This is a genomic window from Shewanella sp. 0m-8 (assembly GCF_052977265.1).
The window spans coordinates 115,344-162,043 of record NZ_JBRIMB010000003.1 but is presented as its reverse complement, the minus strand read 5'-3'; the positions used below and the strand labels follow the sequence as shown (position 1 = coordinate 162,043).

The following is a 46,700-nucleotide window of genomic DNA, read 5'->3' as shown; positions in this document are numbered from 1 at the left end:
TCATGATTATACGCCTATCCTTGACTCTTTTTAGAGTACAGTTTGATAAGCAGTTACACAAAGTTAGTTACAGTCTCAAATCAGCGGTTAAATCAGAAACTATATCTCAAAATAAAAGAGCGCGTTAAGCGCTCTTTTATTTGGTGTTACATCAGGAGGGTGTCTAGCTCGCCACTGAAATTATTATCCATTTCTTGAAGTTCTTTAAGTAAACGGTGCTTTTCCTTTAGAGCTTCAATTTCACGCCACTTCCGCTTTTTATTGGAGCTTCTTGAGCGACTTGGCTTTTCAACTACACTATCCAGTTCTAGCGCACTACCATAATCGAGTCGATTCATGGCAACCTCCTGTTGTTTATTTTGTCTTCAAATTAATAGCATGATTTTTGTTCATGTTGCAACTTAAATGTTTCAAAAATGTTAAATCAGGATGAACTTTTAATGTTTTAGTATTCGTTGAGAGAAGATTAATATGGGCTTATCTGTAACCAATATGGAATGCTCAGCTGGAAAAAACAAAAAAGCCAGTCGAAACTGGCTTTTTTAATGCGCGTATGACTCTAGATATTTCCTTGCCTAAACAAGTTAATTAAGCCATTACTCGACGTATCGAGTTCATCGGCATCTTTATTTGCGCAGAGGCGTTCGAGAACATCATTTCCTAGCTGCTTACCAAGCTCTACGCCCCACTGATCAAATGAGTTAATTTGCCAAATAGCACCTTGAACAAATGTTCTGTGCTCATATAGCGCAATTAACGCACCTAAAGTTGCAGGAGTAAGCTTATCCATTAAGATGGTATTGCTTGGCTTATTGCCTGGCATCACCTTATGTTTAGCGATAAGTTGCTTTTGCTCATCACTAAGGCCGCTAGTGTTTAACTCTGTCAATGCTTCTTCATATGTTCGACCTTGCATCAATGCCTGGGTTTGACCAAAGCAATTTGAAGCAAGTTGTACATGATGTTCACCCACAGGGTTATGGCTGTTGAGTGGCATAATGAAGTCGGCAGGAATTAGCGCGGTTCCTTGATGTAATAGCTGGTGGTATGCGTGCTGACCATTTGTCCCTTCGCCGCCCCAAATTACAGGTCCAGTGCTGTAATCAACATCGGTACCATTTAGGGTGACGGACTTACCATTACTTTCCATATCTAGCTGCTGGAAGTAGGCTGGCAGGCCTCGTAGGTAATGATCATACGTTAACACTACATGAGACTGAGCATTGAAAAAGTTACCGTACCATAGCGAGAACAAGCCCATAATGACGGGCATGTTATTTTCTAATGGCGTGTTGGCAAAATGTTCATCCATCTCGTGAGCACCGGCTAATAACTCGCGAAAGTTGTCTATGCCGATGAGGAGTGCGATAGGTAATCCAATTGCAGACCAAAGTGAATAACGGCCTCCAACCCAGTCCCACATAGGGAAGATATTATTGACATCGATGCCAAACTCGGTTGCTTTAGCGACATTTGAGCTAACAGCGACAAAGTGCTTAGCGACATCAGATTGTGATGCTCCTTGCTCTAAAAACCACGCTTTGGCTGTAAGTGTATTGGTTAATGTTTCCTGGGTACCAAAAGACTTTGAAGACATCACAAACAATGTGGTTTGCGGATTTAAGCCTTTTAGCTTTTCGGTGATAGACGTGCCATCAACGTTTGCAACAAAGTGGCAATTGAGCTTATTCGTCCAGTAAGGACGTAGTGCTTGGGACACGATTTTAGGCCCCAAGAAAGAACCGCCAATACCGATACTGACAACGTCAGTAATCGTTTTTCCAGTGTAACCTTTCCAATTCCCCGACGTTACAGAGTCAACGAACTCACCCATTTTTGCCAATGTTTGCTGTACTTCGGCGACAATATTACAGCCATCGACATTAATGACTTTGTCAGCAGGAGCGCGTAGAGCGGTATGAAGCACTGCTCTTTGCTCTGTATTGTTGATGATTTCGCCTGCAAACATCGCCTTAATTTTTGATTCAAGCTGCGTGTCTTTGGCCAGCTTAAACAAAAGAGACATCGTCTCTTTTGAGGCGCGGTTCTTAGAGTAATCTAGAAACAATCCACAGGCCTGAGTCGACATGTCATTAAAACGCTGAGGTTCAGTGCTAAATAGCTCGCGCATATGGGAAAGCGTTTTACTGTGCTTTTCTAACGCTTGCCATGCGGCTTGTTGAGTGAGTTCAGTCATCTTTTGGTCCTATAGGGTTAAGACGAAAGTTTATCTTTAAGCATGACTTCAAGTTTACCTTGGTCGATAGCGAAGTTGCGAATACCTTCAGCAAGTTTTTCAACTGCCATTGCATCTTCGTTAAATTCCCAACGGAACTGTGCTTCAGTCATTTCAGCTTCTGGTGCAACAACGTCAGTCGCAGGAAGTAACTTTTGTACAATTGGTGTCGTACTGTTTTGTAATTCTTCCAGTAGTGCAGGACCAATGGTTAATCTGTCACAACCTGCGAGTTCAATGATTTCCCCCGTGTTTCTGAAGCTTGCGCCCATCACGACGGTGTTAAAACCATGACGCTTATAGTAGTTATAAATACTTGTAACTGACACTACACCAGGATCGTCAGTTGCGCTGTATTCAAGACCTGTGTCTTTTTTATACCAATCTAGAATACGGCCTACGAACGGAGAAATCAGGTAAGCACCAGCTTCTGCACATGCACGTGCTTGAGCAAAGCTAAACAGCAGCGTTAGGTTACAGTTAATGCCTTCTTGCTCAAGTTGTTTCGCGGCGCAAATACCTTCCCATGTTGATGCCAACTTAATAAGGATACGAGACTTGTCGATACCGGCAGCTTGGTAAAGGTTAATAAGCTTATGTGCTTTAGTGATTGATGCTTCTTTATCAAATGATAGGCGGGCATCAACTTCAGTAGAAATACGACCTGGAACAATTTTTAAGATCTCAAGACCGATATTAACCGCAAGCTTATCTCCAGCATCTTCAATCTGCTGCGCTAAATCGTCACTTTGGCTTTTTGCCCATTCGATAGCGTTTTCGATTAATGCACTGTACTCAGGGATTTCAGATGCTTTTAAAATAAGAGAGGGGTTGGTCGTTGCATCTTCTGGCTGGTAGCGTTTTATGGCTTCAATATCGCCAGTATCGGCAACAATGGTAGTGAAAGGTTTAAGTTGTTCTAATGTGTTGGCCATGTGTATCACATCCTTACTCTAGGAACTGCATCGATTGGACAATTAATTTAGCAGCTATTAAAAGCCATTTTAATGAACATTCCAACTATATATGAAAAAAAATTACACAAAAGTTGCAAAAAATCATTTGAAGCGTGTTTTTTGGTAATCTAAGTACAAAATTCTGCTAAAAATTGTTGTTGGGTAAAAGTTTAATCAAGAAGTATAGCGTTTTTATGAAGGCATAAAATTAAAAAGGCTCACGGTTGTGATAACCGTGAGCCTTTACTATCGAGTGTTGACTTTATTTAAGCACTGGAGTGACAGCTATATCTGTAACATGTGCTTCGATACGACGGTTTGCAGCGTTAGCTTCTGCAGAATTGCCTTCCATTAACGGCCTTGTTATACCGTAACCTTTAGTTGAAACTCTGCCCGGTTCAATACCGTATTCGTTAATAAGAACCTCTGCAACCCCGATTGCACGGCGTTCAGAAAGATCCATATTGTAGTCCGCTTTACCAGTATTAGAGGCGTAACCTGAAATCGTCACCGTAGAGTTAGGGTGCTGTTTCATATACGTAGCTAACTCAGTCATAGCACCATATGAAGACTTCTCTACTTTATCGGAGTTATTCGCAAACTTAGCTCCAATATCAAGCTGCGTCTCTACTTCTAGATAGATAGGACAACCGTTCTCATCAACCTTATAGTCAAATGGCGTATTTGGACACTGATCCATATCGTCGTTGACACCATCATTGTCTGAGTCTAGTACTGGAACAACAGGCTTAGCTTTACTACCAAAGCGATAGCTTAGCTCAAGACCCCAGTAGTTGCTTTCCATCTCTAGGGTTTTCCATTTATCTTCGTCTAGATTTTCATAACGACGATACTTAGCTTGGACCTTAAGGTTGTCTGTAATGTTATAACCAATACCTGCGCCAACGTATGGAGCAACACCGCTGTCACTGTAGTATTCACTACCGTAGTTTTTGTTGTTTGAAATAAGGTAGTTGAAAGCACCTGCTTCAGCAGATAAGCTCCAATCACCCGCAAATGGCCAAAATGCCACTAGGCCAAGGTTCATACCTTTAGCGCCAACGTCATTGAGTTTATTTGAGTAGTCGACCCATTCAGCACGGCCTAAGTCACGATAACCAAGCTCTGCACCGAAGTAGTCGTTAAATAGGTAACCTGCGAATACGTCCCATGCATAGGGGTCATCTTTACCACAAGACTTCATGGTTTTTTGATCGCAATTAGGTTCGTAATTGTTGATGCCGACACCGCCACCTACGTACCAGGGGCTCATGCCGTCAGCTGCGCTAGCAGCAAAAGGTAACATCGAAGTAAGCAGAACTGCTTTTAGTGTATTGTTCATCATTCAAAATCCTTATGTTTTATTTATAAAACTCCTCCGTCTGCTTAAAATCATTGTAAGCAGCGCTAGCGCTTATCACGGAGTTCCTTTATGTTTTAGCTAGCTGACACTATTATCTGTTGCAAATGTAATATTTTCCACTTTAATTGTGAAAAATAATAGTTAACTAAGGTTAAAAAAAGGGCGCCTTCATAAAAGACGCCCTTTAATTTGGGTCTATTTAGTGTTTGAAACTAAATTGATTAACGTGTCCAAACCCAGTTTTCAATGCTCTCAGGGTCAACACCGTTGGCCTTGATGTAATTTCTATGGTCGACTAGGCGCTGCAGCATGTCAGTCGTAATCGCAACATGTTGTGTCTCATCTATAACGCTTTGTTGGAATAGCTTGTAAGCCATATCAATAACCAAATGGTAACGAGAGGTACCGTTACGAACACCCATATCAAATGGAGTGGTTGTTGAACCTTCTTCCTCGTAACCTTTGATTCTAAAGCGAGCGCTACCTTTATAGTCAAATACAAGTTTCTTAATCGTGTTTGGATAACCGTGGTAGTTGAACACAACGCCTTTGTCAGCGGTAAATACTTCATCCATCAACCAAGGCTTGCCTTGGAACTCTAAACTTCCTAGGCCACTGCTTGTTAGCTCTGTCACACTTACAAAGCGGATACGAACTCTTGGGAGAAGCTCACGAATAAGCACAAGTGCTGCCATGGCTTCTTGAGTCACGTAGTCACCACAGCCAACAAGAACAACATCTGGATTTTCATCCGATGCAAAATCCCAAACCATTACGCCATCTTTGGCTTGTTGACGAGCTTCATCAAGTGTTAGCCATTGTGGTAGATCTTTCTTGCCCGCCACTAAGATGTTGAGCTTGTCACGATCGGCATAAGCACGTTCTGTATAAACTAAGGTGCTGTTACCATCAGCGGGTAGATATGCTGAAATGATCTTCGGATGTTTTTCAAGCATCGCACCTAAGAAAGAGGGGTTTTGATGTGAGTAACCGTTGTGATCTTGGCGTTCAAGTAACGAAGACAGTACTACGTTACAAGCTGGAACGGGCTTACGGAAATGTACGCCTTGGCTTGCGTAAACATATTTACAGTATTGGTCGGCCATTGAAGAGACAACTTGTGAGAATGCCTCATAAGTTGGGAACATGGCATGACGGCCTGTAACCGTGTAGCCGTGTAGCATACCGAATAATAGATTTTCTGAAAGCAGCTCGATGACTCGACCATCACGAGACATATCTTCATCCCAGCTTTCAATTGGCCACTGCCATGCACGGCTAGTTTCTTCAAATACTGCTTGTAACTGATTTGAATAGGTTTCATCTGGGCAGAAAATACGTAAGTTACGCTGATCGCGGTTAAGCTTAAATGCATCACGCATCCACTCACCCATTTTATACATAGATAAGCCACGATGTCCTCGAGGTGTTTCAGGGCCATAGGCAAGCTTGTTAAGATCGGGTTTTGCGAGTGCCCGAACCACTTCGCCACCATAACTTAAATGTTGGCGACCACAAGTCAGTTCTTTAGGTGGTAGAAGGGACTGAATATCTGCGTCGAAGATCAGCTCACCTTTGTCATTAATGCTATAAAGCTCATCAAATTTGTAGCTTGCAAGCCAAGTATTGAGTGCATCTAGCTGACCTTTGTCGCTAGCACACTTGTTGACGATAACTTGGTGTGACTCGCAGTTACCTTCTAGTTTCTTACCATTATACTCTGCAGTTCCCGTCCAACCCTTGGCTGTACGCATTAAGATCACTGGCCAGCGTGGCTTAACGATATCTTCACCTGCGCGTGCGCGGGTTTGGATGTCGTTAATCATTTCGTATGACTTATCCATGGCGGCAGTCATCTGCAGGTAAACGTCTTCTTCTAATTGGTCATCAACAATAATTGGATGGTAGCCTAGACCTCTAAATTCAAGGTCAAGTTCTTCATGGCTCATACGGCCCATACGAGTTGGACCTGAAATCTTATAACCGTTGATATGAACAATCGGCAGTACCGCACCGTTATTTTTTGGAGAAACTAAGCGGTTCGCATACCAAGAGGCTGCTAGTGGACCCGTTTCAGACTCGCCGTCACCGATAAGGCAGGCTGCAATCAGGTCTGGATTATCTAAAACGGCGCCCCAGGCAACTGAAAGTGAATAACCTAATTCACCACCTTCAAGAATTTGACCAGGCGCTTCTGGGTTTGCATGGGAAGGGTAACCATAAGCAGCAGAGAATTTCTGACAAATATCGGTGATCCCGTCTTCATTATATGGAATGGTATCGGGGTAGAAGTGGCTTAATGAGCCTTCCATAAATAAGTTTGCTTGAACAGCAGGAAAACCGTGGCCAGGACCTACTAAGTAAACGAATGAGCGATTGTGCTTGGTGATAAGTCTGTTAACGTTAGCGTAGACAAAATTGATACCAGGGCATGTTCCCCAGTGACCAAGTAGCCTTGGCTTGATATCCGTGTGTTCAAGTGCGCGTTTATGCAGCACGTTTTTCTTTAAGTAAATTTGTGATGTCGCTAAAAAGTTAGTTGCTCTAACAAATTTCTTAAGTGCGACAATTTCTTGCTGATGTGCCATAAATAACCCCATTTACGTAATCATAAAGTTAAACAAATTTCATATAACTCACTATATTTGTAATTTTATTACAAAAACGTGTGCTATCTCTGATTTATTGAAAGAATTTTGTACAATTAAATGTAGCTAACTTGCGTGTAACTGTTGTGTTAATTTGGTTAAGTTTGGTGGGGGTGTTTTGGGGTGGGTGTGATGTAGATGTCGGCTAAATGAGAAACTGTGATCTATATCGCTCGGGGTTGAAGCAATGCTATGCTATTTTGCTGCGCGGAATACAGCAGGCGTGATGTAATTTTTTCACGTTTAAGACAATTTTAAAATAAAATCTGCTGTTATTTAAATACTTTAAGAAGGATAAACACAGGACAAACCTAATCTAGTGTTCGACTCGCTAGATTATGCTTGTCATGGGGATTGAATTATATGATAGAAACAACGATTAATTTTCTCAATGCGCTGCTTTGGGGAAAGTTATTAGTATACGGTCTGGTTGGCGCCGGACTGTATTTTACGATTCGACTGACATTTATTCAGATCACTCACTTTAAGCATTCTGGTGAAATTATGCTTAAGAGTCGACAGGGTGAGAGTAAAGGTGGCCTTTCATCTTTTCAGGTATTTTGTACTAGCATGGCGGCTCGCGTTGGCGCGGGTAACATGGCGGGAGTTGCAGTCGCCATCGGTGCGGCGGGCCCGGGTGCCGTTTTCTGGATGTGGCTTATCGCTGTCTTAGGCATGGCTACGGCAATGGTCGAATCGACCTTGGCACAGGTTTACAAGGTACGCGACGAAGATGGTCAGTATCGTGGCGGGCCTGCTTATTACATGGAAAAGGGCCTTGGTCAGCGTTGGATGGGGATCTTATTCTCTATCTTCCTAATTATCGCATTTGGCCTAGTATTTAACGCTGTTCAAGCCAATACGATTACTGGTGCGATGACACAGGTCTTCGGCCTAGATCCTACTTATGTCGGTATCGGCATTGTGATTGTTAGCGCGTTCGTCATTATGGGCGGTTTACGTAAAGTCGCTAAAGTGTCGGAGATCATCGTTCCGGTGATGGCGGTTGCGTATATATTGATCGCTTTTGTCGTTGTAGCAATGAACATCGAAAAACTACCTGACGTATTCATGTTGGTGATCAAGAGTGCATTTGGTTTGCAAGAAGTGGTAGCTGGTGGTGTGGCATACACCATAGCGCAAGCGATGCAAGCGGGTATTGCGCGTGGCCTGTTTTCTAACGAAGCGGGTATGGGTAGTGCTGCAAACGTTGCGGCAAGTGCTTCACCTAATCCAAACCATCCAGCATCACAGGGCTTTGTGCAGATGATGGGCGTGTTTGTTGATACGATTGTTATCTGTACTGCGACGGCTGCGATTATTTTACTTGCGGGCGACGTTGGGGCAAATAGTGATGGCATCAAGCTTACAATCGATGCGCTTACAATGCATGTTGGCCCATGGGGCGGCGGATTTGTAGCATTAGCGATTTTGTTATTCTGTTTTACCTCTATTATTGCCAACTACTCTTACGCTGAAACCAACGTGATGTACTTATCGGGTAACAGCAAGAAGGCGTTACCGGTATTTAGAGTTTGTGTTTTAGGTATGGTGATGTTCGGTGCCGTAGCAAAAATTGGCCTAGTTTGGAACCTGGCCGATGTGTCTATGGGCTTAATGGCCACGGTTAACATCATTGCATTGTTGCTATTGTCTGGCGTGGCTATCCGCGTTATTAACGATTACCGCCAACAATTAAAGAGCGGCAAAACGCCAACATTTGATGCAAGCAAATTCCCTGAGTTATCTAACTTGGAAGGGGACATTTGGACCAGTAAAACGGTAGCTGAAGAGATTAAGTCACAAGAAGTTGCCGATGCAAATCGTGCTTAATCTATAAGCTTTATCAGCACAATCTAAAAAACCACGCCGTTAAAGCGTGGTTTTTTTGTTTTTGATCAGTATGATTGTGTCAGTTTAAGAATATCTCTTTATAGGAATTAGCGATGCTGATTTTAATTTCTCCTGCAAAAACGTTGGACTTTGACAATCCACCAGGCAGCGAAAGCTATTCAATGCCGACGTTACTCGATCAAAGTGAGCAGCTTATCGAGGTGTGCCGTACGCTTACTCCTACAGATATCGCGACTTTGATGAAGGTAAGCGATAAAATAGCTGGGTTAAACGTAGCAAGGTTCGACAGTTGGCAAAAAGATTTCACCCCGAACAATGCTAAGCAAGCCGTATTTGCTTTTCGTGGTGATGTGTATACCGGTCTTGATGCCGATACCCTGCCTGAGGCCAGCTTACAAAAAGCGCAAAAGCAGCTGAGGATCTTATCGGGCTTATATGGGTTGCTTAAGCCTTTAGATTTGATGCAAGCATACCGATTAGAGATGGGGACTCGACTTGCCAATGATAGAGGAGCCAATCTTTATCAGTTCTGGGGCGATATCATTACCGATGAAATCAACCAGACTACACGGGCACAAGGCGAAGAGTTTATTATTAACTTAGCGTCGAACGAGTATTTTAAAGCGGTTAAACCTAAGAAACTTACTGCGAACCTGATAACGCCTGTCTTTAAAGATTGCAAGAATGGCCAGTACAAGGTCATCAGTTTCTTTGCCAAAAAGGCCAGAGGCATGATGGTCCGATATATTCTGGATAATAATATCGACTCGTTAGAAGCACTCACTCAATTTGATACAGCGGGTTATTACTACAGTGAGAAAGACTCGAGCGTTAACGAGCCAGTATTTTTACGCGAAGAGCAATAACGAACCTGCTATTTGAAGCGTAATTTGCAAAAAAGCGGCCATCGGCTGCTTTTTTGTTTAGACGTCGATCTTGAAACTGAGAGTTCTATTATTTTGCCACTATCGGACGTAGCTCTATTGTCGACTGTGCCATTAAATAAGCAAACTGAGCATAAGCAGCCACATTTTGTTGCAGCGCCGCGGGATCAATTTTGTCTAACGTATCGTTAGGCGTGTGGTGATAATCGAAGTAGTCGCTACCATCCTGCCTAAGGGATGCTACAGGTACACCTTTAGATGGCAGCATAGATACATCTGGGCCACCTGAAGCGGTGTTACTGCCCATAACGACCCCATTAGCCGTCATTGGCTGACTTAGCTTAATAAGTTCTTCATATCCTTGCTCACTGGCTCTAAAGTCAATTTGATAGATACGACCCGCACCAAAGTCAGATTCCGCGGCAATATAATGCCTGTCAAGTTCAGCTTCATGGGCTTGAGCATAAGCTTTTCCACCGACAAGCCCTAGTTCTTCAGCGGCGTACAGTACAACCCGAATTGTGCGAGCGGGTTTTACGCTAAGGTCTTGGATCAGTTTTCCTGCAGCGGTTACAATTGCCACACCAGCGCCGTCATCGATAGCGCCAGTGCCTTCATCCCAAGAATCTAAATGCGCGCCAATGAGCACGATTTCATCAGGCTTGGTTGAACCCGTTACTTCTGCTATTACATTGTATGAAGTCGCAAAGCCGTGATTCTCAGAGGAAAGCTGCAGTTTCACACTGACCGTTTTATCTCGTTTTAGCATAGCGTTGATTAGATCAGCATCTGGGTTTGACATCGCTGCAGCAGGTATTTTATCCACCCCGTCTTTATAGCGCATCATGCCAGTATGAGCCATGCGGTCATGATCGGTGCCGATTGAGCGGATGATAATCGCGACGGCGCCTTTTTCAGCCGCAGCAACAGCTCCTCTTGAGCGTCCGCCAACACTTTTACCGTAACCCTTACCCGTTTTATGACGCTCTGTGACGTGATCAATAAAGACTATCTTGCCTTGTACATCGGCCATATTGGCTTGCTTTAGAGCATGTAAACTATCAAAGCGGATAATATTCGCTTCTATGCCAGCTTTAGGCGTTGCTATGCTGCCACCTAAGGCTGTTATGACTAGAGGTTGAGGAAATGGCGCTGTGATAGCAGCTTTTGCGCTGCCGCGAGACCATACAGGGACTTGCACCGCTTCTTTATATACATTGTCGAATCCGAGTGAGGCTAATTTTGTTTCGGCCCATTGCACTGCAATAAGATCTTGCTCACTACCTGCTAACCGAGGGCCGACTTCAACCGTTAAAGATTCAACCAGCTCGTAAGCAAGATTAGAGCTAAGCGCTTTTTGTTGTAACGCTGCTGTTACTGCATTGTCTTTATTGTCAGTTGTGGTGTGTTGACAGCCAATCAAGGCAAGAAAAACTAACCCAGAGAGTAAGTTGGTGTAGATGCTTTTCATAAGTTTCCTTTGTTTTTATTATGTATGTCCCATTTTTTAAAACAATCTAGCAAAAAGTGTGCTTTATGTCCCGACTATATCTGTAAGGCAACGCTATATTAGGGCGTCGGTTTGTTTTAGGAGAAATAGCTCGTAATGAATATAGAATTAATGCAGCAACGAGCAGACCATGCCGTTGTATTGTTGAAAGCATTGGCTAACGAACGTCGTCTGTTTATCTTGTGTTATCTTCTTAATGAAGGCGAGATGTGCGTTGGTGAAATGAACAAAAAGTTGGGATTAAGCCAATCGGCTTTGTCTCAACATTTAGCTTGGTTACGTAAAGATAATTTGGTTGAAACACGCAAAGAAGCTCAAACGGTTTATTATTCGTTAAAGAGTGAAGAAGTTGCAGAGATCATTAAATTACTGAATAACATCTATTGTGAAAGCTTAAAGACAGTTGCTTAGTCAAACTAAGACCAGTTGTTAGCAAAATTTGCTATGGCTGGTTTTATAGGCTTTGCAGAAGCGATGTAATGGATGACTGATAGAGAGGCTTGCCTCTCTATTTTTTTGCTTGAATTTTGATGATGCGAGTTGTGTACATAAATTACAGGCATAAAAAAACCGGCCGAGGCCGGTTTTTAATTTGCTTTAAAACTAAAAATTAAGCAGCAAGTGCTTTAATTTTAGCATTTAAGCGTGACTTATAACGAGCAGCCTTATTCTTGTGAATAAGACCTTTAGTCGCCATACGGTCAACAATTGGTTGTGCTTTAGCGAAAGCAGCAGTAGCTGTCGCGTGATCACCTGCATTGATTGCAGCAATTACTTTTTTAACGAAAGTACGTAACATTGAGCTACGGCTAGCGTTGTGTTGGCGACGCTTTTCAGACTGAAGCGCGCGCTTCTTTGCAGACTTGCTATTAGCCAAGGTGCAACTCCTAAAACTGGGTTTGGTATTTTTAAGGTCGAGGAATATGCCTTATTTTTGTCACTTTGTCAATGACAATGATTGAATCAATCTGATTAACTCAAAATAATCCAACCAGCTTGGCTATCTTCAACCTAACTCGTGTAATATGTGGCGCAATTCTAGCAGGTATTGCTATGAGACAATAGAGCTAATACTGATTTTTACGTGATATTAGCAAAAGTAATTTAGCTCTGTAGTAGGGGTGGGAGACGTTTTGAGCAAAAAGTTAGTAAAGTCAGGCCTGATTGTGAGTGCCATGACGTTGATTTCCCGTGTTTTAGGTTTAGTTCGAGACGTGGTTATCGCGAACCTCATGGGAGCGGGAAGTAGTGCGGATGTGTTTTTTTTCGCCAACAAGATCCCCAATTTTTTAAGACGCTTGTTTGCCGAAGGTGCTTTTGCGCAAGCATTTGTGCCTGTATTAACGGAGTATCAAGAAAAAAATAGCAGTGAAGAGGTTAAAGATCTCATTTCAAAGGTTGCCGGAACCTTAGGTGTACTTGTTAGCATTGTGACATTAGTCGGCGTGATTGCTTCACCTATCTTGGCGGCTCTATTTGGCGGCGGTTGGTTTTTAGCTTGGCTCAATGACGAACCTAATGGGGCAAAGTTTGAACTCGCTTCGTTAATGCTAAAGATTACTTTCCCTTATTTATGGTTTATCACCTTTACTGCGTTAGCTGGCTCGATATTAAATACTCGCGGCCGTTTTGCGGTGTCAGCGTTTACACCGGTATTTTTAAATATTGCCATTATCGCTGCGGCTATTTTCCTTGCACCAAATATGCAGCAGCCTGAAATTGGCTTGGCATGTGGTGTGTTTTTGGGTGGCTTAATCCAGTTCTTGTTTCAAATCCCTTTCCTGATGAAAGAGAAAGCGTTGGTGAAACCGAGCTGGGGGTGGAGTCACCCTGGCGTGACCAAAATACGCACTTTGATGATCCCGGCACTTTTTGGAGTCTCGGTGTCACAGATTAACTTATTGCTTGATACCTTTATTGCCAGCTTCTTGATGACTGGTTCGATTAGCTGGCTTTATTACTCCGATAGACTATTGGAGTTTCCTTTAGGATTATTTGGCATTGCGATCGCGACAGTTATTTTGCCTGCTTTATCTAAAAGACATGTTAATGCGGAAAGTGCTGAGTTTGCCAAAACCATGGATTGGGGAGTAAAAGCGATAATATTACTTGGGTTACCCGCAATGTGTGGTCTTATTTTGCTCGCCAAGCCAATGCTGATGGTGCTATTTATGCGCGGCGCATTTAGCTATGAAGATGTAGAAATGGCGTCATACAGTTTAATGGCATACGGTAGCGGCTTATTAAGCTTTATGTTGATAAAGATTCTTGCACCTGGTTATTACTCAAGACAAGATACCAAGACGCCTGTGCGTTATGGCATTATTGCTATGGTCAGTAACATGGTATTTAACCTGATTTTTGCGATTCCATTTGGTTATGTCGGTTTAGCTATCGCCACCTCTATGTCGGCGCTGCTTAATGCGGGGTTATTGTATCGTGGGCTACATAAGGCTAATGTTTACCGAGTGAATAAGGCGACGCTGGTCTTTTTAGCCAAGTCTGTGCTTGCGGCTGGGGTGATGTTGCTCGTGTTATTCCAATTCGATCCAACAACCGCTCAATGGCTTGATCTATCCTTTATAGAGCGCAGCTATACTTTGGTTAAGTTGATTGTATTTGCAGCAGTCGCTTACTTTATTTGCTTAGTTTGCCTCGGAATTCGCCCTTGGAAGATGAAAGCTGCTGTTTGAGTGCTGATTATAAAGCCTAGCTGGTATATAATCCGCCCATTTACTCTCATGTGTCGTGTAAGATAATGGAATTAATCCGCGGTATTCATAATATTTTGCCGAAACATCGAGGTTGCGTATTAAGCATAGGTAACTTCGATGGTGTTCACCGTGGTCATGCGGAAGTGATTAATCGGCTCGTCAAAAAAGCAGAGCAGTTAGGCCTGCCTGCTGCTGTAATGACATTTGAACCGCAGCCACGAGAGTTGTTTCAAGGCGAAAATGCGCCAGCTCGCTTAAGTTTGCTGCGAGATAAAATCGTTTTACTCGATGAGTTAAAGATTGATCGTCTGTTATGTGTCAACTTTAACAAAAAGTTTTCAAGCTATAGTGCCGAAGACTTTATCGAGCAACTGTTAGTTAAGGCCTTAGGCGTTAAGTACTTAGTTGTAGGCGACGACTTTTGTTTTGGTAAGCAGCGTAAAGGTAATTTTGAGATGCTGCGTAAGGCCGGAGAGAAGTTTGGTTTTGTGGTGGTGAGCACTCAGAGCTTTATTCTTGGCGACAAGCGTGTGAGTTCGACCGAAATAAGACAGCAGCTTGCAAAAGGTAACTTAGAGCAGGCTCGGCGTTTGTTGGGGCATCCTTTTACATTAAGCGGTAAGGTTGCTCACGGTGAAAAAATAGGGCGAACCATAGGTTTCCCTACCGCTAACATTGCCTTAAAACGTAAAGTGACGCCGGTAAGAGGCGTGTTTGCAGTAAAAGTCTATTGGGATAATAGCGATATATATGAAGGCGTAGCCAACGTTGGTTTTAGACCTACGGTAAATGGTCAAGTCTGTCAGTTAGAAGTCCATTTGTTTGATTTTGATGGTGACCTTTATGGTAAAGCCGTTGAAGTTGAATTAGTGGCAAAGATTAGAGACGAGCAGCCATTTGGATCGTTAGATGCGCTGAAAAAACAAATTAAAGATGATGCCAATAGAGCGAAAGCCCTACTTGGTAGCGATGCAGGCTGAACAGCTTAGCTAACAAAACGGTAAAGGATCAATGAGCGACTATAAATCTACTTTGAATTTGCCGGAAACAGAGTTTCCGATGCGTGGTAATTTGGCTAATCGTGAGCCAGAGATGTTGAAATCTTGGAACGAGAATGGACTGTACCAGCAGATCCGTGAAAGCCGTAAAGATGCTAAACCGTTTATTTTGCATGATGGTCCTCCATATGCGAACGGTGATATTCATATTGGTCACTCAGTAAACAAAATTCTTAAAGATATTATTATTAAGTCAAAGACCATGTCTGGTTTTGACGCGCCTTACGTTCCTGGGTGGGACTGTCATGGTCTACCTATTGAGCTTAAAGTTGAGCAAAAAGTAGGTAAGCCTGGCCACAAGGTCACAGCGGCTGAGTTTCGCCAAAAGTGCCGTGAATATGCTGCTAAGCAGGTTGACGGTCAGCGTGATGATTTTATTCGCTTAGGTGTATTTGCTGATTGGCAAAACCCATACCTAACAATGGATTTCAGCACTGAAGCTAATATCGTGCGCTCACTGTCTAAGGTGATCGATAACGGCCACCTGCATAAAGGCGTTAAGCCAGTACATTGGTGTACAGATTGTGGTTCTGCTTTAGCTGAAGCTGAAGTTGAATATGAAGACAAGATGTCTCCTGCGATCGATGTTGCTTTCATCGCTGTAGATAAGAGCGCTTTACTGGCTAAGTTTGGTTTGACTGATTACGCTCACGATATCTCAATGGTTATCTGGACGACGACGCCATGGACTCTGCCGGCTAACCGCGCGTTAGCAGTAGGCGCTAATGTTGAGTATACCTTAGTTGAGATGGTGAAAGATGGTCAGACTCAAGCATTAGTATTGGCGACTGATTTGTATGAATCATGTGTTGAGCGCTTTGGCGCACAATCACACTCTGTACTGGGTACTGTAGCCGGTAGTGATTTAGAGCTACTGCGTTTTAATCACCCATTCTATGATTTTGATGTGCCTGTTATTTTAGGTGATCACGTCACCGTTGATTCAGGTACCGGTATCGTTCATACCGCACCGGGTCATGGTCAAGACGACTTTGTTGTTGGTCAAAAGTACGGTCTAGAAGTGGCTAACCCTGTGGGTGATAACGGCGTTTATAAGCCAGATACTGAAATCTTCGCTGGTTTACATGTATTTAAGGCAAACAAGAACGTTGTTGAATTGCTAGAAGAGAAAGGCGCGCTGCTTAGTCATGTACAAATTAAGCATAGCTACCCGCATTGTTGGAGACATAAAACGCCAATTATCTTCCGCGCTACGCCGCAGTGGTTTATTTCTATGGATCAAAAGGGTCTGCGTACGCAGGCAATCAGTGAAATAGAGCAAACTAAATGGATCCCTGATTGGGGCCAGAGCCGTATCGAGAAGATGGTAGAGAACCGTCCGGACTGGTGTATTTCACGTCAACGTACATGGGGCGTACCAATTACCCTATTCGTACACCGTGAAACAGAAGAGTTACACCCAGATAGTGTGTCTTTGATGGAGCGCGTAGCTGCTCGTATCGAACAACAAGGCATTCAAGCTTGGTGGGATCTCGATGCATCAGAACTCTTAGGTGAAGAAGCAGACCAGTACCGCAAAGTGACTGACACATTAGACGTTTGGTATGATTCAGGTTCAACATTCTCGACTGTTGTTGCTGCACGTCCAGAGTTCCATGGCCATGATATTGACCTTTACCTAGAGGGTAGCGATCAACACCGTGGTTGGTTTATGTCATCACTCATGATCTCGACAGCGATGAATGGCAAAGCGCCGTACAAGCAAGTGCTTACTCACGGTTTCACCGTTGATGGTCAAGGCCGTAAGATGTCTAAGTCTGTTGGTAACGTGATTTCACCGCAGCATGTGACTAATAAGTTAGGCGCAGACATTCTACGTTTGTGGGTTGCAGCGACAGATTACAGTGGCGAAATGACGGTATCTGACCAGATCTTAAACCGTAGCGCTGATGCATACCGTCGTATCCGTAACACGGCTCGATTCCTACTGGCTAACATCAATGGCTTTAACCCAGCAACAGATATGGTTGCAGTTGAAGACATGGTTGCACTTGATCGCTGGGTTGTTCGCCGTGCAGCTGCACTGCAACAAGAGCTACTAGAAGCATACGAACAGTATAACTTCCACTTAGTAACGCAAAAACTAATGCAGTTCTGTTCAGTTGAGCTAGGTAGTTTCTACTTAGATATTATTAAAGACAGACAGTACACAGCAAAAGAAGATAGCAACGCGCGTCGTAGTTGTCAGTCTGCACTGTACCTTATCTCAGAAGCAATGGTGCGCTGGATGGCGCCAATCCTAAGCTTTACTGCTGATGAGATCTGGAAACTGCTGCCTGGTGAGCGCGGTGAATACGTATTTACTGAAACCTGGTATGAAGGCCTTAAGTCAGTGACACTTGAATCTGATTTGAGTGATGAGTACTGGGATCAGTTATTAGCCGTTCGCGCCGAAGTGAACAAGGTTATTGAAAATGCTCGTCGTGAGAAGCAGATCGGTGGTTCATTAGAAGCTGAAGTGACTTTATTTGCCGATGAAGCATTAGCAGCAATCCTTGAAAATCTTGGTGATGAGCTGCGCTTTGTGTTGCTAACGTCTAAGACTGAAGTCGTTGCATTAGCGGCAGCACCAGCTGATGCGATTGAAACAGAGCTTGCTTCACTTAAGCTGAGCTTGAAAAAGTCTGAAGCAGAAAAGTGTGAGCGCTGCTGGCACCATAGAGAAGATGTTGGTACCGTTGCTGAGCATCCAACACTATGTACTCGCTGCGTGACTAACATCGAAGGCGAAGGCGAAGTTCGCCAATTTGCATAAAGGAACTGTCATGCCCACTACATGGAAAGACAGTGGCCTGCGTTGGTATTGGATAGTTGTGTTGGTATTTGTTGCCGACCAACTATCTAAGCAATGGGTGTTGTCGAATTTTAATCTTGGTGAATCGATTCAGTTACTGCCGGTTTTTAACTTTACCTATGTGCGTAACTATGGTGCTGCATTTAACTTTTTAAGTGATGCAGGCGGTTGGCAGCGCTGGTTATTTACCTTTGTTGCAGTCGGCTTTAGCGTATTATTATCAGTTTGGCTGCGTCAGCAGCCAAGCAAGATGTGGCGCTTAAACCTTGCTTATACTTTAGTTATTGGTGGGGCGCTAGGTAATCTGATCGATCGTCTGCAGCATGGCTATGTAGTAGACTTTTTACATTTCTATTGGAATACCAGCCATTTTCCTGCATTTAATATCGCCGATTCGGCAATTTGTGTGGGCGCAGCACTTATCATTTTAGACTCATTTATTACGGGTAAAGATGATAAAAAAACTGATGGCGTAAAGGAGTAACTAAGTGTCTGAGATGCATTCAATTTTATGTCATATGAATATAGTGCTTGAAGATGGTTCAACCGCTGAAAGCACACGTTCAAGTGGCAAGCCTGCACGATTTAATGTCGGTGATGAAAGCTTAAGTCCGGCATTTGAAGCTGAGATTATCAACCTCAAAGAGGGAGATAAGCACAACTTTACATTGCAAGCCGCTGATACATTTGGCGAATCAAATCCAGATGCTGTACATCATATGGATAAAAGCCGTTTCCCTGCCGATATGAAGCTTGAGCCTGGTGTGATAGTGAGTTTTGCAGGCCCAGGTGGCAGTGAAATTCCTGGCATGGTAAGAGATGTGGTGGGCGACTCGGTAACAATCGATTTGAACCATCCATTGGCGGGACAAGTGCTCACCTTTGAACTAGAAGTGGTACAGGTACTGTAATTATGAATATTCTTCTGGCCAATCCCCGAGGATTCTGTGCTGGCGTAGATCGCGCGATTAGCATTGTAGAACGTGCGTTAGAGCTTTTCTCTCCGCCAATCTACGTACGCCACGAAGTGGTCCATAATCGCTATGTGGTGCAGAACTTAAAAGATCGCGGTGCAGTGTTTGTCGAAGAGTTAGACCAAGTGCCTGATGAAAGCATCGTGATCTTCAGTGCTCATGGTGTGTCTCAAGCGGTTCGCTCTGAAGCCAAGAAGCGTGGTCTTAAAGTATTTGATGCGACTTGTCCGCTGGTCACTAAAGTTCATCTTCAGGTTGCACGTGCCAGCCGCAAGGGCATTGAGTGTATCTTAATTGGCCATGCAGGCCATCCAGAAGTGGAAGGCACCATGGGGCAATACGATAACCCTGCAGGTGGTGTTCATTTGGTTGAGTCGCCTGAAGATGTCGCGCGGCTTGTGGTTAACGATCCAGAGAACTTATGTTTTGTCACGCAAACAACCTTATCAATGGATGATACGGCCGATGTCATTGCTTCGCTGCAAAAGAAGTATCCTTCGATTGAAGGCCCGCGCAAAGATGATATCTGTTATGCGACACAAAATCGTCAAGATGCTGTGCGTAATGTGGCTGAAAAGGTAGAGTTGTTTATTGTGGTCGGCTCGAAAAACAGCTCCAATTCAAATCGTCTGCGAGAATTAGCTCAGAAGAAAGGAACGCAAGCTTTCTTAGTCGACAATGCTGATGATGTTGACGCAACTTGGTTCAATGGTGTTCAACGCGTAGCGGTAACCGCAGGAGCATCGGCCCCAGAAGTATTGGTTAAACAAGTTGTTGATGCTATCGCTAATATGGCGCCAAGTGTGGTGACAGAAGTCGAAGGACGTCTAGAAGACACCGTTTTTGCTGTACCTGCCGAGCTTCGTTAATACCTAACGACACTCAGATACAAATTGAAATAAAAAAGAGGCCTAGGCCTCTTTTTTTTTGATCAAAATTCAGGTTAACTTTGACTGTTAATCATGTTTATGACTTAGTCACTACAGTTCAACATTCGACTAATTTACTATTAACCTGTATGTTTTTGTATTACTATAAGTTGCCGTTTTTAAACGCTAAAGTAACATCTTTAACGTCAACAATATGACAAACGTAAAGGAATTGACGGAATGGGAACCAGGGAGAAAGGACTTTCATTGATCGAAGTGCTCGTTGCTTTGGTTATTTTAACCGTCGGCTTGATTGGTGTTTTCAATCTCCACGTGGTTTCTAAGCGTGGTAGTTTCGAGTCCTTCCAGCAAACCTTAGCCGCTTATTCAGCAAATGATATTGTCAATAGACTGCGTTTAAACCGCACTCAGATGGCCGCTTATAGCGGAGAGTATACCGGTGCTTTGACCAAGCCTGGGAAGTCTTGTGATGTTGCTGTTGGCGCCGTCGTCACCTGCTCAAATGCTGAGACGTTAGCGTGGGATATCTATCAATGGAAGCTGTTGATGGATGGATTAGATGATGTAACTGCGTGCATAGATGCAAACGTGAATGGTAATGTATCGATAGCGGTTACTTGGCGAGGGATCAGAGAAGTCAATGACGGCGCAGAAAATAGTACCTCGTTTGTCAAGGCGTGTGGTGTGGCAAGTGATCGCCGCAGAATATACCTACTTGAAACTGTGATTATATAAATATGAAAAAGTTAGTTAACGCTTATTCACAACAAGGCTTCTCATTAGTCGAGTTGATGGTCGCTATGCTAGTGAGTTTATTTCTAACCACTGGTTTATTCTCAATGTTTGCCATGTCTTCTTCCAATGTCACAACCACTAGCCAATTTAATCAGTTACAAGAAAATGGGCGTATAGCTTTAGCATTAATTGAGCGTGATGTGAGTCAAGCTGGCTTTATGGCTGAGTTAACAGGTGTTGATCTGAATGTGGGGTCAAGCACCAGTATTATCGCTCCAGCTATCGCCGCTGCCAGTGATTGTATTGGCGGTGGTCCAAACAATGCCAGCTTTCCTGCGAGCGTTACATCTTCAAACTTTAGAAAAATTTGGGGCTACGAAAGTGGAGTGGGTGGAGAGGCCATAGCCTGCTTAGGCACTGTGGTAGCGAATACCGATGTACTTCAAATAAAACGCTTAATTGGGCCGAGTACCACATCCTTTAACGCCAACCGGTATTACATGGGGACTAATTCAAGTGAAGCGGTGATTTTTGCTGGTAGTCAAACTCCCCCGAGTCTAGATAACGGACGGTTTTGGGAATACCAGCACCATATATATTTCATCCAATTGAGTAATGGCGTGCCGGTTTTAATGCGGAGGGTTCTCGGTGTTGGTGGCATGACAGGTTCAAACTCATTAGAGCAACTGGTAGAAGGGGTTGAGGACTTCCGTGTTATGTATGGCTTCGACACGAATGGTGACAGAACAGCCGATAGTTTTATGCCAGCACAAAATGTCACTTCTCCTATTTGGGATGGTTCTCCTAATCAACGATTAGTCGCACTTAGGTTATACCTACTGGTTCGCACTGTAGAAGAAGATAATAGTTATACCGATGAGCAAACTTATGTACTCGGCGATAAGACTATTGCCGCGGCAAACGATGGTTTTAGGCGACGAGTGTTATCGACAACTATCGTACTTGAAAACCCGATATTAGTAGGAAGCTAATCATGCAAAAGCAGAAAGGGATCGTGCTATTTTTTTCACTAATTGTACTGCTGATTATGACGGTAATTGGTGTTGCGTTAGCAGTGAACTCTACGCAATCAATTCGAATGGCAGGCGCCGGTTCTGAGCGGGTAGAAGCCGTTGCTGTGGCTCGCGGTGCGCAAGACCGAGTTATTGCCAATAACCGGGGGACGAATTTAGCGCAGATTAGTAACGTTACAGTTATTGCTGATGGCACATTTGATGTGACTAATACACTAACGCCGTTATCAGATGGAGATGTCGACTGTATGAGAATGCTTCACCCAAATCAAGCCGGGATGATTGATTGCGTGCCAATGGAAATATCTAGTGAAGCAACCTTTGGTCGTAACGATATGGGGCGATTAACGTTAGTTACTGGAATTGAACAAGAAGTTCTCGGTGGAACAGGGAATTAATGATGAAAATAAACAAGTGTCTTAAGTCCATTGTTGTATCTATTTCCATGGCAATGACAGTCGTTTCTGGTGTGAGTTATGCTGATGATACCGAGCTATATGTATTTGAATCGTCTGCACGTTCAGGTTCTCGCCCTCAAGTTCTTATTATCTTTGATAACTCAGGCAGTATGAGTACGGATGAATATACTGAGGAGTTTTATGATAGAGGGGAAACCGTCGATAAATCTACCAAGATTTATTACAGCAAAGGTGGAATAGGGGTTCCAGAGCTCACCAGCCCTAATCACTTCTTTGGCTCTGTTAATGGCTGCCAGTCATCGCGCAGGTATTTACGTTCTTATGGTATGTTCACTGGTTTTGTTCGCCAATATAGCTATACCGGTGAAAATGGTGAGTGGACAGAGCTCCCTGATACTTTAAATGGCAACGTCACTACGCTCGATTGTTTTGAGGACTTTGAAGATCGCGACAAACTGTATTTCGGCAATGCTAGCGGGATCGATAAAGGATTTCCGGTTGATAGCTTAGGCTCTAAAGAAAGTCCGGTTTTGTATACCTATGTTAATAAAAATTCAAATTCATCTGATATTGACTCTTCAGTTGAAACTGCAAAATTGACAAAATTTGGTACCGGTAAGTCAGTGACTTTTTATACTGAGCGTTACGTTAATTGGTATAACTCGACTAAAAGTAAGGGGTGGGAGTCGCGTTTAGATATTGCCAAACGGGTAATGGAAGATACGGTTGTTGCAACGCCTGGCGTAGATTTTGGTTTAGCGGTATTTAACGGAAACTATTACAGTGACCAAAATGGTGGGCGCGTGATCTCAGGGATAAAGCGTCTTAATCCAGCCGATAAAGTGTCTTTGATTAATACTATTAACGATCTTGGTGCTGATACTTGGACACCACTTTGTGAAACCTTATATGAATCTTACCGCTATTTTGCTGGTTTATCAGTTAAATACGGCTTGCAAGCTTCTGGCTTAACGCCTGATAGGGATACCTCAGTAGAAAAAAATGGTATCTATGAGTCGCCATTTAACGCGATGCAATGCTCTAGTAATGCCTATGTTGTTTACATTACGGATGGCTCTCCGACAAACGATACCAATGCTGATTATTATGTTAGCCGTATGAATGGTTACCGTTCATCAGATCGTGAAGGAGGCAGTTATTTGCCTGCACTGGCGAGTATTATGAACCGTAAAGACGTTAATACGTCAATGGATGGTGACCAGCATGTCTCCACTTTTACTATTGGCTTCAGTGATGGGGCTAACAGCGCTGCGCCTATTTTGAAGAAAACGGCAGAATTAGGTGGCGGTAAGTATTTTGCGGCTAAAGATGCATCGGCACTGCAATCCGCTTTACAAGAGGTTTTCTCTCAGATCCTAGAAGTTAATGCCAGTTTCACCTCTCCTTCCATTGCCAGCAATAACTTCGATAGAACACAAACCTTCGATTCTGTTTACTACGCAATGTTCTTGCCGAATAAAGGGCCGCGATGGCTTGGCAATATCAAGAAATTTAAGGTGACGGGTAATGGTGATATTGTCGATAAAAATGGTGCAAATGCTATTGGTGATGACGGTAACCTAAAGGATTCAGCTTGTTCGTATTGGACGCCTAATTCAGTTTGCTCTGCAGCAAGCGGTGGTGGTGACGGTAACGATGTGCGTACCGGCGGCGTGTTACATGAGTTACAAACTACAAGTACCAGTGACCGAACTATTTATGGTGATTTTGGTAACAATGGGAGCCTGTCTGCATTCAGCCGAAGTAATGCGGTAGCCAAAGCGGGCAGTGAAACAGCATTGGCAGCCTATATGGGCATAGATAAGTCGCAAATATCTAGCTACATTGATTGGGTAAAGGGTAAAGACACCGATGATGACGATAATGATAATTCGACATCTGATATTCGAGAAGATGTGTTTGGAGACCCGCTGCATTCTAAGCCGTTAGCGATTAACTTTGGTACTGAAGGCAATCCTGATATTCGGATTGTATTAGGGACTAACCACGGCTTCCTGCACATGTTTAAAGATGAGGGTAACACCGTCTCAGAAACTTGGTCATTTATGCCCTATGAGCTGTTACCCAATATCAGAGAGTTAAGAGCCAATGTCCCAACTGGATTGCATTCAGTGTATGGCTTTGATAGTTCAACAGTGTCATTTGTGAAAACCAAAAGCTCTGGTGAAGTAGAAAAAGCTTGGCTATTTGCAGGAATGAGACGTGGTGGCAAGTCCTATTATGCGTTAGATATTTCCAACCCAGATAGCCCTAAAAAGCTTTGGAAGGTCAGTGCTAATGATCCCGGAATGGCTGAACTTGGGCAAACTTGGTCTGAACCTGTTGTGACTTACATTCCGGGCTGGCCAGCAGGCAATACTGAATACTCTAAAGCAAAACCGGTATTGATTTTTGGTGCAGGTTATTCACCAGCAACTAAAGATAGTGCAGCCGTTGGCACGAACGATTCTCAAGGTCGTGGAGTATTTATATTGGATGCCGAAACGGGGGCGTTAGTGCATTCGTTTGGTCCAAATAGCGGTGCTAATATCACTCAGATACCTGGTATAACAGACAGTATTCCTAATGCGGTAGCTATATTAGACAGTAATGGTGATAAGTTAACTGACCGCATCTATGCATCAGATACAGGTGCGAATGTATGGCGTATAGACTTACCAAGCGCTAATCCTAAGGATTCTAATAAACCATGGACAGCATTTAAATTTGCAGATTTAGGCGGGAATTCCGTCACCAGTGATAGACGTTTTTTCGTTGAGCCTGCAGTAGCCCAAACGGTGTTTACTAATATTGCCGAAGTTGATGTCACTGTTGGAGGGCAAACAAGCAGCACTACAACGTATCAAAGTGTGCCATATGATGCGGTGGTGATTGGCTCGGGCCATCGCCCACACCCTTTGGATGTAAAGCGAAATGATTACTTCTTTACCTTGCAAGATCGTAATGTAGTTACTCGCTCGTTTACCGGATCGGGTGATAATACTATCCCAAGTCCAATTAGCTTTAATAACCTCTACGATGTGACTTCAGGCTCCCCGGCAACAGATACCGAAAATATCGAGTTTGGCAAGACACTCGGTTGGTACTATAGCTTTGGCGGCGTGGGAGAAAAGAGTTTAGCTGCGGCAACAATTATCGAAGGGCGGGTGTTCTTCACTTCTTATGTGCCAGGCCAAGCCTCAGATGCTAACCAATGTTTAGTTAGCGGCGTTGGTCGTCTATATGGATTTGATCTTCACCGCGGGATCCGTTCATATACTCATGAGTATTTAGAAATGGGTGAGAGAGTACCAGATACGCCGCAGCTAGTTGTGCCACCAAATGGTTCAGATGACAGCTACATGTACCTTATTGGTATCGGTGCAGCAGGAGATAAAATGGAGCTTAAAGATTGCCCTGCAGGTAGTATAGATTGCCCACCGCCTCCTCCTTGTGCACCTGGTGACAATAAGTGTGTTGGTGGCGCATTAGGGGTAAACCGAATTTATTATCATGTAGACGAGTAGGTTAGATAGATGTTGAAACATAAAGGTTTTACCTTAATTGAGTTAATGATTACGGTCGCAATTATCGGCATTTTGGCATCAATCGCTTATCCATCATATGTAGAGTATGTGGCAAAAGGTGTTAGAGCTGATGGTTTATCGCTACTTGTTGAGGCGGCAAATAGACAGGAGCAGTTTTATTTAGATAATCGTGTTTATACAACAGACATGACCAATCTGGGCTTTGATAAAAGCCCATATGTGAGTGAAAGTGGTGATTACAGCCTGAGTAGCTCAACCGGAACGGGTAGCTTTACTTTGACGGCGACAGCATTGGCTGGACAAGCTAAAAGAGACAGCGAATGCGCGACAATAAAAATCACTGAAACTGGAGCAAAAACTCCTAAGGCGTGTTGGTAATGAAATGGCTTCTATTTCCTATATTGTCTTTTTCTGCGGCTGCAGTTGCACAGGACCAGCCAGTAGAAAAAGCAGAATATAAGTGTTTTGTAGAAACATCTGTGAGTAAGAAAGTAGTGTTTTATCGTTGGGAGGTTAATCGCTTTCAACGCAACATGAACCGTTTATCTGCTCGTAAAGTTCCAAATGATGGTCGCAGTAATAGACCTTATATTAAAGATGTCTTTGAGTGTGTTTTACTTGATGAGCCTTTCAAGAGTGCTGAAGCTAACGCGTTGGATAAAGTTACACCTAGATAAACATTTCTAGGTAAAAGAGGGGGGAAGTCATCGCAGTGGCTTTCAACTTGCAACCTAATAACCTTTAATGAACTTACCTCTTGATATATTTAAACATCAAAAGGAGTGTATTGCTGTTGCCATTTAGCTGCTACTTTTATTCTATTGTGGCAGCTAAAGATAGCAATTAGCTGCAAGTTAAGCCAGTGGCAGAAGAAGTACGCAGCTTTCCTGATGACATAATATCGACCGCTTTCGCATTCTCGTTGCTTTTACTAGAAGGGCAATAAATAATTTGTCTAGTACCGCCTGATGAAATTCCTGTCAACATCCCTTCGGGGTTAAAGCTGATAGAGCTTAAGTTATAGCTAACAAAGTCATTAGAGTTGAATGCATCGACCTCTCGAATAACCTGATCTTTCACACCATTAGTACTATCAATCGTACCAATAGTGCCGTTATCGATAAAAATACTATAGCCACCTTGCCAGTTTGTGCCACAACTTGTACCTGATAATGGACAGACGGTAACGATAGCGCCGTAACTAATAGCATGGCTTCGAGCGACGGTTAAAGATTGCTGAATATTTCTAATGCTTGAGTCGCTACGAGAAGCTTCGTACATAGCTGTAAAGGAAGGGACGGCAATACTGATCAATATGGTCGCAACGGCTAACGTCACCATTAGCTCAACAAGAGTGAAAGCTTTTATTGTATTTTTGTACTTTCTCATGGCGATTTCCTTTGCCTAATAACGCCATCAGTATATTACACTTTCGATGTATTTTCAGTAACCAAATCCGCCACTTTACATGCCAATATATTGGCTCAAAAGACTTTTTTGACTTTATGCGAGAAGACATTAACTGTATTAATTAGCAAAGGTTCTACAAGCCTTTAGTCACAACTGATATCCGTTTTCTTTGAGAAGCGGATCCTTCCTGACTGACTGACAATGATAGCTCTCGAGTATTCACTGTTTGCTGAGTCTGGACAGTATTTTAATGTGCCGTTAGTACCAGAGGCGAGACCTTCAGGTTGAAACCGAATTGCCGATCGATTGTAACTAATGTAATCCTTTGAGTTAAATGGACCTATTTGATAAATAATTTTGTCATTACCATCAATAATATTAGACTGGCCTGAATCAGTAAAAATACTGATATTACCTTGCCAATCATTGCCACAGGCATGTGCCGTTAACGGACAGACTGTCACCCTAGAACCATAGGCAACCGCATGGTTTCTTGCCATCTGAATTGACTGCTGAATTTTTCTAATATTAGAATCGGATCGCACGCCTGCATATATAGAGTTAAAAGAAGGCACTGCAATTACTGTCAATATGGTGGCAACAACTAAGGTCACCATGAGTTCAACTAGAGTGAATCCGCTTGATTTATAGTACATATTAACTCTTCCTTGAGTTGCATATTTACATCCTGTAAATATTGAGTGGGGTACAGCCGAAGTATAGTCTACTGATGACGAATTTAAGTGCGCATTGGTATATTGTTCGGTTATATGAAGACTGCGTTTACTTTTGTGCTAACCCATAAATCACTTTAGACTTCATAGTTTTGCTACTGCGTGATAAGCTACCGCGCAGTCAAATTAAGCCTTTCAGCAAGTTTTTAGGGAGTTTTACAATGAAAAAAGTCGAAGCCATTATTAAACCATTTAAGTTAGATGATGTGCGCGAATCACTTGCTGATATAGGTATTACTGGTATGACTGTTTCTGAAGTAAAAGGCTTCGGTCGTCAGAAGGGGCATACCGAGCTTTATCGTGGTGCTGAGTATATGGTTGATTTTTTGCCAAAAGTTAAAATTGAGCTAGTGATTCAAGATGAACTGCTTGAGCAGGCTTTAGAAGTCATCGTTGATACGGCGCGAACCGGTAAGATTGGCGATGGTAAAATTTTCGTGACAGATATTGAGCGTGTTATTCGTATTCGTACCGGTGAAGAGAACGAAGAAGCGGTATAAGCGTTAACGACTTTTTCGCATTATCTGATTGTACAAATAATGCGAAAAAGCAGCTACAGAGTTTAGTTGAACATAGCCGACATTAAATTCGTGGCTTGGCTGATGAGTCTCTGATGACAGGCTCTGGCTGGAAGATTTTAGCTACATCAGACTTTTGTTCTCGGCGTTTAGCGATGAGTAACTCTGTCGCAATATGTGCGATCTCTTCATTGGGTTGATGCACTGTGGTTAGCTTAGGCCAAGTCTGACGTGAAAAAGGACTGTCCTCAAACCCTACAATAGATATGTCTGACGGAATATCTACCCCTTCGAGTCTTGCTGCAAATAATGCACCTGCGGCGATCTCATCATTACAAGCTACAATAGCTGTCGGTCTCACCTGTTTCTTAAGTAAGACTTTGGCTCCTTCAACACCAGACTCAAATGAATACTTGCCATCTATGATATAGCTTTCATTGAGTGAGATATGGTTATCTTTCAATGCCTGCTTAAATCCGGCTAAACGTTCTTTGGTCGACTCATGCTCATGATCACCGCTTAAGAATGCGATATCTTTATGGCCAAGATCAATCAGATGCTGAGTAATGGAAATTGCACCGGATCTATCGTTAACCATAACGGCTAAGCCTGTGTCTGCTTTGACTTTATCCCCTGCGATAATGCGCACATAGCTAGCATCGATTTTGTCTAGCTCAGCTAAGATAATAGGATCTTCAGATAACGGCGGGGTTAGCACCAAACCGGATAAACGGTTGTGCTTAACTAATTTAGTCAGCTCTTCACAAATATTTTTTGATTTAGAGTTGCAAGGGTGAATGAGCAGCTCGTAACCCAAATCTTTGCAAGCAGAAAGAATGCCATTTTGCATATCGATGATGTAATAAGCATTAGGGTTATCATAAATAAAACCAATTACATATGACTTTGTTCCAGCCAGATTTCGCGCAGCCAAGTTGGGCTGGTAATTAAGTTCTGCAATCGCGGTATTCACTTTGTCGATAGTCTCTTGCTTTACCGAAGGCTCATTATTGGTAACCCGTGACACGGTTTTTATCGATACGCCTGCATGTTTAGCGACATCATTTATGGTGACTTTCATTAAGCGAGATTCTCTTCGTTACACATTCTGCGTTGCCAAATCATGGTAACACAAGATTAACAATTGGCGCTGAGATGGTGCCATTTGCCCGTAAATTTAGCCGTATAGTGCGAAGTTTTATCCAAATTAGCAATGATAAGCAGGCAACTTTTATGTTTTTTTACTCGGATTAAAAAAAAGTCACTTATTAGTCACAATGTTTTTTGTGATTTAACTATATGTATTTTAATGACTATTAAGTCGTGCAATATCGGTCATTGTTATTTTATACAATTATAATGAGCTCGGTGGTTATTTTGTTGTGGCGCGACTGTTAATAATTGTGTAATGTTTGCCCTAGACATGACAGCGTTGTCATTCCGCTTCTGGAATGGTTATGGATATAAAAAAAAGATAATAAGTTATGGAAGGGAAACGAGATGCGACCATCTACCTTTAAGAAAAGTGTACTAGCTACAAATATCGCGCTGCTAATGAGTGGCGCTATGTCAGTTTCTGCAATAGCAGCAGAGGCTGATGCGAAAGCTGCAGCAGACGAAAACATTGAAAAAATTGAAGTTCGCGGCATGCGCGCTTCAATGAAAGCGTCAATCAATGAAAAAAGATTTTCAGATTCTGTTGTTGATGCCATTACCGCAGAAGATATTGGTAAGTTTCCCGATGGCGATGTGGGTGAGTCACTCGCTCGTATTCCGGGTGTTACGGTTAACCGTCAGTTTGGCCAAGGCCAACAGGTTTCCATTCGTGGTGCATCAAGCCAATTGACCCGTACCTTATTAAATGGCCACGCTGTTGCATCAACAGGTTGGTTCGATCAGCAAGCTATCGACCGCAGCTTTAATTATTCACTGCTACCGCCTGAAATGGTGAGTGGCATTGAAGTTTACAAGTCATCTCAAGCAGACCTTCCTGAAGGTGGTATTGGTGGTACGGTAATCGTTAAGACTCGTAAACCACTGGATTTAGATGCAAACACCGTTTTTGTTAGCGCAAAAGGCGATTATGGTACGATTTCAGAAAGTATCGACCCTGAGCTTTCTGGTCTTTATAGCTGGAAAAATGATGATGAAAACTTTGGTGTTTTAGTCTCAGCAGCAGGTTCTGAAACTGACTACCAGCGTAACGGTATTGAAACACTGCTTGGTTGGGGTGAAATAGTTCCATCTACTTTCCAGCAAGACCGTAAACGTACCGCTATCAATGTGGCTGCACAGTATCGTCCAACCGATGCGCTAGAGTTTGGTCTGACTTATACCGGCTTAGAGATGAAAGCCAATAACGCCAATACCTCTATCTTCCTATTCCCGACTCAGCAAGGCGTGAATACCTGTAATCAAGTCAATGCCGCAGGCGTTTGTACTGATATTACTCATACTGGTGAAGGTGGATTTGCTTGGGCCCAAACGTGGGCACGTAAAGCAAAAATGACATCTGACACGCTTGATTTTGATTTTAACTATGAAGCTGAAAACTTTACTGTTGATGGCCGTGTGGGTAACACTAAATCAGATGGTGGTACCAGCTTAACCTCTAACTACGGTGGCTCAATTGGCCAACCGGGTGACTTTGCTGGTCGTTATGATGCCACCGGTAAGATTATTGACATCGATATCGCTAAGCAAGACTTTGATGCAGGTGATTTCAATGGCGACCTGTCAACATCTGCTTGGGCATTGAAGAAGCAGCCAAACAGTGACGAAGAAACCTATGCAGATTTAAACTTCACGATCCCTGTTGAGTTAGGTGCAATTACCTCATTCAAGACGGGCGTTCGTTATGCAGATCATGACGTAACACAGCAAACCGATCTTGCAATTGTCGGTGATATTGCAGTGCGTGACCCATCATATTATTACAACGGTACAATTTCATCAGGTGCAGGCTTTACTCTGCCAAAACCTAACTTTGATGCAATGATCAACGATGCGAATGCCGCTATTACAGGTTTTGAGCGTGATAAGTCAGGTTATGGAACGCTGAATGAGAAAAACTTCTCTATGTACGCCATGGCGACGTTCCAGTCTGAAGGTATTCGCGGTAACGTCGGTCTACGCTATGTATCTAGTGATGTGAGGTCAGATTATTATGCATTGAGCGATACCGGCCAGTTTGCTGATAATTTAAGTACTGATAAAGCCAGCTACAGCGATGTATTACCAAGCATTAATATTGCCTTTGATTTAACTTCAGATTTGATTTTACGTACAACCGCCGCGCAGGTGATGTCTCGTCCTAACTACTCTGAGTTGTTTGCGACATCGACCTTACCAGGGCTAAACGATGGTGTTCCTGGTAATGAGAAGTTAAATAAAGGTTCTGTCTCACTAGACCCATTTAAAGCGACACAGGCTGACGTGAGCCTTGAGTGGTATTTCGGTGGCGAAGGGCTTGCGGCGATTACCTACTTTATTAAAGACGTGAACTCATTCATTTCTACTCGTCAAAAGCTTAATCAGCAGATTGGTATTGACGATAATGATGTTAAAGCTGATTGGGAAAATAATGGTAACCCAAGTGCTTGTGGTGAAGGCGTATTTGACTGCTGGACAGTGAGTGAGAAGTACAATGCCGAAGGTGGTCGAATTGAAGGTGTTGAACTACAGCTTCAAGACTCTTTTGATAATGGTCTAGGTTACTCGGCAAACTATACCTTCGCTGATGCGAGCTCTCCATCAGAAAACTATCCAGATCAAGTGGGTGTGTTCTCTGATTCATCTAAGCACACTGTTAACTTGGTTGGCTTTTATGAGATGGATGCGTTATCTGCACGTGTAGCCTATAACTGGCGTAGTGAGTACATGATGCGTGAGCTGCCAGGTTTCTACGGTAACCGCCAGCACGAAGCATATGGGACACTTGATTTGAGTGCATCATACAGCGTAACAGAGTGGATGGACGTGACGTTCGAAGCGGTTAATATTTTGGAAGAAGATAGCGTTCAAACGGGTGTAGCCCCGCTTGATGCAGAGGTTATCCCAGAGTTTAAAGCTGACTACCCAGTGTGGAGCTTTGAGGGCGAAGCACGTTACAAAGTTGGCGTAGCATTGCGCTTCTAATCAATACAATATAGTTGTCATCAAAAAGCCCAGCATTTGCTGGGTTTTTTATTAAATAACAATCTGATAATTGGCATTTTTTATTGGAGTGCTAAGAACTAAATGCTAAATGCTAAATGCTAAATGCTAAATGCTAAATGCTAAATGCTAAATGCCAAATATTAAATACTTAGTGTGTGCTAGTTTGGTATTGGTCTTTTTGACTCAAGAATATTGAGAGGGTCTATGGATATTAAAAGAATTGCTATCGTAGGTGGCGGCACAGCAGGTTGGCTGGCTGCGAATCACTTAGGTAAGGCTGCGCTAAGCAATCAGCACTTATCGGTAACTTTAATCGAGTCTCCTGATATTCCTACTATAGGGGTCGGTGAGGGTACTGTCCCTGCTATTCGTCAATCGCTTAACAGTTTTGGGATCAGTGAGGCAGAGTTTATTCGTCGCTGTGATGTGACTTTCAAGCAATCAATAAAGTTTGTTAATTGGCTTGATAAAAACAGCCATGGTGAGGAAAACTTTTATCATCACCTCTTTGATATGCCTGCGGCAATGGGAGAAGCGTTAACGGCTCAATGGTTGTCTAAAAAAGATCGCGCTTACGCAGGAACTATATCGCCTCAACACGCAGTTTGCGAGGTATATAAAGCCCCTAAAGCGATCACAGATCCAGAGTACAGTGGTCGTTTGGGGTATGCCTATCACCTTAATGCGGCAAAGTTTGCTGAGCTGTTAGGAGAAAATGCAACAGAGCGCTTTGGAGTCGAACTTATTCGTGCGAACGTAAAACAGGTCGTATTAGGTGAAGAGGGCGAAATCAAGTCTTTAGTGACAGATACCAGTGGTACGCTTGATTTTGACTTTTATATCGACTGTTCAGGCTTCGCTTCATTGTTAATTGACGGTTCATTAAAGGTGCCGTTTATCAGTAAGGCTGAGGAGTTGTTTGTCGATAAAGCTGTTGTGGTTCAAGTCGCTACCGCAAGTGACGATATTATTCCTCCCTTCACCGTTTCTACGGCGCATCAAGCCGGTTGGATTTGGGATATTGCATTAAGCAACCGACGTGGAGTGGGCTTTGTTTACTGTTCTAAATACATGGATGATGCGACTGCGGTGAGCAAACTGGACAAGTATCTAGGTGGAAAGCTTTCTGAGCATCAGCACAGAGTTATTCCTATGACGGTCGGCTACCGTGAGCGCTCGTGGGAGAAAAACTGCGTAGCATTGGGTTTAGCGCAGGGTTTCTTAGAGCCCCTTGAGGCCACATCAATCTTATTAACTGACTTTGCAGCAGGTTTGTTAGCGAGTCGTTTTCCTACCTCGACAGAACAATTACCTGTTCTGAAACAGCGTTTTAACCATGTAATGGAGTATGCCTGGGAGCGAGTGGTTGATTTTATCAAGTTGCATTATTGCTTGTCAGATAGAGCCGACTCTCAGTTTTGGATTGATAATCGTTGCCCCGCAACAATGTCTGATACGCTTAAAAGTCGCTTGGCCCTTTGGCAAGATTTTGTACCTAATAGAGAAGACTTCTTTAGTAAATTTGAGGTTTTCGATTTAGAAAACTACCTCTATGTGCTTTATGGCATGCACTATACCACTGAGGTTAATCAGGATAAAAGCGAACTGAATAACAGCTCCTATCAGCAAAGGCTAGATGAGGTTTCAGCTCAGTTAATTAGCGACCTGCCAGAACACCGAGAGCTACTTGAAAAAATTAAGCGCTATGGTCTACAAAGGGTGTAGCGTCTAGCGATGCTCAAATAGCGCTTACGGAGAGCATCTAAGAATCGTGCACCTGGGAATAGTACTCAGGGGAATAGTACTCAGAGGAATAGCACTCAGGGGAATAGTACTCAGGGGAATAGTACTCAGGGATAACATCCAGGGATAACGTACTAAGAGTACGGATTAGAACCTCTCCACTCTTTACCGTAAAGGGATTGGAGCTGCTGCTGATGTGGCGGAAAGTGCTGTGTGACGGTATTAAAGTATTTGATAATATTATCAAGTTTAACCGCTTTATCGCTTGCTAGCTTGTTGGTGTTTTGTGGGTTAAAACGTTCTTTCCCGGCTAACAGGCAGTACCAACTCGGAGTCAGGTAGGCTGTATGGCTTTGTGTCGCTTGTAGCACTGTCTCTAGATCGCCATCAGGTGAATCCCAAACCGCTATGATTTGCTTTAGCTTGTCAGAGCAGGTTTGCAGGTTTCGTGCATCAAGCCAATATTGGCTATCGGTGCGAGTATTTAAAAAATAATGTGCCTGAATGTAGTCTTTAATGGCATCAAACATCGCATTAATCTTGCTGTTAAATAGGTTTTGCTGGCTTAACTCAGCTCTTGCATAGCTGCGAATAAACTCTTCTAGCGTATATTGCACTGCCATTAAGGCTGTGGCCTCAAGGGGCTCGATAAAGCCTTGAGAAAGGCCCACCGCTAGCACATTTTTATGCCAATGTTTTTCAACTCTTCCGAGTCGCATAGATAAATGCTTGGCAGGCATACCTTCACAGTCATTGCCAATATGTGCCCTCAATTCTGCTTCAGCTGTGTTGCTATCAATATACTTTGAGGAATATACATAACCATTACCATAACGGCTACTTAAGGGGATCTTCCATGCCCAACCTGCACTTAAAGCCGCGGACTCAGTGAAAGGTGGCATAGGCTCACAGTTATTGATATTCGATGGGATCGCGATTGCGCTATCGTTGAGCAAACTGTCTGAATAGTCTTTAAATGATGTTTTTAGGGTTTTACCAATTAATAAAGCGCTAAAACCTGTGCAATCAACAAATAGCTCGCTGGTAAGTCTTTCACCGGACTGAGTGAGAAGCTGCTTTATATTATCTTTTTCATCAGTTTCAATATGTTCGACTGTATCTGAGACATGCTTTACCCCTAGTTTTATTGCGCGCTCTTTTAGATATTCACCTAATAATGCAGAATCAAAATGATAGCCATATTCCATAGTGCCATTGAGCGCTATATCGGTGTTTGGACTGCGGTTTTCTTTTGCTAAAAAGCTTTGTAACCAGTAATTATCAGGATGTGCATCGACCGCAAAACCTTGACGCTTTAGGTCAGTGTTATGGATAAACGCCTGACCTGTTTTGGTATCAATATCAGAATAAAACGGATGAAAGTAGCTATTGTGTTCAATGTTAGACAGCCAGTTAGGGAAGCTAATACCACATTTGTAAGTGGCATTACATCTGGGCATCCATTCAGATTCTGCTATTTCTAGGGTTTCAAAAAAACGTTTTAATGTTGGAGTGGAGCCTTCTCCTACACCAATCTTTGCAATTTCGGCAGAATCGATAACGGTAATGTTACAGCCAGCAATGCCCCAAGCATGATGCAAAAGACTTGCGCTCATCCAACCGGCGGTGCCTCCACCTATAATAATTATCTTTTTTGGAGGAGTCGTAGCGATCATTTGGTCTACCTTTGGCATTTGCGAACTATCAGCCGTAGCAACCACAAAGATGCTTTACGGCTGAATTATCACATTAACTAATGAGTTAAGTCGTACTGATTTTGTTTTTCGATAAGGCGAGGGATCTGCTGCAGTGATAGCAGATGGGCGTAGATAAGCGGTAATAATCCATTATCTTTTAGTGATAAAAATTCATCATTACTCAGCTGGTTTAAAGTCTGTTCATCAACGACATAGACACCATCAATATTGATAGGTTGCTCACTTTGCGCAAGCTTTATTGTTAGCTGCTTTACACTAAATAACCCTTTTGCGGCGAGCAACTGACAGATATTGTTTGTTTGTTCATTAAATGCTGCTATTTCGAGCAATGCTTGAGTACGCTTTTTTAGGTATTCACTTTGCTCTTTGTCGTCGTTAAATACCCGCTGAGCACTGTCATCAGACTCGGTAACTAAAGGGCTGCTAGTATCAATACAGACGAGAACATTATCACTGTCTTGGTTGGGTTTGACTAAAGACAGTGGTGCATTATTAAAACCACGAGGTTTAACTGCTGCGGGCCAGTTACTATTTTGGCAGTACAGATTGAGGCTATCTTTAATCCCCATCATAGCGACGGGAATAAATTGACCTGTTTCGCTATTTTTTACAAATACTAGCGGAAACTCTATCGCCAAATGATGAAACTCATGAAAAACCACAGGTATCAGGTTTTGATCGGCAAAACGGCTGTAATCTTGTGACTCGCTAATGAGCAAGTTAAGGTGATGGTCAGAATTAAGAGGGACGATATTATTGTTCATTCTACTGAGTCCTTTGGTACAGCCATTTAGACTGTGGCATAAATAGCTGTGAGTACAGCTTCGTAAATACAGCTTCGTAAATACAGCTTCGTAAATACAGCTTCGTAAATACAGCTTCAATAAATACAGCTTTGTAAATACAGGCTCGATAAATACAGCTTTGTAAATATTGCGTCGTTAAATATTATTTAGCCTAAAGTAGGTTAACACTCATGTGTGTTACTTGTTAGCGATAGGTATACTAATAAGTGACAGCGCTGTCAATAATTGACCTTAAACAGCTAAGCAATTTGTTGTTTTCGAGTGATACAGGCAATAGAGGAATGAAATGGGGTTAACGTTACTCGCATTGAGTGCTTTTTAATCCTCAGGGGGGAGATCGCTTTAACCGGGGGAATTTCTTAACTACATGTTTAAAAGAAGCTTTATTAGATATTTTTAATTGCTAACAGTGATTCATGGCTTAAGTGTCAAATAAATGTAGTTGTTTTGTACACTTTTGTGTATATTTAAATGACAGCGTTGTCATCTGCTTGTGTGACAGGTTGTTTGTAAGGTCTACATGAAGAGGATGAGGTCTCCTACTTCATGTTTTTGGCAAACATGATGTTTGTTACTCCTATATAGTCTCTCCCCAGAAACTAGTATGGGCCGAGTGCTTTATGAGTACTCGGCCATTTTTTTATCTGGCACAATGGAAGAGACGCGTAGGTTGGTATAGGGGTTCGCTTACTTCTAAAGGGGAGGAAGTGGCGAGACTAAATTCAAATAAATCCAAACAAATCAAAATAAATTATTTCACCTTTGATATAAGAATATTGATAACGAGGAAAGTAATGAAAATTAACGTGGTAGTCGCCGCAATAGCATTGGCACTAGCGGCAAGTGCTTGCTCTAACCCAAATGAAGCCCCAGCAAGTTCAAAGGCATCCAGCCCGCAAACTGTCAATCAAGGTGTTTTGACGCAATCAATTCTTAATAACATTGCCGATACCCTCGATGTTCAATATACCGTTGTAACCAATGTTCCCGATGATAACTGTGATAAAAACGTTAGTGATGGACGATGCTTCTTAGCCGAAATTGCGCTCACTTCCCAAATGGATATCAGCAATAAAGACTGGTCTATCTATTTCTCTCAGATGCGTCCGATTCAAAGCATCGTTGGCGATGAGTTTGATATTACGCGAGTGCAAGGCGATCTACACAAGATAACACCCGCTGCAGGCTTTAAAGGGCTTACACTCGGCGAAACTAAAACCATCCAGTTTAGAGGCGAGCTGTGGCAACTTTCTGAAATTGATGCCATGCCAAATTACTATATCGTTGCTGAAGGCCTTGAACCCGTCATTATTCGTAGTACACAAGTCACGGTTGATCCTGAAACAGGCATGGAGGTGCGTCCCTATGTCAGTGCCTTTAGTAATAGCGAAACCCAATATAAACGCCGTGAAATCGACAAGCTAGAATGGGCTACAACAGGAGTATTGTATCGCAATAACTTAGCTACGCCTAATAACGTGGCCTTGGCTGAAAACAGTATTTTACCAACACCCGTTAAGGTTGAAATTAAAGCCGCGAGTCAGCCTGTTTCGCTGCAATCTGGGTTAAATGTCGAGCTCAATGACGTCAGCTTAGCTGCGGTTGATGCTGCGCTACAAAGATTAGCGCGAATTGGTGTGAGTCAAAGTGATAAAGGGCTCAAGACCGTGCTATTGCCATTAACCTCAGCAGCGACTACAGGACAATATCGTTTGGATATTTCTCCTGAGATGATCAGTATTTCTGCCGCCGATGACGCGGGCTTCTCATATGGTCTTGCCTCATTGGCATCTCTTGTCGATGCCAATACGTTAGAGGTTAACCCAATGCTGGTGGAAGACTCACCACGTTACGATTTTCGCGGCATGCATATCGATGTCTCGCGTAACTTCCATAGCAAAGAGTTGATTTTAGACCTGCTAGATCAAATGGCAGCATACAAGCTTAACAAGCTGCACCTGCACATGGCCGATGATGAAGGTTGGCGTTTAGAGATTGCAGATCTTCCTGAGCTAACAGAGGTTGGCAGTAAGCGTTGTCATGATCTCAATGAAGATAGCTGTTTATTGCCTCAGCTGGGCAGCGGCCCCTTTAGCGATGCTAAAGTGAATGGCTACTATAGCAAAGCCGATTACATTGAAATTCTAAAATACGCTAACGCAAGACAAATCCAAGTGATCCCATCGATGGATATGCCGGGTCACTCACGCGCAGCGATTAAGTCAATGGAAGCAAGGTATCGCACTTTGATGGCTGCAGATAAAGCCGAAGCTGCAAAACAATATCTATTGTCCGACAGCGAAGATAAAACGGTTTATTCATCAATACAGTACTACAACGACAACACCTTGAATGTGTGTATGGAATCGACCTTTACCTTTATTAATAAAGTCATTGATGAAATCGCTGCTATGCACAAACAAGCGGGTGTGCCGCTTAACCTTTATCACATAGGTGCCGATGAAACGGCAGGTGCTTGGTTAGCGTCTCCAGCATGTAAGGCCTTTATTGCTAACAATGATAAAGGCGTAACTAGCATGGAAGAGCTCGGTGCTTACTTTATCGAAAGAACGGCTAAGTTACTTGCTGACAAAGGTATAGAGGCTGCCGGCTGGAGTGATGGTATGAGCCATACACGCCCTGAAAACATGCCCAAACAAGTCCAATCAAATATTTGGGACGTAGTCGCTCATGGCGGTCATCAACGCGCTCACACCCAGGCTAATCTTGGTTGGCAGGCTGTGTTAGGTCAGCCTGAAGTCTTATATTTTGACTTCCCGTATGAGGCCGACCCTAAAGAGCACGGCTATTACTGGGCGAGTCGTAATACCAACTCACAGAAAATACATAGCTTTATGCCGGGTAACTTGCCAGCCAATGCAGAGCAATGGACTGACATCGAAAACTTACCTTTTGAAGCCGATGATACGCTTAAAAAAGATGAGGCGGGTAACATCATTAGCGGACCATTAAAAGCCTCAATGCAATTTACGGGTATTCAAGGTCAGCTATGGAGCGAAACCGTGCGCAGTGATGATGTTGCTGAATACATGATGTTTCCTCGAGTAATGATGCTCGCTGAGCGTGCATGGCATAAGCCACAGTGGGAAGTACCTTATCAATACCAAGGCGCGGTTTATAATCAGCAAAGTGGCTTCTTTACTAAAGAGATGCGTCAAGCTCAGGCTGATGATTGGCACCGTGTGGCAAACACCTTAGGTGCTAAAGAACTTCTTAAGCTAGATAAAGCAGATATCGCCTATCGAGTTCCTACAGCTGGTGCTGTCATCAAAGATGGAAAATTGTTTGCCAATGTGATTTTTCCAGGTCTTAGTATTGAATATCGTGATGCAACAGGACAATGGCAGGCATATTCAGATGGTGTAGCAGTTACCGCGCCAGTTGAGGTGCGTGTTATTGCAGCTGACGGTAAGCGTAAAGGGCGCGCTCTAATTGTTAAGTAACAATTACTCAACAGGTGTGTTGGTTGTAAATGTAAGTATTAACTAAGCTTGAACGTAGCAGTGCTAAGGCGTTGCTGCGTTTTTTTGGTTTTTGTGAGCAAGTTTAAAAAACAAATGACAACGCTGTCATTGTTGTTGTAACATGAGGTTAACTTGGTGGGCTTTATTCGCAATTCGCGTATATAAAACCTAGATCCATTCTGCACTAAAAGAATGAGAACAATAAAGAGGTCTGTCATGGGCATGAGCCAGACGAAAGAAGAGTCCCTATACATAGGAATCGACGGTGGTGGTAGTAAGTGCCGTGCAACAATTTACACTCGTGACTATCGAGTTCTCGGTACGGGTGTCGCAGGGCGCGCCAATCCCCTTCATGGTTTAGCTCAAACATTTCAATCCATTGAAGAGTCTAGCCAACTGGCATTGGCTGATGCGGGTCTGACTCCCGCCGATAGCAAGCGTTTAATCGCAGGCCTTGGATTAGCCGGAGTGAATGTGCCTAGGCTGTATCAAGATATCGCCACTTGGCAGCATCCGTTTGCCAGTATGTATTTGACTACCGACTTACACACAGCCTGTATTGGTGCACATCAAGGCCTAGATGGCGCGGTTATTATCACAGGTACAGGCTCTTGTGGTTACGCTCGCGTAGCAGATAAAGAGCTGTTTTTAGGCGGCCACGGCTTTGCCTTAGGTGATAAGGGAAGTGGCGCTTGGCTGGGGCTTAAGGCGAGTGAAAGCGCGTTATTAGATTTAGATGGCTTTGGTGAGAAAACCTTATTAAGTCAGCGACTCTATGAATACTTTGAGGTTAATAGTGCATTAGGCATTGTTGAAAACCTCGCTGGGCAGTCATCAAGTACCTACGCCAAGCTTGCTAGAATTGTGTTTGAATGTGCGGCGCAAAATGATGGCGTCGCTCTGGACATAGTGCGTGAAGGCGCAGGCTATATAAGCGAACTAGCTAGAAAGTTATTTGAGTTAAATCCGCCTCGATTTTCTATGATTGGTGGATTAGCTGAACCACTAGCAGCTTGGTTAGACGAAGATGTATTAGGTAGACTTTCACCAACACTGCAGCCGCCAGAGTGGGGCGCAGCCTTTTATGCTCAGCAGCAAGATGCGAAGGCTTAAGCGCGGGCATGTATAGCAGATAGAAAACAATTCAATGGCGCCATATTTGAGTAAGCGAGAATAAAATGAAGCAGACGATAATTGCAGATCGCGTGTTTGACGGAACTCGATTCCATACTGACTTGCCTATCACGTTTGAAGACGGCCATATATTGGCGTTTGATACGGTGCAGGGGGCCAGCGAGTCACGCGTAAGCGGCCTTATTGCACCAGGCTTTATTGACGTACAAGTTAATGGCGGTGGTGGGGTGTTATTTAATGCCTCTCCGAGCTTACGAGGCATTGAAACCATTGGCCAAGCTCATGCTAAATTTGGCACTACGGCTTTTCTACCGACGTTAATTACCGATGATGTCAGTGTTATGCGTCAAGCTGCTGATGCCGTTGCAGAGGCGATAACGATAAACAGTGCAGGAGTTGTAGGTGTTCACTTTGAAGGGCCCCATTTAAGTGTGCCTAAAAAAGGTGTGCACCCACAGCCTCATATTAGACGCATTTCAGATGCGGAACTTGAGGTTTTTAGTCGTCAAGATTTAGGCATCAAAGTCGTTACTCTCGCACCTGAAAATGTGAGTTCTGAAGTCATAGAGGCCTTAGTTAAAGCTGATGTAAGAGTGTGTCTAGGCCACTCTAATGCAGATTACGAGACGGTGAAAAGAGCACTCAAAGCTGGCGCTTCAGGTTTTACTCACCTGTTTAATGCTATGTCTGCACTAGATTCAAGAAATCCTGGCATGGTTGGTGCTGCGCTTGAGAGCCAGGATGCCTGGTGTGGCTTGATTGTTGATGGTCACCATGTTCACCCTGCTTCGGCAAGAGTCGCAATCAATGCCAAGCCTAAAGGTAAGGTGATGTTAGTGACTGATGCAATGCCGCCAGTCGGCTTGGAGGAGGAGGTCAGCTTTGAGCTCTTTGGTACTCAGGTGCTGCGTGTTGGCGACAGGCTCAACGCTGTAACGGGTGAGCTTGCGGGCTGCGTGCTCGATATGGCTGGTGCGGTGGCTAATACTATCAATATGTTGGGTATTGAGCCTGCAGAAGCACTGCGAATGGCATCGCTATACCCAGCTGAATTTTTAGGTATTAGTGACAAGATGGGAACACTTAAGCTTGGCGGCCGAGCCGATATGGTGCTGGTTGATAATAACTATGATGCCGTGCAAACCTTCATTGCTGGTGAGCGAGTTTTTAAGCGTTAGGCTGTCTAGATACTCTTATCTGGATTCTCTGGTCTAGGTGCTGCTGTCTAGATGAGCTATGTTATCGAGCTTATGTAGAGCCTAAGTGTTAGACATTCGTCTGTTAAGTGCTCTTTTATTAAGGTTTTTTCTATTAAAGACTTTGTTGCTAAGGGCTTTGCTACTAAGGGCTCTGTAGCAAAGAGCCTTGCATTCAAGACCTCAGTACTCAAGGATTAAGTACTCAAGGATTATGTATCCAAGGGCTCAATCACTAAGCATTTTAGAGCTCTGTATTTAGGAGCTCAGCACTCAAGTACTCAGTATCTAAGAATTTACAGTTAACAACGAAGCTGTCAATCAAAGCCTCAGTAGTGAATACTAACTTGAAAAACAAAGGCTTTGATTTATACCCATTATAAAAAGTCGTAGAAAGGGTCGTTACCATGACAATAATAACAAATAACCCCCAATCAAATGAAAAGCCCAGAGTAAAGCTTAGGCTCAAGTCTTTAGATGCATTACGTGGCTTTGATATGTTCTGGATCTTAGGTGGCGAAGCTATTTTTGCTGCTTTGTTGGTGATGACTGGTTGGGCTGGCTTTAAGTGGTTTGACGCGCAAATGCATCATAGTGCTTGGAACGGCTTTACCTTCTACGACTTAATTTTCCCGTTATTTATTTTCCTGTCAGGTGTCGCATTAGGCTTGTCACCAAAACGCCTTGATAAGTTGCCAATACCTCAACGTTTTCCTTTATATAAACATGCGGTAAAACGACTGCTGTTATTACTGTTTTTTGGCGTGATTTATAACCATGGCTGGGGTACAGGGGCACCATTTTCTGCTGGCGACGTTCGCTATGCCAGTGTGTTAGGCAGAATCGCGTTTGCTTGGTTTTTTTGTGCTTTACTGGTTTGGCACACTAGCTTGCGGACACAAATTATCACCGCGATTACAGTGCTAATTGGTTATGCTTTACTACAAGCCTTTCCCGTTATATCCCTTGATGACACAGGTCCATTTACTGTGACGGGCTCAATTAATGCGGCAGTTGATAGTTTGTTTTTACCTGGAGCGACTTATCAAAATGCGGCGGTTGATCCAGAAGGTATACTCTCGACGATCCCTGCTGTAGTTAATGGCTTAATAGGAGTGTTTGTGGGGCACTTTATCGTCAAGCCCCATGCTCAAGGTGACTGGTATAAAGTGGCTATATTAATGGCATCGGGTATCGCGTTCGTTGGGGGAGGCTGGTTGTTATCTCCTCTCATTCCTGTGAACAAAACCCTATGGACCAGCAGTTTTACCTTAGTGACATCGGGTTGGAGCATACTGCTCTTGGCACTGTTTTACGCCATCATTGATGTCATTAAAGTGCAGAAATGGGCCTTTTTATTTACGGTCATTGGCTGCAACTCAATTGTGATTTATATTGCTTCGAGTATCGTAAATTGGAACTACACCGCAAGCAGCTTATTTGGTGGCGTGATTTTAAGTTTGCCTGAGAATGCGCAGGCATTAGCAAGCGTTATAGGCTTATTATTGGTGCAGTGGTTGGTACTTTACTGGATGTATAAGCGCGAGATTTTCATCAAGGTTTAAGTTGTTAGCCTTAAACTTACTCTTAAGTTAAATCTAAAGCTTGGGCTTTATACTGCCTGGGAGTAAGCGGGGAGGCAACTTTAACTAAGTTAAATAGGTTGTTTAAGTAAAAATGACAGCGTTGTCTTTTTTGCAATAATGCTTTAACATCGATGAAACATTGGGCTTTGAATTAGCACTACGTTAAAAAGCTAAGCACAGAATATAAGCAGATGACAGTCTGCAAAAGCTAAGTGGTATCAATGAAGGATGGGGTAGCAGTTTAATCTGGTATCATAAAATCAATTACTATAAGAAGCAGGTTTAATACATGACAGCAACGACTCAGGCTCAAGTTAGCCCCAAGAGCAGCTTACTGCCTATGACCATTATAGGTGTGCTCTTTTTCATCTTCGGATTTGTGACTTGGCTTAATGGCTCACTGATCCCCTTCCTTAAAATCATTTGTGAGCTTAATGAATTCCAAGCGTTATTTGTTACGTTTGCGTTCTATATAGCTTATACGGTGATGGCACTACCAATGTCATCGATACTTAAGAAGACGGGTTATAAAAATGGTATGGCGATAGGCCTAGCTATTATGGTTGTTGGCTCATTACTCTTTATTCCCGCTGCCCAGAGTGCCAACTTTATCCTATTCCTAGGAGCGTTATTTGTATTGGGTACGGGATTGACCATTTTGCAAACCGCATCTAACCCTTATGTTGTGCATATTGGCCCTAAAGAAAGCGCCGCAATGCGTATTAGTATTATGGGTTTGATTAACAAAGGTGCTGGTGTCATCGTACCTATCTTATTTACTGCATTGGTATTATCAGGTTTTGAAAATTTTACTGCCGATCACTTAGCGGCATTGAGCGAGGCCGACCGTTTAGCGCAGATCAATGAGCTATCATCAAGACTGGTGATGCCTTATATTTATATGGCTATAGCACTGACGTTCTTAATTGGTTTAGTTAAGTTTTCATCGCTGCCAGAGCTAGAGTTTGAAGTGGCTGATGATCATCAAGAAAAGGGTGGTATTACTCACTTTCCACAAGTGGTACTAGGCGCAGTTGCTTTGTTTGCTTATGTTGGTGTCGAGGTTATTGCTGGTGACACAATTGGTTTGTACGGTGAGAGTTTAGGGGTAAATAACTTTGCTTCACTGACGTCTTACACCATGGTGTTTATGGTGTTTGGCTACATTATTGGTGTGACTTGTATTCCTAAGTTTATTAGTCAAGAAAAGGCACTACTTGGCTCAGCTCTAGCGGGGATTGCCTGTATTATTGGTGCTGCGTTAGGTTCTCGTGAAAGCACAATGATTGCTGATATTCTTTGGGGCTGGAGCGGTATTCCGGTGATCCCTGATACGGTGACATTTGTCGCTATGATGGGTTTAGCTCATGCACTTGTATGGCCATCAATCTGGCCGTTAGCACTAGAAGGTTTAGGTAAGTACACGGCTCAAGGTTCAGCTCTATTAATCATGGGGATCTCAGGTGGTGCAATCTTACCTTTGGTATTTGGTAAAGTGGCCTACTTTGCAGACAATACACAGGTTGCGTATTGGGTTGGCTTACCTTGTTATCTGTTTATCTTATTCTACGCCTTAAAAGGCCATAAGATGCGCAGCTGGTAATCAGCTTAGTCACTCTGTCATGCCTCTTTAATGTTGAGGTTTGATCCATAAAGGAGCCTAAGGGCTCCTTTTTGTTTTTTTAAGGGCAAAGCATGGCAAAGGTGGGAAAAGCGTTCAGGAACAACATAACGCTTATACAAAGTGCTAGAGTGCTATAGGAGACGCATGGGAGGTTAGGCGTCTATCTCGTTAGATTTTTCTTTAGTATTAAGAACTTTAAATGATGAGCAATTACAGATACAAAAAAGCCACTCTATTGAGTGGCTTTTTTGTTTTTATGGTGCCGGCACCAAGAGTCGAACTCGGGACCTACTGATTACAAGTCAGTTGCTCTACCAACTGAGCTATGCCGGCTTATTTGTTTAACCAGTCAATTAACTATTGTTAAGTCACTCATTAAAAAATGTTGGTGCCCGAACCCGGAATCGAACCAGGGACACGAGGATTTTCAATCCTCTGCTCTACCGACTGAGCTATTCGGGCAACTAATCGCTACTAATGTAGGCGTTAGATTTGCTACTTCAAACACAGCATTTAAAGCCTGTCTCGTTTGGAGTGCGCGTATAATATAGTGATGTTTTATAAGGTGCAAGTGCTTTTTTGTTTTGTGGCGACGAATCGCAATCTAAAGCTGTCTAAAGTAAGTTATTTACCACTGTCATTGCTCAAGTACTGCTCAAGATAGTGCGCTTAGACACAGATTAAGACAGTTAATGATGACGATTTTATTGCGTGGGTTAGCTATTGCTAACAGGTGGCTTTTGAAAATAACCACTGACTGAAGGCTCATTATACCAATCAGTATAAGAAGTTGATCTACTCAGAGTGTTTCTTGGCAAACTCTTTCAAGGCGAATGGATGACATAATAGTTGTTTCCTTCTGAGCCTATTCAATGCAGAAGGAGGCCGCAAAAACGCTCCTTACAGGCAAGTTTTAGCGGCTCTGATACTGTGTAACGAGCTTAAACGTA

The 46,700-nt window shown here is 43.1% G+C and carries 35 protein-coding genes and 2 tRNA genes; 23 read left to right on the top strand and 14 right to left on the bottom strand.

The window, feature by feature from the left end; translation table 11 throughout:
* Window positions 1-146 precede the first annotated feature (146 nt).
* The 5 genes from ACVBIO_RS02820 to ACVBIO_RS02800 form a co-directional block, all read right to left on the bottom strand.
* Window positions 147-338: a DUF3545 family protein gene (locus ACVBIO_RS02820; protein ID WP_447160447.1), complete on the bottom strand. Its 192-nt coding sequence runs from the start codon at window positions 336-338 to the stop codon at window positions 147-149.
* Window positions 339-559: 221 nt separating this feature from the next.
* On the bottom strand, window positions 560-2,197 hold the full coding sequence (gene pgi, locus ACVBIO_RS02815) for a glucose-6-phosphate isomerase (RefSeq protein ID WP_447171908.1): 1,638 nt from the start codon (window positions 2,195-2,197) through the stop codon (window positions 560-562).
* A gap of 17 nt (window positions 2,198-2,214) precedes the next feature.
* Entirely contained in the window at window positions 2,215-3,171 is a 957-nt protein-coding gene (tal, locus tag ACVBIO_RS02810; RefSeq protein WP_447160449.1) for a transaldolase, read from the bottom strand.
* A 283-nt stretch (window positions 3,172-3,454) separates the two neighbouring features.
* A complete protein-coding gene (locus ACVBIO_RS02805) occupies window positions 3,455-4,537 on the bottom strand; it encodes an OmpA family protein (RefSeq protein ID WP_447160450.1) in 1,083 nt (360 codons plus the stop codon).
* Between the two features lie 239 nt (window positions 4,538-4,776).
* Entirely contained in the window at window positions 4,777-7,143 is a 2,367-nt protein-coding gene (locus ACVBIO_RS02800) for a phosphoketolase family protein (protein WP_447160451.1), read from the bottom strand.
* Between the two features lie 423 nt (window positions 7,144-7,566).
* Here ACVBIO_RS02800 and ACVBIO_RS02795 point away from each other — a divergent pair, with 423 nt between their 5' ends.
* Both ACVBIO_RS02795 and yaaA read left to right on the top strand, forming a co-directional pair.
* Window positions 7,567-9,036, top strand: coding sequence for an alanine/glycine:cation symporter family protein (locus tag ACVBIO_RS02795; protein WP_447160452.1), 1,470 nt, complete (start codon window positions 7,567-7,569; stop codon window positions 9,034-9,036).
* A 113-nt stretch (window positions 9,037-9,149) separates the two neighbouring features.
* Complete coding sequence (gene yaaA, locus ACVBIO_RS02790) at window positions 9,150-9,923, top strand: peroxide stress protein YaaA (protein WP_447160453.1); 774 nt, start codon at window positions 9,150-9,152, stop codon at window positions 9,921-9,923.
* Window positions 9,924-10,011: 88 nt separating this feature from the next.
* Here yaaA and ACVBIO_RS02785 read toward each other — a convergent pair whose 3' ends face one another.
* A complete protein-coding gene (locus ACVBIO_RS02785) occupies window positions 10,012-11,412 on the bottom strand; it encodes a M28 family metallopeptidase (RefSeq protein ID WP_447160454.1) in 1,401 nt (466 codons plus the stop codon).
* Window positions 11,413-11,547: 135 nt separating this feature from the next.
* On the opposite strand from ACVBIO_RS02785, the gene ACVBIO_RS02780 reads away from it, so the two are divergent.
* Window positions 11,548-11,862 (top strand): ArsR/SmtB family transcription factor, encoded by a 315-nt coding sequence (locus tag ACVBIO_RS02780; protein WP_012276241.1) that lies wholly within the window; start codon window positions 11,548-11,550, stop codon window positions 11,860-11,862.
* A 199-nt stretch (window positions 11,863-12,061) separates the two neighbouring features.
* On the opposite strand, the gene rpsT is transcribed toward ACVBIO_RS02780, so the two are convergent.
* A complete protein-coding gene (rpsT, locus tag ACVBIO_RS02775) occupies window positions 12,062-12,328 on the bottom strand; it encodes a 30S ribosomal protein S20 (RefSeq protein ID WP_447160455.1) in 267 nt (88 codons plus the stop codon).
* 256 nt (window positions 12,329-12,584) lie between these two features.
* On the opposite strand from rpsT, the gene murJ reads away from it, so the two are divergent.
* From murJ to ACVBIO_RS02715, 12 genes are all read left to right on the top strand, one after another.
* Entirely contained in the window at window positions 12,585-14,144 is a 1,560-nt protein-coding gene (gene murJ / locus ACVBIO_RS02770; RefSeq protein ID WP_447160456.1) for a murein biosynthesis integral membrane protein MurJ, read from the top strand.
* 65 nt (window positions 14,145-14,209) lie between these two features.
* Window positions 14,210-15,145 (top strand): bifunctional riboflavin kinase/FAD synthetase, encoded by a 936-nt coding sequence (ribF, locus tag ACVBIO_RS02765; RefSeq protein ID WP_447163709.1) that lies wholly within the window; start codon window positions 14,210-14,212, stop codon window positions 15,143-15,145.
* A 31-nt stretch (window positions 15,146-15,176) separates the two neighbouring features.
* Window positions 15,177-17,999 (top strand): isoleucine--tRNA ligase, encoded by a 2,823-nt coding sequence (gene ileS, locus ACVBIO_RS02760; protein WP_447160458.1) that lies wholly within the window; start codon window positions 15,177-15,179, stop codon window positions 17,997-17,999.
* A 10-nt stretch (window positions 18,000-18,009) separates the two neighbouring features.
* Window positions 18,010-18,522: a signal peptidase II gene (lspA, locus tag ACVBIO_RS02755; RefSeq protein ID WP_447171907.1), complete on the top strand. Its 513-nt coding sequence runs from the start codon at window positions 18,010-18,012 to the stop codon at window positions 18,520-18,522.
* A 13-nt stretch (window positions 18,523-18,535) separates the two neighbouring features.
* On the top strand, window positions 18,536-18,949 hold the full coding sequence (fkpB, locus tag ACVBIO_RS02750) for an FKBP-type peptidyl-prolyl cis-trans isomerase (RefSeq protein WP_447160517.1): 414 nt from the start codon (window positions 18,536-18,538) through the stop codon (window positions 18,947-18,949).
* A gap of 2 nt (window positions 18,950-18,951) precedes the next feature.
* Window positions 18,952-19,881: a 4-hydroxy-3-methylbut-2-enyl diphosphate reductase gene (ispH, locus tag ACVBIO_RS02745; protein WP_447160460.1), complete on the top strand. Its 930-nt coding sequence runs from the start codon at window positions 18,952-18,954 to the stop codon at window positions 19,879-19,881.
* 240 nt (window positions 19,882-20,121) lie between these two features.
* Window positions 20,122-20,637 (top strand): type IV pilus modification protein PilV, encoded by a 516-nt coding sequence (gene pilV, locus ACVBIO_RS02740; RefSeq protein WP_447171906.1) that lies wholly within the window; start codon window positions 20,122-20,124, stop codon window positions 20,635-20,637.
* A 2-nt stretch (window positions 20,638-20,639) separates the two neighbouring features.
* Window positions 20,640-21,629: a PilW family protein gene (locus tag ACVBIO_RS02735; RefSeq protein WP_447171905.1), complete on the top strand. Its 990-nt coding sequence runs from the start codon at window positions 20,640-20,642 to the stop codon at window positions 21,627-21,629.
* A 2-nt stretch (window positions 21,630-21,631) separates the two neighbouring features.
* Window positions 21,632-22,069, top strand: coding sequence for a pilus assembly PilX family protein (locus tag ACVBIO_RS02730; RefSeq protein ID WP_447160463.1), 438 nt, complete (start codon window positions 21,632-21,634; stop codon window positions 22,067-22,069).
* 2 nt (window positions 22,070-22,071) lie between these two features.
* On the top strand, window positions 22,072-25,617 hold the full coding sequence (locus tag ACVBIO_RS02725) for a pilus assembly protein (protein ID WP_447171904.1): 3,546 nt from the start codon (window positions 22,072-22,074) through the stop codon (window positions 25,615-25,617).
* 9 nt (window positions 25,618-25,626) lie between these two features.
* On the top strand, window positions 25,627-26,016 hold the full coding sequence (locus tag ACVBIO_RS02720; protein WP_447160465.1) for a type IV pilin protein: 390 nt from the start codon (window positions 25,627-25,629) through the stop codon (window positions 26,014-26,016).
* A complete protein-coding gene (locus ACVBIO_RS02715) occupies window positions 26,016-26,315 on the top strand; it encodes a TapY2 family type IVa secretion system protein (protein WP_447160466.1) in 300 nt (99 codons plus the stop codon). Before ACVBIO_RS02720 ends, ACVBIO_RS02715 begins: the two co-directional genes overlap by 1 nt.
* Window positions 26,316-26,481: 166 nt before the next feature.
* Here ACVBIO_RS02715 and ACVBIO_RS02710 read toward each other — a convergent pair whose 3' ends face one another.
* The gene (locus ACVBIO_RS02710) at window positions 26,482-27,027 is read right to left on the bottom strand and encodes a GspH/FimT family pseudopilin (protein WP_447160467.1); all 546 of its coding nucleotides are present in this window, start codon (window positions 27,025-27,027) and stop codon (window positions 26,482-26,484) included.
* A 164-nt stretch (window positions 27,028-27,191) separates the two neighbouring features.
* On the bottom strand, window positions 27,192-27,704 hold the full coding sequence (locus tag ACVBIO_RS02705) for a GspH/FimT family pseudopilin (protein ID WP_447160468.1): 513 nt from the start codon (window positions 27,702-27,704) through the stop codon (window positions 27,192-27,194).
* A gap of 239 nt (window positions 27,705-27,943) precedes the next feature.
* Between ACVBIO_RS02705 and ACVBIO_RS02700 the strand changes: the two genes are divergently transcribed.
* Window positions 27,944-28,282 carry a P-II family nitrogen regulator gene (locus ACVBIO_RS02700; protein WP_012154353.1) on the top strand — a complete coding sequence of 113 codons (339 nt, stop codon included), beginning with the start codon at window positions 27,944-27,946 and terminating at the stop codon, window positions 28,280-28,282.
* An 82-nt stretch (window positions 28,283-28,364) separates the two neighbouring features.
* On the opposite strand, the gene ACVBIO_RS02695 is transcribed toward ACVBIO_RS02700, so the two are convergent.
* A complete protein-coding gene (locus ACVBIO_RS02695) occupies window positions 28,365-29,381 on the bottom strand; it encodes a LacI family DNA-binding transcriptional regulator (protein ID WP_447160469.1) in 1,017 nt (338 codons plus the stop codon).
* 419 nt (window positions 29,382-29,800) lie between these two features.
* On the opposite strand from ACVBIO_RS02695, the gene ACVBIO_RS02690 reads away from it, so the two are divergent.
* Window positions 29,801-32,437: a TonB-dependent receptor gene (locus tag ACVBIO_RS02690; RefSeq protein WP_447171903.1), complete on the top strand. Its 2,637-nt coding sequence runs from the start codon at window positions 29,801-29,803 to the stop codon at window positions 32,435-32,437.
* Window positions 32,438-32,662: 225 nt separating this feature from the next.
* The gene (locus ACVBIO_RS02685) at window positions 32,663-34,183 is read left to right on the top strand and encodes a tryptophan halogenase family protein (RefSeq protein ID WP_447171902.1); all 1,521 of its coding nucleotides are present in this window, start codon (window positions 32,663-32,665) and stop codon (window positions 34,181-34,183) included.
* Between the two features lie 152 nt (window positions 34,184-34,335).
* On the opposite strand, the gene ACVBIO_RS02680 is transcribed toward ACVBIO_RS02685, so the two are convergent.
* Together ACVBIO_RS02680 and ACVBIO_RS02675 are read right to left on the bottom strand one after the other, a co-directional pair.
* On the bottom strand, window positions 34,336-35,877 hold the full coding sequence (locus ACVBIO_RS02680) for a tryptophan halogenase family protein (RefSeq protein ID WP_447171901.1): 1,542 nt from the start codon (window positions 35,875-35,877) through the stop codon (window positions 34,336-34,338).
* Window positions 35,878-35,954: 77 nt separating this feature from the next.
* Window positions 35,955-36,683, bottom strand: a complete 729-nt coding sequence (locus ACVBIO_RS02675) for a SapC family protein (RefSeq protein WP_447160473.1) — start codon at window positions 36,681-36,683, stop codon at window positions 35,955-35,957.
* Window positions 36,684-37,519: 836 nt separating this feature from the next.
* Here ACVBIO_RS02675 and ACVBIO_RS02670 point away from each other — a divergent pair.
* The 5 genes from ACVBIO_RS02670 (at window position 37,520) to ACVBIO_RS02650 (ending at window position 45,729) form a co-directional block, all read left to right on the top strand.
* Window positions 37,520-40,189: a family 20 glycosylhydrolase gene (locus tag ACVBIO_RS02670; RefSeq protein WP_447171900.1), complete on the top strand. Its 2,670-nt coding sequence runs from the start codon at window positions 37,520-37,522 to the stop codon at window positions 40,187-40,189.
* Between the two features lie 237 nt (window positions 40,190-40,426).
* On the top strand, window positions 40,427-41,323 hold the full coding sequence (gene nagK / locus ACVBIO_RS02665) for an N-acetylglucosamine kinase (RefSeq protein WP_447160475.1): 897 nt from the start codon (window positions 40,427-40,429) through the stop codon (window positions 41,321-41,323).
* Window positions 41,324-41,388: 65 nt separating this feature from the next.
* The gene (nagA, locus tag ACVBIO_RS02660; protein ID WP_447171899.1) at window positions 41,389-42,522 is read left to right on the top strand and encodes an N-acetylglucosamine-6-phosphate deacetylase; all 1,134 of its coding nucleotides are present in this window, start codon (window positions 41,389-41,391) and stop codon (window positions 42,520-42,522) included.
* A 425-nt stretch (window positions 42,523-42,947) separates the two neighbouring features.
* Window positions 42,948-44,105 (top strand): transmembrane glucosamine N-acetyltransferase NagX, encoded by a 1,158-nt coding sequence (gene nagX / locus ACVBIO_RS02655; protein ID WP_447171898.1) that lies wholly within the window; start codon window positions 42,948-42,950, stop codon window positions 44,103-44,105.
* 310 nt (window positions 44,106-44,415) lie between these two features.
* Window positions 44,416-45,729, top strand: a complete 1,314-nt coding sequence (locus tag ACVBIO_RS02650; protein WP_447163685.1) for a sugar MFS transporter — start codon at window positions 44,416-44,418, stop codon at window positions 45,727-45,729.
* Between the two features lie 278 nt (window positions 45,730-46,007).
* Here ACVBIO_RS02650 and ACVBIO_RS02645 read toward each other — a convergent pair.
* Together ACVBIO_RS02645 and ACVBIO_RS02640 are read right to left on the bottom strand one after the other, a co-directional pair.
* A tRNA-Thr gene (locus ACVBIO_RS02645) sits at window positions 46,008-46,083 on the bottom strand.
* Between the two features lie 53 nt (window positions 46,084-46,136).
* Window positions 46,137-46,212 (bottom strand) — tRNA-Phe (locus tag ACVBIO_RS02640).
* Window positions 46,213-46,700 lie beyond the last annotated feature (488 nt).

Excerpts from the sequence above, each read along its gene's own strand:
- ACVBIO_RS02720 (WP_447160465.1), top strand. The coding sequence starts at position 25,627 with ATGTTGAAACATAAAGGTTTTACCTTAATTGAGTTAATGATTACGGTC.
- ribF (WP_447163709.1), top strand. The coding sequence starts at position 14,210 with ATGGAATTAATCCGCGGTATTCATAATATTTTGCCGAAACATCGAGGT.
- ispH (WP_447160460.1), top strand. The coding sequence starts at position 18,952 with ATGAATATTCTTCTGGCCAATCCCCGAGGATTCTGTGCTGGCGTAGAT.
- ACVBIO_RS02795 (WP_447160452.1), top strand. The coding sequence starts at position 7,567 with ATGATAGAAACAACGATTAATTTTCTCAATGCGCTGCTTTGGGGAAAG.
- pilV (WP_447171906.1), top strand. The coding sequence starts at position 20,122 with ATGGGAACCAGGGAGAAAGGACTTTCATTGATCGAAGTGCTCGTTGCT.
- ACVBIO_RS02800 (WP_447160451.1), bottom strand. The coding sequence starts at position 7,143 with ATGGCACATCAGCAAGAAATTGTCGCACTTAAGAAATTTGTTAGAGCA.
- ACVBIO_RS02725 (WP_447171904.1), top strand. The coding sequence starts at position 22,072 with ATGAAAATAAACAAGTGTCTTAAGTCCATTGTTGTATCTATTTCCATG.
- ACVBIO_RS02785 (WP_447160454.1), bottom strand. The coding sequence starts at position 11,412 with ATGAAAAGCATCTACACCAACTTACTCTCTGGGTTAGTTTTTCTTGCC.
- ACVBIO_RS02735 (WP_447171905.1), top strand. The coding sequence starts at position 20,640 with ATGAAAAAGTTAGTTAACGCTTATTCACAACAAGGCTTCTCATTAGTC.
- pgi (WP_447171908.1), bottom strand. The coding sequence starts at position 2,197 with ATGACTGAACTCACTCAACAAGCCGCATGGCAAGCGTTAGAAAAGCAC.
- lspA (WP_447171907.1), top strand. The coding sequence starts at position 18,010 with ATGCCCACTACATGGAAAGACAGTGGCCTGCGTTGGTATTGGATAGTT.
- tal (WP_447160449.1), bottom strand. The coding sequence starts at position 3,171 with ATGGCCAACACATTAGAACAACTTAAACCTTTCACTACCATTGTTGCC.
- ACVBIO_RS02710 (WP_447160467.1), bottom strand. The coding sequence starts at position 27,027 with ATGAGAAAGTACAAAAATACAATAAAAGCTTTCACTCTTGTTGAGCTA.
- ACVBIO_RS02680 (WP_447171901.1), bottom strand. The coding sequence starts at position 35,877 with ATGATCGCTACGACTCCTCCAAAAAAGATAATTATTATAGGTGGAGGC.
- ACVBIO_RS02690 (WP_447171903.1), top strand. The coding sequence starts at position 29,801 with ATGCGACCATCTACCTTTAAGAAAAGTGTACTAGCTACAAATATCGCG.
- ACVBIO_RS02695 (WP_447160469.1), bottom strand. The coding sequence starts at position 29,381 with ATGAAAGTCACCATAAATGATGTCGCTAAACATGCAGGCGTATCGATA.
- ACVBIO_RS02730 (WP_447160463.1), top strand. The coding sequence starts at position 21,632 with ATGCAAAAGCAGAAAGGGATCGTGCTATTTTTTTCACTAATTGTACTG.
- ACVBIO_RS02650 (WP_447163685.1), top strand. The coding sequence starts at position 44,416 with ATGACAGCAACGACTCAGGCTCAAGTTAGCCCCAAGAGCAGCTTACTG.
- yaaA (WP_447160453.1), top strand. The coding sequence starts at position 9,150 with ATGCTGATTTTAATTTCTCCTGCAAAAACGTTGGACTTTGACAATCCA.
- ACVBIO_RS02715 (WP_447160466.1), top strand. The coding sequence starts at position 26,016 with ATGAAATGGCTTCTATTTCCTATATTGTCTTTTTCTGCGGCTGCAGTT.
- ACVBIO_RS02685 (WP_447171902.1), top strand. The coding sequence starts at position 32,663 with ATGGATATTAAAAGAATTGCTATCGTAGGTGGCGGCACAGCAGGTTGG.
- ACVBIO_RS02705 (WP_447160468.1), bottom strand. The coding sequence starts at position 27,704 with ATGTACTATAAATCAAGCGGATTCACTCTAGTTGAACTCATGGTGACC.
- fkpB (WP_447160517.1), top strand. The coding sequence starts at position 18,536 with ATGCATTCAATTTTATGTCATATGAATATAGTGCTTGAAGATGGTTCA.
- ACVBIO_RS02675 (WP_447160473.1), bottom strand. The coding sequence starts at position 36,683 with ATGAACAATAATATCGTCCCTCTTAATTCTGACCATCACCTTAACTTG.
- nagK (WP_447160475.1), top strand. The coding sequence starts at position 40,427 with ATGGGCATGAGCCAGACGAAAGAAGAGTCCCTATACATAGGAATCGAC.
- ACVBIO_RS02780 (WP_012276241.1), top strand. The coding sequence starts at position 11,548 with ATGAATATAGAATTAATGCAGCAACGAGCAGACCATGCCGTTGTATTG.
- nagA (WP_447171899.1), top strand. The coding sequence starts at position 41,389 with ATGAAGCAGACGATAATTGCAGATCGCGTGTTTGACGGAACTCGATTC.
- nagX (WP_447171898.1), top strand. The coding sequence starts at position 42,948 with ATGACAATAATAACAAATAACCCCCAATCAAATGAAAAGCCCAGAGTA.
- ACVBIO_RS02820 (WP_447160447.1), bottom strand. The coding sequence starts at position 338 with ATGAATCGACTCGATTATGGTAGTGCGCTAGAACTGGATAGTGTAGTT.
- ACVBIO_RS02670 (WP_447171900.1), top strand. The coding sequence starts at position 37,520 with ATGAAAATTAACGTGGTAGTCGCCGCAATAGCATTGGCACTAGCGGCA.
- ACVBIO_RS02805 (WP_447160450.1), bottom strand. The coding sequence starts at position 4,537 with ATGATGAACAATACACTAAAAGCAGTTCTGCTTACTTCGATGTTACCT.
- ACVBIO_RS02700 (WP_012154353.1), top strand. The coding sequence starts at position 27,944 with ATGAAAAAAGTCGAAGCCATTATTAAACCATTTAAGTTAGATGATGTG.
- ileS (WP_447160458.1), top strand. The coding sequence starts at position 15,177 with ATGAGCGACTATAAATCTACTTTGAATTTGCCGGAAACAGAGTTTCCG.